Source organism: Nonomuraea mangrovi, from assembly GCF_042681425.1.
GTDB lineage: Bacteria > Actinomycetota > Actinomycetes > Streptosporangiales > Streptosporangiaceae > Nonomuraea > Nonomuraea mangrovi.
The window spans coordinates 226,274-281,868 of record NZ_JBHUFV010000050.1; the positions used below are offsets into that span (position 1 = coordinate 226,274).

The window sequence follows — 55,595 nt, forward strand, 5'->3', positions numbered from 1 at the left end:
CCCGAGCTCGACCTCGGCGGCGGCTACGGCATCGCCTACGTCGACGAGGACGTCGCCCCCGACATCAAGGTGATCGCCGACGCCCTCCGCGAGATCGTCGTCAAGGTCTGCACGAGCGCCGGGCTGCCCGTGCCGCGGCTGACGGTCGAGCCGGGCAGGGCCATCGTCGGCCCTGGGGGAATCACCCTGTACGAGGTCGGCACCGTCAAGGACGTCGAGGGGCTGCGCGCCTACGTCAGCGTCGACGGCGGCATGAGCGACAACGCGCGCACCGCCCTCTACGGCGCCGAATACACCACGGTGCTCGCCTCCCGCGCCTCCGACGCGGCGCCCATGCTGTCGCGCGTGGTCGGCAAGCACTGTGAGAGCGGCGACATCGTGGTCCGCGACCACTACCTGCCCGCCGACCTCGCGCCAGGCGACCTGCTCGCCGTCGCCGCGACGGGCGCCTACTGCAGGTCGCTGGCCAGCAATTACAACTATCTGCCCAAGCCCGCCGTCGTGGCCGTCTCGGCCGGCAGGGCACGCGTCATCGTGCGGGGCGAGACCGAGGACGACCTGTTGAGGGGGCAGCTCTAGTGGCCGAGCGAAGCGAGGACACCAGGAAACACAGCGGCCTGGCGTCGACGAAGCCGGAGCCCTTGAAAGTCGCGCTGCTGGGGTGCGGCGTGGTCGGTTCCCAGGTCATCAAGCTCATGGAGGAGCAGGCCGGCGACCTGGCCGCCCGCATCGGCGCCCCGCTCGAACTGGCGGGTGTCGCGGTCAGGAAGCCGGGCCGCAAACGCGACGTGGCCTTCGACCCCGCGCTGCTGACCAACGACGCCGAGGGCCTGGTCACCCGCGACGACGTCGACATCGTCGTCGAGGTGATCGGCGGCATCGAGCCCGCCCGCTCGCTCATCCTGGCCGCCATGGCCAGCGGCAAGTCGGTCGTCACCGCCAACAAGGCCCTGCTGGCCGAGGACGGCGCCACCATCCACGCGGGCGGCGGAGACCTCTACTACGAGGCCAGCGTCGCCGGCGCCATCCCGCTGCTGCGCCCGCTGCGCGAGTCGCTCGCCGGCGACCACGTCAAGCGGGTGCTCGGCATCGTCAACGGCACCACCAACTACATCCTCGACAAGATGGACTCCACCGGCGCGTCCTTCACCGACGCGCTGGAGGAGGCCCAGGCTCTCGGGTACGCCGAGGCCGACCCCACGGCCGACGTCGAGGGCTTCGACGCCGCCGCCAAGGCCGCCATCCTGGCCGGCCTGGCCTTCCACAGCCGCGTCACCGCCGCCGACGTGCACCGCGAGGGCATCACCGAGATCACCGCGACCGACGTGGCCAGCGCCAAGGCCATGGGCTACGTCATCAAGCTGCTGGCCATCTGCGCCCGCTCCGACGACGGCCGCTCGATCGGCGTCCGCGTCCACCCCGCCATGATCCCGAGGTCGCACCCGCTGGCCGGGGTGCGCGAGGCCTACAACGCGGTCTTCGTCGAGGCGGAGTCGGCGGGGCAGCTCATGTTCTACGGCAAGGGCGCCGGCGGCGCCCCCACCGCGTCCGCCGTGCTCGGCGACCTGGTCGCGGTGGCCCGCAACCGCCTGGCGGGCACCCGCGGGCCGGCCGAGTCGATCTACGCCTCGCTGGCCGTCCACCCGATGGGCGAGACGGTCACCCGCTGCCACGTGTCCCTGGACGTCGCCGACAAGCCGGGTGTCCTCGCCCAGGTGGCGATGCTCTTCGCGGAGCATGACGTGTCCATCCAGACGGTTCGGCAGGAGGGCCACGGCGACGACGCCCAGCTGGTCATCGTCACGCACCGGGCCACGGACGCGGCGCTGTCGGCGACGATGGAGGGGCTGCGCAGGCTCGACATCGTGCGCGCGATCGCGGGCGTGATGCGTGTGGAGGGCGACGACTGACCCGCGACGGTGTCGCCGAGCGGAAGGCGCGCCGGTCGAGGCGGGATCTTCCACCGGACGCCGCAAGCCGAACCTGGGGCGACATCATCGCATAGTTCGCAGTAGTGGTAATTCTTCGTGGATCGTGATGCGGTCCCGGCGAAATAGCGGTTCGCTGATCTCATTCGCCGGGCGAAGAGGTCCTCGATGGGCGATTCTTGAAATACGCCCATCGAGGAGATGTGTTGACGGCCACGGGCATGCCGCCGCTGATGCAGGCGTCGATGCCCAGGTCGCTCGTGGTGCGGTCGTGCACGGATATCCCCTCGCCGAGATGCGCGCCTGCTCTCGGTTCCCGCTGAAGGAGATCCCCCTTGTCGTGCTCGCCGTCTTTTGGTGGAGATGGTGGAGAAATGGATCATTTCTCCGTCTATGTCGATGCAGTTGCGCGTCAGATTGACAGAGACCTCCTGGAAGAGGCTCTGCAGCAGAACGAGTCGCAGGACGAGGCGGCCGGGCCACCGGACACCCGGCGATAGACCGGCATCCCGCGCCGGAGGCGGTCTCGCCCTGGCGGGACCGCCTCCGGCGCCCTGTCGTCCACGGAGCCGCCTGATGGACGCGTGGGCGGCCCGTGCGGCCCGACCCCGGAATCCACCCCGCCCGGTGGCCATGACACGATACGGAACTAGAAGTTCCGAAACACTCGGTTCCGTAAGGAGTGCTTCATGGATGTCGCAGTCACCGCCCGGCGTCGCCTGGTCGTCCTCGGCGGCCGAATCACCGCCTTCCTCGGCGCGTTTCACCTGGTCGTCACCATCGCGCTCAACGTTTCGCACCTGCCCGCCTGGTTCTCCGGAGGTCTGTGGTTCCCCGCGAACGGGCTGAGCGAGCTCCCGCCCGCCGTCGGCGCCTTCTGGCTGACGATCGGATCGTTCGGCCTGCCGCTGCTTACGCTGGGGCTCCTGGTCGCATGGCTCGGCAACAGGGGTGTGGTTCCTCCCGCGTTCGTGGCGTGGGCACTCGGCGGTTGGTGCACGATCGGAGCGGTGGCCTTCGAGCCGTCGCCGTTCATCCTCGTCTGGGTGCCCGCCGTCATGCTCCTCCGCGCGGCCGGGAGGCAGGCCGGGCCCGACCCTCAGCCATGACGTCCGCGTCTTCGACGGCGTGCGGGAAGTCGCTCCGACGAAGGGGCGCGAGCGGAACGAAAGGCTCTTCGATGATCGGTGAAGGGGCGCGAGCGGTGCGGCGAGGGCAAGGCGAGGAGGGGGCGCGGACAGGGCGGCCGAGGGACGGCAGGGTCGACGCGTCCATCCTGGCCGCGACCAGGGAGGTGCTCGCCGAGACCGGCTACGTCCGGCTCACTGTGGACGCCGTCGCCGCCAGGGCGGGCGTCGGCAAGGCCGCCATCTACCGCCGCCACGCCACCAAGCAGGAGATGGTCTTCGCCGCCACCGTCCACACGATGGCGCTGGAGGCGCCCGCCGACACCGGGTCCTTCGTCACCGATCTGGCCGCCCTGATCGACGACATCCTCGCCACGCTGGGCAACCCCGTCGCGCTGGTCACCGTTCCCGGCCTGCTCGCGGACGTCATCGCGGACGCCGACCTGACGGCCAGGTTCCGGGGGACGTTCATGGAACGGCAGCGCGACCTGGTCGAGGAGGTGCTGGATCGCGCGGTCGGGCGGGGCGAACTGGACGAGCGCCCCGAGCTGGACCTGGTCCACGCCATGCTGGTCGGCCCCGTGTTCGCCTGGCTGTTCATGATGGGCCGCCGGGACGGGGACGTCTTCGCCCGCGAGCTCGCCTCCCGGCTGGCCGTCGCGCTCACCGGCGGGGGGAGCGGGTTCCCTTCCTGAGGGGAGCCCTCTCCCTCGTGCAGGGGAGGTGAGCCGGGCTCGCACGGCGAAGAGTGGTGCCCATGACGGAGAGCGGAAGCGTGACCGGGAGCAGAAGCGTGCCGGTCCTGGCGCGGGGGCCACGGGCCTGGACGGCGTGGGCGGCAGGCGTGTGGTCGTTGGCGTTCGGCGCGGCGGGCGTCCACTGGGCGGCGGGCGGCGCAGGGTTCCCGTTCGGCGCGGCCGACCCACGGGCGGTGCAGGTGGGGTCGCTGTTCGCGGAGGCTGAGCCAGGTTCGACAGGGCCGGCGATCGCGGCGCTCGGGCTGCTCGGCGTCGCGGTCGCGCTGGTGATGGCCCGCTCCGCGGGGGCCAGGCTGCCGCTCGTCTTCGCGTGGGCGATGAGCGTCGGTCTGGTGGTCGCGGTGCCCGATGTCCGGGTGATCCAGAATTTCGGCTATTTGTTCGCTGGTTACACCGGGCTTTGGGATGGTCCGCTACTGTTCATGCTGTTCTGCATCGGGGGAGGGGCCCTCTGGGCGGCGGCCGCATGGACCTACCAGGGCGGCGGCGCACGGGAGCCCGTCCGATGGGGGACACCGGTCACCTACGCGGCCGCCCTGCTGGCGCTGCCGTACGGGATCTCGCGCATCTCGTGGGCGATGGGCATCCCGCTGGGGGTCCAGCCGGAGATGCTCGCAGGAGGGAACGCGACGGGTGGGTCGGTCGTCGAGGCGGTGCTCGGCGGGCTGTGCGTCGCGGGTGCGATCCTCACGCTCGGCCTGGTCCAGCGCTGGGGTGAGGTCTTTCCCCGCTGGATGCCCCTCCTGCGCGGTCGGCGCGTGCCGATCGGGCTCGCGGTGGTCCCCGCGCTGTGCGCGTCGGCCATGCTGGTCCAGTCGGGGGCGCGGCTCTACCTGTGGGTGGCCAAGGGAGACATCGTCCTGAAGGCCGACGGCTGGGGCTCGTTCGGGCCCGGCCTGGCGTGGCTGCCGTGGGGGCTGGCCCTCGCGGCGGCAACCTACGCTTACTACCTGCGCAGACGCGCTGAATGAGGTCACATGCCCGCCCCCTCGCCCTTGTCGAACACCCCTATCCCCTGACCAGGGGCGGCGGGCTGTTCCTGCTCTTCCTCGGCCTCGGATTCCTGCTGACGGCCATATCGGCCGCGAGCCCGTGAACCCCGGGAGCGCCTCAGCGGCCGGGGAAGGTGAGGTTCCTGACCCGTTTGACCGCCCTGGTGAGCACGGTGCGGTTCTGCTCGCGGGCGAGCCTGACCGCCTCCCGCCGCCACTGCTCGGCCTTCTCCTTCCACCGAGCGGTGTCCCTGCGCCCCTTGGCGGCCTCCCTGCGCAGCTGGGTGACCTCGGCGCGCAGCGTGGCCGCCCGCTCGCGCCACCTGGCCAGCTCCTTGTCCCGCTGCCGCGCCAGGCGCTCGTGCTCGGGCAGCGGCCGCCTGCGCGGCGGGTAGACCCGCGGCCTGCGCGTGAAGCCGAAGTCGGCGCCGTCCACCCACTCCACGCCGAAGACCTCGTCGAGCACGTCGTCGAGGGACTCGCCAGGGCGGATGACGAGCGCCGCCCTGGACAGCGCGGCGGTCCGTTCCAGCCGCGCCGTCACCACCCCCTCGGACGTCTCGGCCAGCGCGACGCACAACACGCCGCCGTCCGTCTCCTCCAGGCGCGCGACGAGCCGCTCCACCGTGTCGTGGCCCGGCATCCAGCCGGGCGGGCACAGCAGCCGGAAGGGGGCCACGCCGGGGGGCGGGCCCGCCAGCCGTACCCGGGGATCATGGGCGAACTGGGCGTGGAGCAACCGCAGGTCGAGCAGCGGATCGGTCAGCGGTGAGCGGCGCGAGTCGGTCAGCCACTCCCACGGCCCCGTGACCGTGACCCTCACGTCGGGCAGCGACCCGGCCAGCAGCCCGTCGACGGTCGCGCGGACGTCCTCGTAGGAGCCCGCCTCCACCACGGCGTCCACGTACGGCACCAGCCACTGCCGCCCCTGGTCCTCCCGCAGATACCGCCGGTACGGCACGCGGTCGGCGACGAACGGGTCGTTGTAGCGCTTCAGCTCCGCGAACGAGCGCATGGCCGTCGGCAGCCCGAGATGCCACGCCCGCGCCTCGGGATCGGGCACGAACACCGCGCCCGCCTGCGTCAGCCGGTAGCCGAGCTCGGTGTCCTCCGCCAGCTTGAGCGAGACGTCCATGCCCCCGCACTCGCGCAGCAGCCACGCCGGGTACGACACGGTCGCGCCCACGTGCACCCGTGAGACGAGCGAGCTGGGCGCGGACCTGAGCCCGTCGTGCTCGGCGATGATCTGCTCGGCCCAGTCGTGCCGGTGCGAGGACATCGGGAACAGGTCCTTCACGCCCGCGGCCACCTCGGCGGGCGTGGGCGGCGAGGGCGGCTGGGTGAAGTCGATCCAGCCGAGGACCACCAGGTAGGGGGCCAGGTGGTGCCAGCGCAGCTGTGCCTCGACGTGCTCGGGATGCGGCACCATGTCGGCGTCGAGCACCAGCACGACCTCGCCGGCGGCCGCCTCCAGGCCCGCCTGGACCGCGGCGGCCCTGCCCCAGCTCTCCCGCACGCGCACGACCTTGCAGGGCGCCTCGATGGGCGGGTCGCTGCCGTCGTCCACCACGATGACGTCGAGCAGATGGGAGGGGTAGGTCTGCGCCGAGAGCGCGGCCAGCGTCAGGTCGAGTGTCTCCTGGCAGTCGTGCGCAGGGATGACCACGCTCACCGTCATGGTGGGTTCCCACGTGCCGAGCTCGGGCGGGGCCAGCACGCCGAAGTCGTTGCGCCTGATCCTCATGGCGCCGGCTCCATCAGCGCGCTGGGCCTGAACCCGCGCCACTGCCGCTTGTTGCGCCGCAGGAACGTGCCGATCGGCTCCTGCCACGTGTGGTTGGACGCGGGGCCCCTGCGCAGGACGTAGCCGAGGCCGTGGGTGCGGTAGATCTGCCCGCCCGCGGCCTGCAGCGCCTCCTGGAACTGGGTGTCGACCGAGCGGCGCAACGGCCTGAACCCGCCCACCGCCTGGAAGGCGGACCGCTCGACCAGGATCGTGCCGCCCGCGACGAAGCTGGTGATCTGCTCGGTGATCTGGCTGCGGTGCACGGTCACGTCGATCGAGGACAGGTAGACGAACTCGGGCACGGTCCCGACGACCTGGGCGCCCGAGTAGGAGTGCGCGAGCAGCAGGTCGGACAGGAAGTCGGGCCCGTACCAGTCGTCGTCGTCCATCTTGAGCAGGAACGAGCCGGAGGCGCGGGCCGCCGCGTCGTTCAGCACCTCGCCGAACACCGACTCCGTCTCGAAGACGGTGATCGGCCCGTCGAAGCGCTTGACGGCGTCGACGACGTCGGCGTGCCCGGCCGAGAACCCGTGCAGCGCGAGGATCACCTCGAGCTGCGCGCCGCGCTGCCTGGCGACCTGCTCCAGCGCGAAGCCGACCATGTCGGGCCTGCGTGTCGCGAGCAGCACCGAGGTCAGCGGGGGAGCGGGGGCGGGCGCGCCGAGCTGCTCCCAGCGTGCGGCCACGCCGTGCGTGCGCAGCGCCTCGCGGCGCAGCCTGATGCTGTGCTCCTCGCGCCGCAGGTCGTCGGCCAGGTCGGCGGGCGAGGTGACGAGCGAGGCGAGCGGCTCGCCGAGCGCGCCCGCCCAGCGCGGCACCTCCACCGCGACGATGGGCACCCCCGCCGCGGCCAGGCCCGCCAGCACCCGCACGGCCGCCAGCGGGCCGCTGTGGGCCTGCCGCCATTCGATCGTCACGCCGCGGATCTGCCGCAGCCTGGCGACGTCCGCGTCCGTCACGCCGCCCGAGGCGGCGAACGTCACCACAGGTCTGCCGTCGAGCACGACCGACCACCTGCCCCCCGACTCCGCCAGCGTGGCCATGCCGCGCGACGGCGTCGTGACGAAGCCCATGGGGTTGACCAGGCGCTCGTCGACCGGCGGGATCATCGAGGGTTCGGCGATGACGGAGGCCAGACCCGTCCCGCCGGGCCGGCCGATCCGCTCCCAGCTGGTGGCCTCGGCGGTCGGCCGGTCCACCGGCGGCTCCTCCTCCGACCACTCCACCTCGGCCTCGACCGTGCGCAGGACGATGTCGCCGCCGGGCGCGCCGACACGCTCGGGCACGGGGCCCGTCAGCTCGGCGGGAGTCGCGTTGGGGTCGCCAGGACGCCAGTCGGCGGCGCCGACGCCCGCGATGGCGGCGGCGGGGGCGGCGATCACGTCGAGCCGGTGCCCGGCGAAGGCGCGGGCGGTCGCGGTGACCGTACGGCCTGCGGGGGTCGGCGAGGAGAAGCGCGCGTCGACCACCCACACCCGGTCCTTCGGCTGGTGGACGCGCAGGTCGGCCAGTGATCTCCACCGATGGGCGGGGGTCGGCGTGGGCACGGGGGCGGGGTGCGCGGCAGGCGTGTCGGCGACCGCGACGATCACCCGCTCGGCCTCCGGCAGCAGCTTGTGCAGGGTGGCGACCCTGCGCAGGTCGGCGGGCGTTCCCGCGAGCACCAGCACCTCGTCGGCCCGCTCGGTGCCGGTGGGCGGCTCGACCAGCTCGTGGTCGAGGTCGATGCCGTCGACGTCGATGTCCATGCCCGCGTAGAAGACGCGCACGTCGCCGGAACGGGCCAGTGCCTCTTTCACCAGGTCGGCGATCATATGACGCGCCTCAGGAACGTCGCCAGGCCGCCCCTGCGCGGCTCCGGCGGCTCGGCGGGGGCCGCGGCCTGCCGTCTGAGCTTCGCCACCTCGGCCTCCAGCGACTTGATCTCGTCCTTGCGCCTGGTGGCGAGGGCGCGCCACTTGGCGGGGTCGCCCGCGAGCGGCTCGGCCTCCTCCGCGGTGGTCATGCCGTAGTCGGCCCCTGCCACCCACGTGGACCCGAACATCTCGTCCACCAGGGTGTCCGGATCGCCGCCGATCCTGCGCGCCCTGGAGAAGGCGGACGTACGCTCCATGCGCGCGGCGACGACACCGTCGGCCTCCTCGCCCAGTGCCACGCTGACCAGCCCCTCCTCGTGGGCGACGAGCCTGGCCACGCTGTCGGCACCGAGCACCCATCCGCGTGGCACGGTCACCAGGTGCGGCGTCGGCGCCACGCTCTCGGGCGGGCTCGCGGCGAAGCCGACACGAGGTTCGTGCTCGTACAGGTTATGCAGCAGCCGCAGGTCGAGGTGCGGGTCGTCGAGGCTTGAGCGCCGCTCGTCTGTCAGCAGCGACCACGGGCCCACCAGCGTCACCGCCACGTCGGGCACCGACCCCGCCAACGCGGAGTCGACCGTGGCGCGCGTCTGCTCGTAGCCGCCCGCCTCCACCACGACCCGCACGTACGGCACCAGCCACTGCCTGCGCGGATGGCTCCTCAGCCAGCGCAGGTCGGGGATGTGGTCGCCGAGGAAGGACCAGTTGTGCCTGTGCACGTCCTGCTGCCTGCGCATCACCGTGGACTCCCCGACGTGCAGGCTGCGGGCCTCCCCGTCGGGGATGAACACCGCGCCCGCCTGCGCGAGCCGGTAGCCGAGCTCGGTGTCCTCGGCCATGTTCAGGCTCGGGTTCACGCCGCCCGCGTCGGCCAGCAGACGCGCGGAGACGGAGGTCGTCGCCCCCGTGTGCAGCAGGTAGGCGGTGCGGCCCGCGTCCTTGAGCCTGCGCGTCTCCTCCAGCATCTTCGCCGTGTACGGCTGCGCGCTCGCGCTCGCGAAGTCGTCGCCGAACACGATGTCACCGATCACCACGGCGTGGTCGATGAGGTGGTGCCACCGCATGTGCGCCTCGATGTGCTCGGGCGCGAGGAACATGTCGGCGTCCAGCCAGTGGATCACCTGGCCTGTCGCGGCGAGCGCGCCGGTGTTCCTCGCGTTGCCGCGCCCCCAGCCCTCCGCGACCCTGACGACCCTGGTGCGGGCGCCCTCCGTCCGCAGCGGCGGGCTGCTGCCGTCGTCCACGACGACCACGTCGAGCAGGTGCGCGGGATAGGTCTGCGTCGCCAGCGTCGCCAGTGTCCTGTCGAGTTCGTCCTGGCAGTCGTAGGCCGGGATCACCACCGTGACGGACAGTTCAGGCGTCCATGCTCCGATCGGCGGGGGACTGAGCACGCTGTAGTCGTTGTGGCGGACTTTCACACCTTCTCCCCGCGCAGCTCGCGAAGCTCTGCCCGGAGCTCGGCCACCTCCTCGGCGTGGGTCATCGCGTTGACCCTGTCCTCGCCGAGAGAGGCGAGGATGGCGGTGAGGTCCTCTCCGCGGCTGCTCGCCGCGTGCTCGACGGCGGCCGCGAGCTTGTCGATGCGGGCCTCGATCCGCTTCAGCCCCGTGGCCGTCTGTGCGAGGCCCGTCTCGATCTTCTTCACGCGCACGTCGATGCGGTGCGCCTTGCCGTCCAGGCGGCGCACGGTCAGCACGAGGAAGGCCAGTGCGGCCAGCGCGAGGAGGAAGGCGGCCGCGGCGAGGGCGGCGGCGAAGGACAGTACGCCCGCGTACGCCGGCATCGCCAGCGCGACAAGCACCAGAGCTCCGAGGATTGCGGTCGCGGCTAGTCGGCGGGGCGAGAGCATCCGCGCATACCTTTCCATGTTTGTGAATCGCCAACCTGGGAAAGTCCGGACATTTACACCATAGTCAAGGTGGGTCACTACGGTGCCACAAGTTTCTGGAGGATCCCTGGGAACCTGCAGCTCCAGGTGCTCGTTAGGCATGGCCCCTCCATCCGGGTTGTCAGGTCAGCGTAAAGTGGGCGCGCTCGACGACAAAGGCAGGAGGAGCCCCCATGACCGCCACCCCCTCCGTGGACGCGCGAGGGGCGACCGGTTACCTGCGCACGCCAACCCAGGGGATGGCGCCGCTGCGGTGGGAGGGCGGGCAGTGGACCGTCGAAGGCACGCCCCTCGCCGAGCCCGACGCGCTCAGGATGCTGGCGGGGCTGTCAGTGGAGTGGCCGTCGGCGGAGGAGCCCGAGCGGCGGGCGGTCCTCGACGGGGTGGTCTCCCTCGCCTGCGCCGGCGTGCCGCTGACCACCGAACCCGCCTCGGCCGTGCCCCCATGGGTGCCCGCCGACCTGGGCGAACTCCTGGCCGACAGGGCATGGCTCGCCGCGCCGCGGGAGGCCGGCCCCCGATGCGTCGCCGACCTGCGCCGCGAGGAGCACAGCGTACGGCTGCGCAGGCTCGCGCCCAGGCCGTCGGTCACCCCCACGGTCAGCGTCGTCATGTCGAGCATGAGGCCGCACCTGCTCGGCTCCGCCCTCGGCCAGATCGCGCGGCAGCGTCACGTCCAGGCGGAGGTGCTGCTCGGGCTGCACGGCATCGAGGACCATCCGCTCGCCCGCCGGGCCGTCGAGACGTTCCCGCTGCCGATCCGCGTGGTGTCGGCGGAGGCGGCCGTGCCGTTCGGCGCGCTGCTGAACAGGGCCGCCTCGCACGCCTCGGGCGAGTATCTCGCCAAGTGGGACGACGACGACTGGTACGGCCCCGAGCACCTGTCCGACCTGCTGCTCGCCAAGCGCGCCTCCGGCGCCGACATCGTCGGCACGGCGGCCGAGTTCTTCTACCTGGAGCCGCTCCTGACCACGATTCGTCGGACCTCCTACAGGAGCGAGGTGTGGAGCGACTTCGTCGCGGGCGGCACGATCCTGCTCGACAGGGACGCCTTCCCCGGCTTCGAGCCGCTGACGCGCGGCGTCGACGCCGCCCTGCTGAAGTCCCGCCACGCCGACGGCGCCCGCATCTACCGCGCCCACGGCCTCGGCTACGTGCTGCGCCGCTCGCTCAGCGAGGGGCACACGTGGCAACTCCCGCTGTCGCACTTCCTCAAGGTCGCTCACAACCAGTGGCGCGGCTTCCGGCCCAGCCTGCTCATGGAAACCACATGATCCTTCCTCGGGTGCGGGGCAACGACTACCGCACGCTCGACGTGCCTACGCTGGGCTCGTGGACCCCCACCATGAGCGTCAGCGTGGTCATCCCCGCGTACGGCGGTCAGGACAAGCTCGACCTGGTCGTCGAAGGGCTCGCCAGGCAGAGCTATCCGGGCCACCTGACCGAGGTCATCGTCGTCGACAACGGCAGCGACCCCGCGCTGCGCGTCCCTCCGTGGGTCAAGCTGGTCGTCTGCGAGGAGCCGGGCCGGGCGACCGCCCGCAACGCGGGCCTGGCCGTGGCGTCGGGCGAGGTCGTCCACTGGCTCGACTCCGACGTCGTGCTCACGCCGCGGGCACTCGAGGCCCACATGCGCTGGCACCACGCCGCGCCGTACCTGGTGGTCACCGGCTACATCCGCTTCACCTCCGCGCCGGTGCCCGCCGAACTGCCCGACGACCTGGAGCGGAGCTTCGAGCCCGCCGAGCCGCACAAGTGGATCGTCGACCTGGTCGAGCGGACCGACGGTCTCACCGCCAACCCCACGCGTCCCTTCAGCCTCCACGTCGGCGGCGCCACCTCCGTCAACGCCCGCCTGATCGCCGCGGCCGGCCCCATGGACGAGGAGCTCATCCTGGGCCAGGACACCGAGATGGGCTACCGCCTGGCCCAGGCGGGCGCGGTGTTCGTGCCCGAGCCGCTGGCCCGCGCCTACCACCTGGGGCCCACGATGCGGATGCGCGACAAGGCGCCGATCGACAGGGTCAGCCACGCCACCGTCGCCGACCGCATCCCCGCCTACCGGTGGCTCCGCTCCCACCCGGGCCGCCAGTGGAAGGTGCCCTTCGTCGAGGCCGTCGTCGAGGCCGCCGGCGCCGCCTACGAGGACGTGCGGGCGACCGTGGACGCGCTGCTCGCGGGGACGGTCCCCGACGTGCGGGTGACCCTCGTCGGGCCGTGGGACTCGCTCGCGCGCGACAGGCGGGCGCCGCTCAAGGACCCCAACCTCGACCTGGTGCTGGCGCAGGGGCACTACGCCCACGAGGGCAGGGTGCGCCTCGCGGTCGACGACGTGGTCGAGCCGGCCGTGCCGTACGTGCTGCGGGTGCCCGCGGGGTGGGTGCCGGGCGCCGACACCCTCGCACGCCTGCTCGACGTAGCAGGGAGCGAGGGGCAGGGACTGGTCGACGTGCTGCTGGCGGAGTCGGCGTCCGGCATCGTCTCGGCCAGGCTGGAACGCACGGCCGCCTACGCCAGGGCGGCGATCGTGGCGGGCCCCGAGGAGGACCTCGACGACGCGGTGGACTCGGTGTTCGGCGTTCGCTGGGTGGCGGGGGAGACCTACGGGTTCACCAGGCAGACCCGCGACATCCCCGGCAGGGGGAGCGTCTACCGGGCCAGGATGGACGCCCAGGCGGAGGTCGAGAAGCTGCGCGCGGACGTGGAGCGCCTACGCGGGCAGGTGGCGCGGTGGCGCGACGACGCGGGCAAGTGGCGCAAGAGCGCGGTGGAGCTGCGGCGTGAGGTCGGCTCGCTGCGCCGCGAGCTCGCCGCGGCCGGGCGCGTCCAGCAGGGTCTGCGCGCCGCCCTCACCGCCTCGCTGCGCCGCGCGCTGCGCAAGAAGGACTGACCGGCGCCCGCCTGCGGGGCCTGCGGCGGAAGCCGTCAGTTGGGGCGCAGGGCGGACTTGAGGCGGCGGAGCAGCGTGCGCTCCCCTGCGGCGGGCGGGGCGGATGGCGGAGTGGGCACGGGCGCGGGGATCGACACCGGCTTGGGCGGGGCGGGCGCCGGCCAGTAGCGGTCGGGGCCTTCGCGCCTGATGCCGTGGGTGACCTCGATGATCTCGTCGGGTTCGGCGCCGCCGGGCACGAGCAGCCGCGCGCGAGCCAGCGCCGACGTGCGCTCCAGCCTGGCCGTGCGCCCGTCGGGCAGGTCGACGACCAGCACACCCGCCAGGTCCTTCTGCACCGACTCGACCATCCGCTCCAGCGTCGCCCTGTGCAGGGGGACGTCGACGGGGCCGACGTAGCGGAACGGCGTCGGCGAGGGCGTCGGCGCCGCCTCGTCGATGAGCCTGACCCGATCGTCATGGGCGTAGAGCTCGCGCATCACCCTGAGCTCGAAACACGCGTCGCCGAGCACCGACCGCCGTCCGTCGTGCAGCCGCGACCAGGGGCCGACGAGCGTCACCACGACGTCCTGCAGCTTGCCGTCGAGCGCGGCCGCCACCGCCTGCCGTACCGTCGCCTCGGAGGTGTCCGTGACGTCCAGGACGATCTCCACGTACGGCACCAGCCATCGCCTGCCCTTGTCCTTGCGCAGGTCGCGGCGGAGCGGGATGCGGTGCGCGAGGAAGGGCTCGACCACCCGCACCGCCCGCTCGCGGTCGCGGTGCTGCGCCGGCAGCCCCAGATGGACGGCCTGCGCCTCCAGGTCCGGCACGAACACCACGCCGTGCATCGCCAGCCGGTAGGCGAACTCGGTGTCCTCGCCGCGCAGGACGTGCGGGTCGAGGCCGCCCACGGCGTGGAACACCTCCCGCGGCAGGGCGAACGTCGGCCCTGTGCACACGTGGTAGGGATTACGGCTCTTGCGCAGCCCGTCCGTCTTCTCGATCGTCGCCTCCGTCGAGCTCGGGATCGCCGACGCGAGGTCGAACAGGCCGCCCAGGTCCGTCGCCCGGTAGACCTGCTTCGGCGTCAGCGGCGGCTTCTCGACGAACTTCTTCATCCCGATCGAGACCACGTAGTCCGACACGTGGTGCCACCTGGCCATCGCCTCGATGTGCTCGCGGCAGGCCACCATGTCGGCGTCGAGGCGCTGGATGATCTCGCCGTCGGCGGCCTTCACCCCGGTGTTGACGGCGGTGGAGATGCCCCACCCGTCCGTGACGGGGACGATCCTGGTGTTGAGCGGCCTGATCTCCGGCAGCGTGATCGGCGGTTCGCTGCCGTCGTCGACGACCACGACCTCCATCAGGTGCTCGGGGTAGGTCTGCCCGGCCAGCGCGGCCAGCGTGAGGTCGAGATGCGGGCCGCCGTGCGCGGGGACGACCACGCTCACCGACAGCGAGGGCGACCATTCGCCCAGTCGCGGCGGCGTCAGTGCGGAGTAGTCGTTCTGCCTCATCGCCGTCATGGTGGTTACAGCCCTCCCCGTCCCCTGTGGGAGACCTTATCCGGGGTTGCTGGGTATTGGCGGAAGAGTCTGTCCAAACGGTGGACGGTCGTACCGCCGAGTGAGCCCGGTGGCCGTAGACTCTGTGCCCAACACCGCAGGTAGTCGCAGGAGCGAATCATGACCAGGGCATGGCGAGGCCTCATCGAGGAATACCGGGACCGCTTGCCGGTGAGCGAGACGACGCCCGTGATCACGCTCCTTGAGGGCGGCACGCCACTCGTCCCCGCCCACCGCGTCTCCACGCTGACGGGCTGCGAGGTCTACCTGAAGGTCGAGGGCGCCAACCCGACCGGCAGCTTCAAGGACCGCGGCATGACCATGGCCATCAGCAAGGCCGTGGAGGAGGGCGCCAAGGCGGTCATCTGCGCCTCGACGGGCAACACCTCGGCCTCGGCCGCCGCCTACGCCGTACGCGCGGGGCTGACCTGCGCCGTGCTCGTGCCGCGCGGCAAGATCGCCATGGGCAAGCTCGCGCAGGCGCTCGTGCACGGCGCGACGCTGCTGCAGGTCGAGGGGTCCTTCGACGACTGCCTCGAGATGACGAGGAAGCTGTCGGAGAACTACCCGATCGCGCTGGTCAACTCGGTCAACCCCTACCGTCTGCAGGGGCAGAAGACGGCCGCCTTCGAGATCGTCGACGCGCTCGGCGCCGCGCCCGACATCCACTGCATCCCCGTCGGCAACGCCGGCAACATCTCCGCCTACTGGATGGGCTATCAGGAGTACGGCACCTCCCCGCGCATGTTCGGCTTCCAGGCCAGCGGCGCGGCGCCCATCGTCAACGGCGCCCCCGTCACCCACCCGCACACCATCGCCACCGCCATCCGGATCGGCAACCCGGCGTCGTGGAAGCTCGCCGAGGCGGCCCGCGACGAGTCGGGCGGCCTCATCCAGGCGGTGACCGACCGGCAGATCGCCGCCGCCTACAAGCTGCTGGCGCAGGAGGAGGGCGTGTTCGTCGAGCTCGCCTCGGCCGCCAGCGTCGCGGGGCTGCTGCACGCGCACGCCCAGGGACTCGTGGAGGCGGGCCGGCGCATCGTCTGCACGGTCACGGGCAACGGGCTGAAGGACCCCGATTGGGCGATCTCGGGCGCGCCCGCGCCCGTCACCATCCCCATCGACGTCCACGCCGCGGCCTCCGCGCTCGGCCTCGACTGATCCTTCTCTCTTCCGTACGGCAGGCCGGCTCGGCGCCTCCGTGGTCACGGGGCGCCGTCCGCCGAAGGCGCGCCGCCCAGCAGGACTCCGGCGCCCGCCGTCACGGCGACCCTTAGGAGATGCATGACCGACAGCAGGGTGATCGTCCGGGTTCCGGCGACATCGGCGAATCTTGGCCCCGGATTCGACTCCCTCGGCCTGGCCCTGAGCCTCCATGACGAGATCGAGGCGTCGCTGTTCACGCCGACGGGCGGCGGGCGCGCGGTGGAGGTCGCGGTCGAGGGCGAAGGGTTCGGAGAGCTCGACCTCGGCGACGACCACCTCGTCGTCCAGGCCATGCGCAGGGCCTTCGACCGGATGGACGCGCCGCAACCAGCGGGAATCCGCCTGCTGTGCCGCAACAGGATTCCGCACGCGCGTGGCCTCGGGTCCTCCTCGGCCGCCATCTGCGCGGGGATCCTCGCCGCCAGGGCGCTGGCGGGCCTGCCGTACACGCCGGAGGGAGGCGTGGCGCCGCTCGGCTCTCAGCGAACAACGGAGCTGAGCGACGAGGACGTCTTCGCCCTCGCCACCGAGATGGAAGGGCATCCGGACAACGTGGCCCCCTGCCTTGCCGGTGGGCTCACCATCGCGTGGACGGACCAGGTCGGAGCTCCGCGTATGGTGAAGCTGGTCCCCGACGCGAACGTCAGGCCTGTCGTGCTGATACCCGCCACGCGGCTGTCCACCGAGGCGGCAAGGGGGCTGCTACCCAAGGATGTGCCCCACAAGGACGCGTCCTTCAACGCGGGGCGGGCCGCGTTGCTGATCGCCGCGCTGACCGGGCGACCCGAACGTGAGCTGCTGCTGGCCGGCACGGAAGACCGTCTTCACCAGGAATACCGCGCGCCTGCCATGCGGCGGACCGCCGATCTGGTAAAACGGCTGCGTGCCATGGGCGTGCCCGCCACCGTTTCGGGGGCGGGTCCCACGATCCTTGCGTTTTCGACATCGGATGCGCAGGATTCGATCGCGCCAGAAGTGGGTAGTGACTGGCACATCCAGCTCATGGACGTCGACCATCACGGTGCGACCGTTCAGTTCCCCGAGACACGCTGATGCCTCTTAGACCTTCAGGGAATAGCCGTGTGCGCTGGTGATGTTAGGCTGGTAGCCGCACCAGATGCCCCCTTGTTGGGTGCGTGCTTGTCAGCCAGATATCGCTGCATCATGCTTCACGTCGCGAGGCGTGGGCAGCACGGCTGTCTCCCCGAATCCGCTCGCCCCGTTCGGCCCACACCCGGTCGGCGCGACGCGAGGCGGCGAATCCGGGGACCTGCGCGTTCGAACCACCTCGACATCTGGCTGGCGACAGCAATCTGGGGGGTTCCCTCCACGCGCCACCGTCCTGTGGCGACCTGGACGAATCCCTCCCCAACCGTGGCGGCCGTCCTGCGCGGCGGCCGAAGATCGCAAAGTGCACCCCGACCCGGACTGTCCCGCCGGATCGACAGCACCTCCGGGACGATCGGCTGATCATGGCCGACGCCCGACCCCTGGGAAGGACCCTTAGTTGAGCGACACCACCGAACTCCTCTCCGACGCTTCCGGCTCGGCCGCGAGCGCGTCCGGCGACACCCCCACCCGCGCCGCGGCCAAGCCGCGGGCGCGTCGCTCCGGCACCGGACTGTCCGCGAAGGTGCTACCCGAGCTGCAGAAGATCGCCGCCGAGCTGGGCATCAGCGGGACCGGACGGATGCGCAAGAGCGAGCTCATCGCGCGTATCCAGGAGAAGCAGGGAGTCGGCGCCGGTGACAGCGCCCAGGCGGCCGCCGAGGCGCCCGCCCCCGCCGAGGCGCCGGCCGTGGCCGAGCGCCCCGCCCGCAGCCGTCGGGAACGTTCCCGCCCTGCGCCCGCCGCCGAGCCCGTGACCGCACCCGAGCCCGTCGCCGCTGCCCCCGAGCAGCCGGCCGTGGCCGCCGCCGCGCCCGTGGTCGAGCAGCCGCAGCAGCCTGTCGTGGAGCAGCCCGACCAGCAGGACGGCCGCGCCGAGCGTGGCGAGAGCCGCCGCGACCGTGGCGAGCGCCGCAGCCGCCGCGAGCGCGGTGAGCGTGCTGACCGCGGTGAGCGTGCTGACCGCGGTGACCGCGGTGACCGTGGCGAGCGTGGTGACCGCGACCGTCAGGAGCGTGGCGGCGAGCGCCAGGAGCGCGGCGAGCAGCAGCCGCAGCGCACCGACCGCGGCCAGGAGCGCTCTCAGGACCGAGGCCAGGACCGCTCTCAGGACCGGGGCCAGGACCAGCGCGGCTTGGGCGACGACGACGAGCGCGGGCGCGGCAGGCGCGGTCGCTTCAGGGAGCGCAACCGTGGCCGTGGCCGCGACCGCTTCGACAGCAACGAGCCCGTGATCGGCGACGACGATGTTCTCATCCCGATCGCCGGCATCCTCGACATCCTCGACAACTACGCGTTCGTCAGGACCAGCGGCTATCTGCCCGGCTCCAACGACGTGTACGTGTCGCTGGCCCAGATCCGCCGCAACGGCCTGCGCAAGGGCGACGTCGTCACCGGCGCCGTCCGCCAGCCGCGCGACGGCGAGCGCAGGGAGAAGTTCAACGCCCTGGTCCGCCTCGACACGGTCAACGGTATGGACCCGGAGCAGGCCCGCAACAGGCCCGACTTCAACAAGCTCACCCCGCTCTACCCGCAGGAGCGGCTGCGCCTGGAGACCGAGCCCAACATCCTGACCACGCGGATCATCGACCTCGTGTCGCCGATCGGCAAGGGCCAGCGCGGGCTCATCGTCTCGCCGCCCAAGGCCGGCAAGACGATGGTGCTGCAGTCGATCGCCAACGCGATCACCCGCAACAACCCCGAGTGCCACCTGATGGTCGTGCTCGTGGACGAGCGGCCCGAAGAGGTCACCGACATGCAGCGCTCGGTCAAGGGCGAGGTCATCCACTCGACCTTCGACCGTCCCGCCGAGGACCACACCACCGTCGCCGAGCTCGCCATCGAGCGCGCCAAGCGTCTGGTGGAGCTGGGCCACGACGTGGTCGTCCTGCTCGACTCCATCACCCGCCTCGGCCGCGCCTACAACCTGGCGGCCCCCGCGTCCGGACGCATCCTGTCCGGTGGTGTCGACTCGACCGCGCTCTACCCGCCGAAGCGCTTCTTCGGCGCGGCGCGCAACATCGAGAACGGCGGCTCCCTGACGATCCTCGCCACCGCCCTGGTCGAGACCGGGTCGAAGATGGACGAGGTCATCTTCGAGGAGTTCAAGGGCACCGGCAACGCGGAGCTCAAGCTCAACCGCTCGCTGGCCGACAAGCGCATCTTCCCCGCGGTGGACGTCGACGCGTCCGGCACCCGTAAGGAAGAGATCCTCATGGGCAAGGACGAGCTCCAGATCGTCTGGAAGCTTCGCCGGGTCCTGCACGCGCTGGACATGCAGCAGGCGCTCGAGCTGCTTCTGGAGAAGATGAAGGAGACGAAGTCCAACGCGGAGTTCCTCCTCCAGGTCCAGAAGACGACGGTCAGCTCCGACCGCGACTAGCACGACGTACGGCGAAACGCCCCGGGTGTTCCCACCCGGGGCGTTCTCGCGCCTGCGGGACCTTCGACGCCGCCGACGGGGGCGAGGGCCGGAGACGAAAGACGGCCCGTCCCCTTCGCGGGAGCGGGCCGTACTTCCGGTCATCCGGCTACTTCACGTCCACGAACTCCTGAGCCGACCAGGAGCTGTACGTCTTGCCGGTCGCGGGCACCTTGGCGCGCCAGTACCCGTCGTACTTCTGCTTGACGGCCTTGGTGTACTTGCCCGTCGACGTCGCCTTGGCGAAGCCCATGAACTTGTACGACTTGGTGCCCTTCTTCTTGAAGTACACCTCGACGATCTTGCCCGAGTACGCCTTGGTCCCCCTGTAGACCTTGCCGTTGATCTTGAAGGTCCGGCCGACCTTGGCCTTGCTCGGCGCGGTCAGCGTGATCTTCGACTTCGACTTCTTGGACGCTCCGCCGGCGGGGGCGTTGACGCTGAACGAGCCGACACCCTTGAGCGTCTCGTTCCCCCGGCTGGCGGAGATCTCCAGCGTCCAGTTGCCCGGCGCGCTGTCGTCGGTGAAGTAGACGACGCCGGTGTAGTAGCCATCGGTGTCGAGCTCCAGGCTGCCGAGGTCGTAGTACTCGGAGGTGGTGTCGCTGGTCATCTTGGCGCTCACCTGGGAGGCGTCCTTGACCGCCGCGCGGACGGTGACCTTGACCTCCTTGCCCTTGATCAGGTCCACGGGGTTCGGGGTGACGGAGGCCCCGCTGATGCCCTGCTTGGGAGCGACCTTGACCGTGAAGGTGTTCGTGCCGCGAGAGGTCACGATCCTCAGGGTCCAGTCGCCGGACGGGTCGTCCTTGGAGATCGTGAACTTGCCGTTACCCGGCGCGGAGGCCGGGCGGGGCTTGTCGTCGGTGATCGCGCTGGGCGCGGTGTAGCTGACCGTCGCCGGCTTGGCGGCCTTGCCCGGCGGCGTGATGTCGGCGGAGGTGATCTTCACCTCGTCGGCGCCGCTGGTCGGGCCGTTGCCGGTCCCGAGCGGGTTCGACACCTGGAAGGTGAACGAAACCTCGATCTCCTTGTCAGCGGGCACGTACGCGTTGCCGACGGACACGTTGGCGATGTCGTCGGCTGCAGCGTAGGCCGCCCGCGACACGGATGCGCTGGCCGAGGAGAGGCCGGCGCCCCCGACGAGCACAGCCACCCCCGTTGCGGTCGCCAGCAGCAACCGCATCCTTCTCTTCATGTGATGGGGCCCCTTGCATCGGTGTATATGTGAGAAAAGTTACGGATTGGACGTTTGAGCCTAGTGGGGCCTGTGTGACTCGTCCATAAGATCGCCGGGAATGCCTCGTGGCCTGGGATGGTTGGAGGATCTGGCACACTGGTAGCTGAAGCCGAGCGGTACCGGTTCCCGCAGTGCGCGATCGACAGTGTGCGACAGCGCGCAAGCCGTACGGAGCGACCCGGCGACCGCACCCCGAAAGGACAGCCATGAAGCGCGACATCCACCCCGAGTACCACGTGACGCAGGTCACCTGCACCTGCGGCAACTCCTTCACCACGCGCAGCACCGCGAAGAACGGCGTCATCCACGCCGACGTGTGCTCGGCCTGCCACCCGTTCTACACGGGCAAGCAGAAGATCCTCGACACCGGCGGTCGCGTGGCGCGCTTCGAGCAGCGCTTCGGCAAGAAGGCCAGCAAGTAGCTTCCCTGACGCCGGCCCGGAGACGCGCGTGCGCGCTCCCGGGTCGGCGTTCGTGGTGAAGAGGGCGGCGACAAAGCGGAAGAAGGACGCACGGTGAATCTCGACGAACTGCTCGGTGAGTACGCCGAGCTGGAGCAGCAGCTCGCGGACCCCGCCGTGCACGCCGACCAGAACAAGGCCCGCACGCTCGGCAGGCGCTACCGCCAGCTCACGCCCGTCATCGGCACCTACCGCGAGCTGGAGGGCGTCCGTGACGACCTCGCCGCGGCCAAGGAGCTGGCGGCGGAGGACGAGGCCTTCGCCGAGGAGGCGGCCCAGCTGGAGGAGCGCGTCCCGAAGCTGGAGGATAAGCTCAAGCATCTGCTCATCCCGCGTGACCCCAATGATGAGAAGGACATCATCATGGAGATCAAGCAGGGTGAGGGCGGCGAGGAGTCGGCGCTGTTCGCCGGAGACCTGCTGCGAATGTATCTGCGCTACGCCGAGCGGCTCGGGTGGAAGACCGAGATCATCGACGCCCAGCACTCCGACCTCGGCGGCTACAAGGACGTCACGGTCGCGATCAAGGCCAAGGGTGACGAGGGCGTCTGGTCGAGGCTGAAGTACGAAGGCGGCGTGCACCGCGTGCAGCGGGTGCCCGTCACTGAGTCGCAGGGCCGGATCCACACCAGCGCCACCGGCGTGCTGGTCTACCCCGAGGCCGAAGAGGTCGAGATCAACATCGACCCCAACGACCTGCGCGTAGACGTCTACCGCTCCAGCGGCCCCGGCGGGCAGAGCGTCAACACCACCGACTCGGCGGTCCGCATCACGCACCTGCCGACCGGTGTGGTGGTCTCCTGCCAGAACGAGAAGAGCCAGCTCCAGAACAAGGAGTCGGCGATGCGCATCCTGCGGGCCAGGCTGCTGGCCGTGGCGCAGGAGGAGGCCGAGGCCGCCGCCCAGGCCGAGCGCAAGTCGCAGGTCCGCACGATGGACCGCTCGGAGCGCATCAGGACCTACAACTTCCCCGAGAACCGCATCTCCGACCACCGTGTCGGCTTCAAGGCGTATAACCTCGACCAGGTGCTCGACGGAGAACTGAGCGCTGTCACCCAGGCCCTCATCGACGCCGAAATGGCGGAGAAGCTCGCACAACACTCATGACATTCCTGCTGGACGAGATCGCTCTCGCAACCGCTCGCCTGGCCGAGGCCGGGGTGCCGTCTCCGCGCACGGACGCGGAGGAGATCGCGGCGTTCGTCCACGGCGTGCGCAGGAGCGCGCTCCACACCGTGAAGGACGCCGACTTCGACGCCCTCTTCTGGGAGGGCGTCGCCAGGCGCGAGGCCAGAGAGCCGCTGCAGCACATCACCGGCCACGCCTACTTCCGCTACCTGGAGCTGGCCGTGGGCCCCGGCGTCTTCGTGCCCAGACCGGAGACCGAGGTGGTCGCGGGCTGGGCGATCGAACGCCTCCGCGAGATGGACGTCGCCGAGCCGCTCGTGGTCGACCTCGGCACCGGCTCGGGCGCGATCGCGCTGTCGATCGCGCAGGAGGTCGCGCTGGCACAGGTCCACGCGGTCGAGGTCGATCCCGACGCGTACGGCTGGGCCAAGCGCAACATCGCCGAACACGGCCAGGGCCGCGTCCACCTGCACCCCGAGGACCTCGCCGACGCGCTTCCCGAGCTCAACGGCAAGGTCGACCTCGTGATCTCCAACCCGCCCTACATCCCGCCGGGGGCAGTCCCTCGCGACCCCGAGGTGCGCGACTACGACCCCTCGCGCGCCCTGTACGGCAGCGGCGCCGACGGGCTCAACGAGGTCAGAGCCGTCGAGCGTACCGCCCGCCGCCTGCTCAGGCCGGGCGGGCTGGTCGCCGTCGAGCACGCCGACGAGCAGGGCCAGGCCGTCTACCGCCTCTTCCCCGAGGACAAGGGCTGGCGCGACGCCCGGCTGCGCCAGGACCTCACCCGCAGGGACCGCTTCGTCACCGCCAAGTTCGGCCAGGAATAGGATTGCTCGCCGTGGGACGACGTTATGACTGCGCAGACCCCGATCAGAAGGCCGCGGGGCTGACCGACGCGGCTTCTGCCGTACGCAAGGGCGAGCTCGTGGTGCTGCCGACGGACACCGTCTACGGCATCGGCGCCGACGCCTTCACCCCCTCGGCGGTGAGCGCGCTGCTCGAGGCCAAGGGCCGGGGACGCGACATGCCGCCGCCCGTCCTCGTCGGCACCGTGCGCGCCGCGAACGCCCTGGTGGAGGACCTCGGCCCGTACGGTCAGGACCTCATCGACGCCTTCTGGCCCGGACCGCTGACGCTGGTGTGCAAGGCGAACAGGTCGCTGTCGTGGGACCTCGGCGACACCAAGGGCACGGTCGCCCTGCGGATGCCGCTGCATCCCGTCGCGCTCGACCTGCTCAAGGAGACGGGCCCGATGGCCGTCTCCAGCGCCAACCGTTCTGGCTCGCCCGCCGCGACGACGGCGCAGGGCGCGGAGGATCAGCTCGGCGAGTCGGTCGCCGTCTACCTCGACGGCGGTCCCTGCGCGGACGACACGCCCTCGACCATCCTCGACCTGACGACAGCGGTGCCCCGCCTGCTCAGGAAGGGCGCCATCTCGGTGGAGAAGCTGCGCGGCATCGTGGGTTACGTCGCCACCGACGATTGATGCCGTCTGTTTATCCCTGAGGCGGGCGGCTTCGGCTGCACCTACCGTGTGGCGCATGGGCTCGTTCGACGGTATGGATCCGACCCTGGTGCGCGACCTGCTGGCCGAGGTACAGCGGGCCGCCGCGCAGATGCGGACGATCGAGAGCAGGGTCGCGCAGGCGACCAGGACCGCGGGGCTCGCGACACCCGCGACCCACCGGCCTTCGCAGGTGGCCGACGCGTGCGAGAGCATGGCGCGCGACGTCACGGGGCGGCTGGCGCTGCTGGAGAAGAAGGAGACCGCGCCCCGGACGGGCGAGCAGGTCAAGGACGTGTCGGCGAACGGCACGCCCGCGTCGGGCAAGGACGAGGACCCCTCACCGAAGGAGACCACCGGTAGGGACGCCACCGGTAAGGAGACCTCTGGTAAGGAGGCCTCAGGTAAGGAGCCCGCCGGGAAGGACACCACGCCGAAGGACTCGACGGCGACCGACTCCACGCCGAGAGATCCGCGTGAGACGCCCAGGGAACCGCGGGACGAGGCGAAGGAACCGCGCGAGACGCCCAGGGAAACCCGGGATGAGGCGAAGGAACCGCGCGATGTTCCGAAGGAGCAGCGTGAGGTCCCGAAGGAGCAGCGCGACGACGACAGGGCCTCGCGCACGACCAACCCCCGGGACACGACGCCTTCCGAGCCGGAGCCGAAGAAGCACGCCACCCCGGCGGAGCCCACCCCGAGAAGCGAGACGCCTCGGGACACGACGCCCGCGGATCCGCCTTCCAGGAACGACCACCCCAAGACCGAGGCCGACCAGCCCAGAAGTGAGACGGACCGGCCAAGGGGTGAAAACCCCCAGCCGTCCCGTGAGACGGAGCAGCCCAAGACCGGCACGGACGAGCCGAAGGACGACGAGCGGGACAGCCGTCGCGACAGAGGCACGGAGCCCGACAGGTCCGGCCAGGACATCCTCGACACTCCGGGGAAGGACCACCCCGACGACATCGACCAGGCCGACGCGGGCAAACCGCAGGTCGTCGAGGTGGACGGGGTCAAGGTCCTGCAGATCCCGCTCGACCCGCCCACGGCACGCGAGGTCGAGGACCTGCTGGAGCACGCCGACGCCGTACAGCCGGTCGACCTGCCCTCCGTCGAGCGCGCGGTGGACCCGGCCGCGCCCGCCGACCTGCCCTCCGTCGAGCGCGCGGTGGATCCGCCCGCGCCCGCCCAGCCGTCCGACGGTGCTGCGGGCCGTACGGGAAGCCAGACGGGCACCGGAGAGGTGCCCGCCACGTGGGCGAACGACGGGAGCGACGTGGTCTCGGCGGACGCGAGGCCGCCGTCCGACGCGGCGGTGAAGTCGCTGGCGGACCACGCGAGCGACATCGGCCCGAAGGACATGCCGGGCGTGCGGCTGCCGACCGGCGAGTGGGGCCGAGCGGCGATCCCGGACGGCATCGGCCCTGACGGGCCCGCCGGCTCGGTGCACCCCGGCGAGGCGGCGGCCCAGGCCCAGGACACCGACGGCCGAGCATCGGCGGGCACACCGGACGGCGACGCCCAGGTCTCCAAGGGTGGGCGCGACGGCGATCCGCAGGTCTCTGGGGGTGGGCGTGACGGCGAGGCTCAGGTCTCCGGGGGCGGCCGTGACGGTGATCCGCAGGTCTCTGGGGGTGGGCGTGACGGCGAGGCTCAGGTCTCCGGGGGCGGCCGTGACGGTGATCCGCAGGTCTCTGGGGGTGGGCGTGACGGCGATCCGCAGGTCTCCGGGGGCGGCCGCGACGGCGACGCCCAGACCTCCGGGGGCGGGCGTGACGGTGATCCGCAGGTCTCCGGGGGCGGCCGTGACGGTGATCCGCAGGTCTCCGGTCGAGTGGCCGATGGGCACGCGCAGGTCGCCGATGGAGGGGCGGCGTCCTCGCGGGTCCCCGAGGGCATGCCGGATGGGCACGAGCAGGAGGCAGACCGAACGCCCGACGGGGATTCCCGTGTGGCGGGAGGTGTGCGGGAGTCTCCCGCAGCCTTCGGGGGCGTCGGTGGCACGGGCGGGGAGGCTGTGACCGGGACGGGTCCTGGGGATGTCGCGAGGTGGGCGAACGACGGCAGTGACGTGGTGTCGGTGGATGCCGGGCCGCCGTCGGAGGCCGCGCTCAGGACGCTCATGGACGACGCGAGCGACATCGAGCCGATGGACATGCCGAGTGTGCGGGTGCCGCCGGGGGAGTGGGGCAGGGGCGAGTGGGTGCCGGAGAACATCCGCCCGGACGGGCCCGCAGGCTCGGTGGACCCCGGCGGGCCGACGGCCCGTCCTGCCGACGCCGACGGCCGGACCCCCGGAGACGCTCCGGACGCGAACGAGCAGACCTCCGGTGGGGCTGGGGACGCGGATCGGCGGGACACCGATCGGGCGTCGGACGGGTACGTGCGAGATCCCGGGGGTGTGGCGGGAGGTGTGCGGGAGTCTCCCGCGGCCTACGGGGGCGTCGGTGGCACGGGCGGGGAGGCTGCGACCGGGACGGGTCCTGGGGATGTCGCGAGGTGGGCGAACGACGGCAGTGACGTGGTGTCGGTGGATGCCGGGCCGCCGTCGGAGGCCGCGCTCAGGACGCTCATGGACGACGCGAGCGACATCGAGCCGATGGACATGCCGAGCGTGCGGGTCCCGCCCGGCGAGTGGGGCAAGGGCGAGTGGGTTCCCGAGGACTTCGGGCCGGACGGCGCGCCCGGCCGGGTCGAGGCGAACGCGCCCGACCGGCCGATCGTGCCGCCGGGCAGCTGAGAGGGAGTACGCGCATGTACGTCGATCCACCGGCTCCACAGCCGCGCCAGCCGGGCGAGCAGCCGCCCGCGACGGGCTCGGGCGGCCCCCTGGACGGGCACCCGAGGGCCTGGGAGTTCAACCCCGACTACCAGCGCCTGGTGACCGCATGGCATGCCGTCCTGCCCCTGCTGGAGACGCTGACGGCCTCCCTGGACAAGGCCTACCAGCTGGCGCGCAGCCCGCAGACGTGGGAGGCGCCGGTCGGTGGTCGGTATGTGGAGGATCTGGCCGAATGGCGCAACCGGCTGGCGTTGTACCGTCAGTCGGTGCTCACGGCGATCAGCGACCAGGCGGCGGACACGCCGCGGTGGGTGCCCGCCGCGGTCGGCGCGCCCCATGCCTTCTCGTGATTGTGGGCTTACAGTGGGGGAATGGGTGACGCACCCCAGTACGGCCCGGATTTCGGGGCCCTCCAGCGGGAGGACCCCGAGATCGCGCAGGTGCTGCTGGACGAGCTGGCTCGGGTGCGGGGCGGCCTGCAGCTCATAGCGAGCGAGAACTTCACCTCCCCTGCTGTGCTGGCCGCGCTGGGGTCGACGCTCACCAACAAGTACGCCGAGGGCTATCCGGGCAGGCGCTACTACGGCGGCTGCGAGGTGGTCGACAGGGCCGAGTTCCTGGCGGTACGGCGGGCCAGGGAGCTGTTCGGCGCCGACCACGCCAACGTGCAGCCGCATTCGGGCGCGAGCGCGAACCTGGCCGCCTACGCCGCGCTGCTCCAGCCGGGTGACACGATGCTGGCGATGGCGCTACAGCATGGCGGCCATCTCACGCACGGCTCGCGGGTCAACTTCTCCGGCCGCTGGTTCGACGTGGTGTCGTACGGCGTGCGCCGCGACACCGAGCTCATCGACTACGACGAGGTGCGCGATCTGGCGCTCAGGCACCGCCCGAAGCTCATCGTGTGCGGCGCCACGGCCTATCCCCGGCTGATCGACTTCGGGGTGTTCCGCGGCATCGCCGACGAGGTGGGCGCGTGGCTGATGGCCGACGTGGCGCACACGATCGGCCTGATGGCGGGTGGCGCGATCCCGTCGGCGGTGCCGTACGCGGACGTCGTCACGTTCACCACGCACAAGGCGCTGCGCGGTCCGCGCGGCGGCGGCATCCTGTGCACGGCCGAGCTGGCGGCGAAGGTCGACAGGGCGGTCTTCCCGTTCGTGCAAGGCGGTCCGCTCATGCACGCGATCGCCGCGAAAGCCGTCGCGTTCGGCGAGGCGATGCGGCCGGAGTTCGCCGACTACGCGAGGATGGTGGTCGACAACGCGCGCGCTCTCTGCGAGGCGCTGGACGCGATGCGGGCGGTGTCCGGCGGCACCGACACCCATCTGGCGCTCATCGACCTGCGCGGCTGCGCGGTGACGGGCGCGGAGGCGGAGCGGCGTTGCGCGGCGGCGGGCATCACGCTCAACCGCAACGCGATCCCGTACGACCCCGAGCCGCCCGCCGTCACGTCGGGCCTGCGGGTGGGCACCCCCTGTGTCACGACACAGGGCATGGGAGCCGAGCAGATGAAGGAGGTGGGAACGCTGGTCTCGCGGGCGGTGAGATATCCCGAAACAGCGGATGAAGTGCGGGAACGTGTCACCGAGCTGGCCGCGGAGCACCAGCCCTATCTCAGCGAATTATAAGGTGATCTGTGTCGATTTCCGGTCACAGCTGGCCGGTGCATCCGGGAAACTAGGTCCGTGCGCGAATACCTCTTCATGGCGCTGGCAGCGGCGGCGGTGACGTACCTGCTCGTCCCGCTGGTCCGGCGTTTCGCCATCCGCATCGGAGCCATGCCCGAGGTTCGCGATCGCGACGTGCACACCACGCCGACTCCGCGGCTCGGCGGGCTCGCGATGTACGGCGGGCTGGTCGCGGGTCTGCTGACGGCCATGCAGCTCGACAAGACGGGCGGCGTGCTCGCCCAGGACGACACGGTGCTCGCGCTCATCGTCGCCGGCGGGCTGATCACGCTGACCGGCTTCCTCGACGACTGGTGGGGCATGGACGCCTTCATCAAGCTGGGCGGCCAGATCGGCGCGGCGGGCGTGCTGGTCTACTTCGGCCTGTTCCTGCCGTGGATCCCCTGGGTCAGCGGCGAGAGCATCGGCCTCGCGCCCGACCTCAGCGCGATCATCACGATCCTGGTCGTCGTCGTCTCCATCAACGCGGTGAACTTCGTCGACGGCCTCGACGGCCTGGCCGCGGGCATCGTCGGCATCGCCGCCGCCGCCACGTGGGTCTACGCCATCTTCCTCGACCAGAACATCGAGCAGAACAGGATCAACACCACCGCGGCCATCACCGCGATCCTGATCGGCATGTGCCTGGGTTTCCTGCCGCACAACTTCCATCCCGCCAGGATCTTCATGGGCGACACGGGGGCGATGCTCCTCGGCCTGGTCCTGGCCTCGTCGCTGATCACCGTGACCCCTGTCGACGCCGACGTGATCCAGGGCATGAACCGGTTCGGCGCGCTGATGCCCATCCTGCTGCCGGCCGCGGTGATGGTGCTCCCGCTCATCGACCTGATAAGCGCGGTCATCAGACGCACCTCGATGGGGTTGTCGCCCTTCGCCCCGGATCGCGGTCACCTGCACCACCGGCTGCTCGACATCGGCCACTCCCACAGGCGCACAGTGCTGATCATGTACGCGTGGACGTCGCTGTTCGCGCTCGGCCTGGTCGGCATGTCGGTCACCGGCGTGCCTGTCGTGTTCTTCCCGATCGTGATCGTGCTGGCGATCGGCGTGCTGGTGTTGATGGCGCTGCCGCGCTGGCGCGGGAGGGGCGGCTCGCATTCCGCCAAGCGCAAGGACAAACCGGATGATGAGGACGATGGCCCAGCGACGGGCCCCATGCCGCCCATCAGGGGCGATGCCCAGCCCATGGGCCGGGAGGGCGACGACGCCTCCGTTCTCCCCGCGTTTCCTGCGCGTTCGTCTTGATCACGAACTAGAAAGAGCAGGTAAAGGCGGTCATCCATGAGCTTGTGATATCTTTCACGAGCAGGGCCCCCATAGAGTACGGCTCATGGGGTAGCAATCGCTCGCTTGTTAACTGACTGTCTGGAGCACCGATGCAGGCCAACGACGTGCGCGTCCTCAAGAGCGCCGCGCTACCCACCCTGGTGGTGGGGGCCGTCGCTGTCATCGTGGCTTTCCTGACGGCCGGCGGTAAGGGCGCGCTCGGCTCCGTCGTCGGTCTCGCGCTCGTCGCCGTCTTCTTCAGCGTCAGCGTGGTCGCGGTGACCTACGCCGCCCGCGTCTCCCCGCAGATGATGGCGATCGCCGCGATGGTCAGCTATCTCGTCAAGGTCGTCGTCATCATGGTGATGCTGCGCGCCTTCGGCGACACGACCGCGTGGAACCCCAAGGCCTTCGCCTGGACCGTCGTGGTCGGCACCATCGTCTGGACCGCCGGCGAGGTGCGCGCCTTCCTGAAGACCAAGATGCTGTACGTGGACCCCGAGACCAAGGTGCCCGGACAGGGGCAGTCATGATCCCCGGTAAAAGTATCGGGGCCCGATATGACTAGTCCTGCCTGTGCCTGCTATCGTCGGGCGCGCGATGAGCGAAGAGAAACGCCGGCCCGAGGACGACGGTCGCGACTTCGCCAACGCCGCGTGGTCGATTCCCAGCTACCTGCTCTCCGGGATGGTTGTCTACGGCGGTGCTGGCTGGTTGCTGGACCGGTATCTCGACACGTCCGCGTTCTTCCCCATAGGTGTCGTCCTGGGGACAGTGCTCGCCGTCTACCTGGTCTACCGGAAGCACGGCCGCTAACTCCGCGCGGCGGTACCGCCCGCCCAAGGAACTTTGTTGTGACCACCTACCACGCTGAAGGGAACGCCGCGTGATCGCGCTGACGCTCCTCGCCGATCCTGACCAGTTCCAGGCGCCGACGCCGGAAGAACTGTTCGAACTCCCTCCCATCATTGCCGGGGTCGACTGGTTCACCAAGCCGGTGCTGCTGGCGATCCTCAGCTCGATCATCGTGCTGGGCTTCCTGTGGGCCGCCTTCTCCAACCCGAAGATCGTGCCCAGGGGCGTCCAGAACGTCGCCGAGGTCGGCTACATGTTCGTCCGTGACCAGGTCGCCCGGCCCTTCCTGGGCAAGGACGCCGACCGGTTCATGGCCCTGCTCCTCAGCATGTTCTTCGTGATCTGGGTCTGGAACGTGATGGGTGTCATTCCCATCGCGCAGTTCCCCGTCGCCTCGCACATCGCCTTCCCGATCGTGCTCGCCGTCTCGGTCTACGTGCTGAAGCTCTACCTCGGCTTCAAGACCCAGGGTGTCGGCGGCTACTTCAAGAACATGATGTTCCCGCCGGGGCTGCCCAAGTTCATCTACGTCCTGCTGGCGCCGATCGAGTTCCTGTCGAACATGATCATCGCGCCGTTCACGCACGCGGTGCGACTTTTCGCCAACATGTTCGCCGGCCACATGCTCATCGCCTTCTTCAGCATGGTCGGCTTCTGGTTCCTGTTCGAGAAACTGACCCCTCTCGGTGCTCCGATCGGCGTGCTCGGCGTCCTGATGACGATCATCATGACCGGTTTCGAGCTGTTCATCATGTTCCTGCAGGCGTTCCTCTTCTCGATGCTGGCCGCCATGTACATCGGCAACAGCCTGCACCCGGAGCACTAAGAACCACCTACCGGTATATCCAGACCGGTGATACACCGCATCACCGGCCGACCAAGTAAAGGAAACAGCAATGAGCCTTCTCGCTGAGGTCTCCGGCAACGTCACCGCCATCGGCTACGGTCTCGCCGCCATCGGCCCCGGCATCGGCGTCGGCATCATCTTCGGTCAGGGCGTGCAGGCCATCGCGCGCCAGCCCGAGGCCTACGGACTGATTCGCCAGAACATGCTCCTCGGCTTCGTTCTCACCGAGGCCCTGGCGCTGATCGGTCTGGTCGCGCCGTTCATCTTCGCGAACCTGTAAAGACCGAAGACCACCCCTGACGAAAGGCTGCATCCATGAATACGGCAGCTTCGCTCCTCGCGGCGGAGGGCGGCGCCAACCCGCTGCTTCCGCACGCGTTCGAGCTGGTCGTGGGCATCTTCGCGTTCTTCGTCGTTCTCGTCGTCGTCGGTAAGATCCTCACCCCGCGTATCCAGAAGACTCTGGCCGAGCGGACCGACGCGATCGAGGGCGGCATCAAGAGGGCGGAGGACGCCCAGGCCGAGGCGCAGGCACTGCTCAAGCAGTACCGCGACCAGCTGGCCGAGGCCAGGCACGAGGCCGCCAGGCTGCGCGAGGAGGCTCGCGAGCAGGGCGCCCAGATCAAGGCCGAGCTCCGCGAGGAGGCCCAGGCCGAAGCGCGCCGCATCGTCGAGGCGGCGCACACGCAGATCGAGGCCGACCGCCAGCAGGCGTTCGCCCAGCTGCGCACCGAGATCGGTCGCCTGTCGACCGAGCTCGCCACCCGCATCGTCGGCGAGTCCCTCGAGGACGAGGCGCGTCAGCGCCGCGTCGTTGACCGGTTCCTCGACGAGCTGGAGAGCTCCTCTGCGCAGGCGGTGCGCTGATGCGTGGCCTGAGCAGGAGTTCGCTGGCCGCTGTTGAGGAGCGCTTCAACGCGGTGGCGGCTTCGGCCGACCTGGGGCGCCTGGCCGACGAGCTGCGCGCCGTCGCGGACCTGCTCGACCGTGAGCACGGGTTGCGCCGGAACCTTTCCGACCCGGCGCGGCCCGCGGCCCAGAAGGCCCAGGTCATGCGCATGCTGCTCGAGGGCAAGGTCAGCGACGCCGCGCTCGAGACGGCTGTGGCGGCCGCCGAGGCCAGGTGGTCGCGCGCCCGCGACCTGGCCGACGCGCTCGAGCGGCTCAGCGTGGTGGCCTCGGCCGCTCAGGCCGAGGCCGAGGGGCGGCTCGACGACGTGGAGGACGAGCTCTTCCGCTTCGGCCGCATCATCGCAGCCAACCCCGGCCTGCGTCTTGCGCTCACCGACCCGGCCGCCCCCGCCGAAGGCAAGGAGCGGCTGCTGAGCGAGCTGCTCGCCGACAAGGTGGCCCCGTCCACCCTGCGTCTCATCACGCAGCTGGTAGTTCACCCGCGAGGACGTAGCCTGGAGACTGGCCTGGAGGAGTACTCCAGCCTGGTCGCGGAGCAGCGTCAGCGTCTGGTGGCGGTGGTTCGCAGCGCGGTGGCGCTGACCGACGAGCAGAAGCAGCGCCTGGGTGCGTACCTGCGCACCTCCTACGGCCGTGACGTTCACGTGAACGTCGAGGTCGACCCGCGAGTGCTCGGTGGGTTCTCGGTTCGCATCGGCGACGAGGTCATCGACAGCACCATCGCGGGACGAATCGAAGAAGTCCGCCGCCGGTTGGCCGGCTAGGCGAATAGGGAGACAGAGAAGAGATGGCGGAGCTTACGATCCGGCCGGACGAGATCCGGGACGCGCTTGAGCGCTTCGTCCAGGCGTACGAACCGGAAGGCGCCGCGCGCGAGGAGATCGGGACCGTCGTCGACTGTGGCGACGGCATCGCCCATGTCTCCGGCCTTCCCTCGGCGATGGCGAACGAACTGCTCGAGTTCGAGGACGGCACGCGCGGCCTGGCACTGAACCTCGACACCCGCGAGATCGGTGTCGTTATCCTGGGCGACTTCAGCAAGATCGAGGAGGGCCAGACGGTCCGCAGGACCGGCGAGGTCCTGTCGGTGCCGATCGGCGACAACTTCCTCGGCCGCGTGGTCGACCCCCTGGGCAACCCGCTCGACGGCAAGGGCGAGATCGAGTCCGAGGGCCTGCGCGCCCTCGAACTGCAGGCGCCCAGTGTCGTCCAGCGCCAGCCGGTGAAGGAGCCCCTGGCCACCGGCATCAAGGCGATCGACGCCATGACCGCGATCGGCCGTGGTCAGCGTCAGCTGATCATCGGTGACCGTGGCACCGGCAAGACCGCGATCGCCGTCGACACCATCCTCAACCAGCGCGACAACTGGCTGTCGGGTGACCCCACCAAGCAGGTCCGTTGCGTCTACGTCGCCGTCGGCCAGAAGGGCTCGACGATCGCGCAGGTCAAGGGCCGCCTGGAGGAGGCGGGCGCGATGGAGTACACCACCATCGTCGCCGCCCCGGCCTCCGACCCCGCCGGCTTCAAGTACCTCGCCCCCTACACCGGTTCCGCCATCGGGCAGCACTGGATGTACCAGGGCAAGCACGTCCTCATCGTCTTCGACGACCTGACCAAGCAGGCCGACGCCTACCGCGCCGTGTCCCTGCTGCTGCGTCGCCCGCCGGGCCGTGAGGCCTTCCCCGGCGACGTCTTCTACCTCCACTCCCGTCTGCTGGAGCGCTGCGCCAAGCTCTCCGACGACATGGGCGCGGGCTCGATGACCGGTCTGCCGATCATCGAGACCAAGGGCAACGACGTCTCGGCGTTCATCCCGACCAACGTCATCTCCATCACCGACGGCCAGGTCTTCCTCGAGACCGACCTGTTCAACGCCGGTGTGCGCCCTGCCATCAACGTCGGTGTCTCCGTCTCCCGAGTCGGTGGCTCGGCGCAGACGAAGGCGATGAGGAAGGTCGCGGGCACGCTCCGTCTGGCCTTGTCGCAGTACCGCGACCTGGAGGCCTTCGCCTCCTTCGCCTCCGACCTGGACGCCGCTTCCAAGGCCCAGCTGGAGCGCGGTCTGCGCCTGGTCGAGCTGCTCAAGCAGCCGCAGTACAGCCCGTTCTCCCTGGAGCGCGAGGTCGTCTCGGTCTGGGCCGGTACCACCGGTGAGCTCGACGAGGTTCCGGTCGAGGACATCCGCCGCTTCGAGATCGAGTTCCTCGACTTCGTCCAGAGCGCGCACAAGTCCATCTTCACCAACATCAGCGAGACCAAGGACCTCTCCGACGACACGGTGACCGCCCTCAAGGACGCGATCACCGAGTTCAAGAAGAGCTTCACCACCTCTTCGGGTGATCTGCTCGTCCACGACGAGCCCGTCGCGCCGCTCGAGGCCGACGAGGTCGGTCAGGAGAAGATCCGCAAGGTCGTCCGCCCGGCGGAGAAGAAGTAGCCGATGGGTGCCCAGCTAAGGCTGCTGCGGCGGCGGATCAAGTCGGTCAAGTCGACCGCCAAGATCACGCGCGCCCAGGAGCTCATCGCCTCTTCGCGGATCGTGAAGGCGCAGCAGCGGATGCAGGCGGCGCTGCCGTACGAGCGTGAGATCACTCGCGCCGTGACGGGCGTCGTCAGCAACGCGGCCAGCGTCGACCACCCGCTGACCGTGGCGAAGGAGAACCCCGCCAAGGCGGGCGTCCTCATCGTCACCAGCGACAGCGGCTTCTGCGGCGGCTTCAACGCGAACATCCTGCGTGAGGCTGAGGCGCTCCGGGGTCTCCTGGAGGGTCGCGGCCTCACCGTGGTGCCGTTCGTCACGGGCCGCAAGGGTGTGGTGTGGCACAGCTTCCGCAGCAGGGAGATGGGCGGTCAGTGGACCGGCTTCTCCAGGAAGCCCTCCTACACCCACGCCAAGGAGATCGCGAACACGCTCATCGAGTCGTTCAAGGAGGAGCACGGGATCGACGAGATCCACATCGTCTCCACCCAGTTCGTCTCGATGCTGACGCAGGAGGTCGTGGTCAAGCGGGTTCTGCCGCTGGAGGTCGAGGAGACCGAGGCGACCGCGTCCGACACGATCCCGCCGTACTTCGAGTTCGAGCCGACGGCCGGTGATGTTCTGGAGTCGTTGCTGCCGCGCTACGTCGAGTCGCGCATCTTCACCGCGCTGCTCCAGTCGGCGGCGGCCGAGGAAGCCTCACGTCGGCGCGCCATGAAGTCGGCCACGGACAACGCCAACGAGCTCATCCGCGTGTTCACCATGCAGATGAACCAGGCTCGCCAGGCCGAGATCACCCAGGAAATCAGCGAGATCGTCGGTGGCGCCAACGCGCTGGCTGACGCCGCAGCGGGGAAAGAGTGAAATGACTGCAGAGACTATTGAGACCACGACCGGCACGGGCCGCGTGGCTCGCGTCACGGGTCCCGTCGTCGACGTGGAGTTCCCCGTCGAGGCGATGCCCGACATCTACAACGCCCTCAACGTCGAGGTGACCCTCGGCGAGGAGACCAAGAAGCTGACCCTGGAAGTCGCCCAGCACCTGGGTGACAACCTGGTCCGCGCCATCTCGATGCAGCCCACCGACGGCCTGGTCCGCGGCGCGGCGGTCACCGACTCCGGCGCGCCGATCTCGGTGCCAGTCGGCGACGTCGTCAAGGGCCACGTGTGGAACGCGCTCGGCGAGTCGCTCGACGTGCCGACCTCCACGCTCAAGGTCACCGAGAAGTGGGGCATCCACCGTCCGTCCCCCGCGTTCGACCAGCTCGAGTCGCGCACCGAGATGCTGCCCACCGGCATCAAGGTCATCGACCTGCTGACGCCGTACGTGAAGGGCGGAAAGATCGGTCTGTTCGGTGGCGCCGGTGTCGGCAAGACCGTTCTGATCCAGGAGATGATCCGCCGAGTCGCGCTGAAGTTCTCCGGAACCTCGTGCTTCGCCGGCGTCGGCGAGCGTACCCGTGAGGGCAACGACCTCTGGCTGGAGATGGACGAGGCCGGCGTCCTCAAGGACACCGCTCTCGTCTTCGGCCAGATGGACGAGCCGCCGGGCACGCGTCTGCGCGTCGCGCTGTCCGCGCTGACCATGGCGGAGTACTTCCGCGACGTGCAGAAGCAGGACGTGCTTCTGTTCATCGACAACATCTTCCGCTTCACCCAGGCCGGTTCCGAGGTCTCCACCCTGCTCGGCCGCATGCCGTCCGCCGTGGGTTACCAGCCCACGCTGGCCGACGAGATGGGCGTGCTCCAGGAGCGCATCACCTCGACGCGTGGTCACTCGATCACCTCGATGCAGGCGATCTACGTGCCCGCGGACGACATCACTGACCCGGCCCCGCACAACGCGTTCGCGCACCTCGACGCGCAGACCGTTCTGTCGCGGCCGATCTCGGAGAAGGGCATCTACCCCGCGGTGGACCCGCTGGACTCCTCCTCCCGCATCCTCGACCCGATGATCGTCGGCGAGGAGCACTACCGGGTGGCCCAGGAGACCAAGCGAATCCTGCAGAAGTACCGCGAGCTCCAGGACATCATCGCGATCCTCGGTATCGACGAGCTGTCCGAAGAGGACAAGGTCACCGTCAACCGGGCCCGCCGGATCGAGCGCTTCCTGTCGCACCCGATGTACGCCGCCGAGGCGTTCACCGGCCAGCCGGGTGAGTTCGTGCCGCTGGACGAGACGATCGCCTCGTTCAAGGGTCTGTGCGAGGGCGAGTACGACCACCTGCCCGAGCAGGCCTTCTTCATGGTCGGTGGCATCGAGCAGGCCATCGCCAAGGCCAAGGAACTCTCCAAGTAATCGCCTTCGGTGCCAGGTGCGGCCAAGAGCCGCACCTGGCATCTGATCGGAAAGGAACCTACACAAGTGGCGAAGCTACGCGTAGGGGTCGTCTCACCGGAGCGTGAGATCTGGTCGGGCGAGGCCGACATGGTGATTGCCAAGACCGTGGACGGCGAGATCGGTATTATGCCTCAACACGCACCGGTGCTCGGCGTGCTCGTCGAGGGCGGGGTCCTGCGTGTGAAGCGCGGCGGCGGCGAGGACGACCTCATCGCCGCGGTGCACGGCGGGTTCATCTCCGTGGCCGACAACGAGGTGTCCGTGCTGGCCGAGGCGGCCGAGCTGGGCTCCGAGGTGGACGTCGCGGCTGCTCGCGACGCGCTCGACCGGGCTCAGGCCTCGATCGAGGCCGACCAGGAGGACGCGGACGCGGCGGTCGCGGCCAAGCGAGCAAGGGCCAGGCTGCGCGCGGCCGGCGAGGACGTCTGATCTTTCACAACACACGGGGGCGGCGATGCTGACGATTCTCACTGACGCGTTGCTCGCTGCCCTCCTGCTCGCGGCCCTCATGGTGATCCGTGCTTTCGCTCTGGCACGTTCCCGAGGGAGCGTGCCGTGTCGACTCAAAGTAGGGCCCTCCACGGGCCCCCGTGGCTGGCGGAGCGGTGTAGCCCGCTATGCCGACGGGGAGCTCCACTGGATCCCATTCATCGGTGTGCTGTTCAGGCCGCGCCACGCTATCGCGAGGCGCGGCCTGACTGTTTCCGCCAGACGGCAGATCGGCGGCGGCCTGTGGGCGGTCGACTGCGGCGCGGTCTCGCTGGCGATGTCGGAGGACGCGCTGACGGGTTTCCTGGCGTGGCTGGAGTCGGCGCCGCCAAGCGCGTACCTGGACGTGGCCTGACCCACCCCGTACGGAGGCCGTCGTACTGAGGCCGTCGTACTGACGGCCGTCGTAACGAGGCCCTTTGTACCGAGGCCACCGCTGTCACGCGGTGACCGCTCGCCCATCACCCGGCCGGTCGCCGTCACATCGGGATCGTGACCGCCGCCGCGGCGAGCGCGGAGAAGGCCAGCGACAGCCCCACCGACCAGCGCTGCGATCCAGGGGCGCGCTCGCTCATGGCGGGCAGCTGACGCCACCTGCCGAGCACGATCACCACCGACGCGGCGAAGAGGCTGGCCGCCGCCAGCCACGGCAGCACGGTCAGCCGCTCCCACGGCCCGGTGACCCACGCCAGGTAGAGGAGCACCGCGCTCCACGCCGCGTCGTTGACCGCCTGGAGCCTGTTCAGGTCGCCGACGCGCCTGATCGGGGAGATCGAGGCGTAGACCACGATGAGCGGCCACAGGATGCCGAGGCCGAGCAACGGCAACGAGAGGGACGGGTCCTCCTCGTCGACGCCGAGCAGGCGCAGCGCGACCGCGTCGACGTCCTGGGCGGTGTTCGACAGGACGATGATCCCCTGGCCTGTCGCGGCGTCGAAGCCGGCGAAGGACCGCGAGCCGCCGGTGCCGCCGTTGTGCCAGGTGATCTGGCGGCCGCCCTTCGGCGTGGTGAACCAGGCCAGGCCGATCCGCTCACCCGATCCCGCGTCGAACCTCGGCTTCGCCCCGCCGGCGCCGGGCGCGGTGCCCGCGATCACCCCGTTGAGCAGCCTGGCCAGGTCGCTCGCCGTGGACCACACGCCGAAGCCCGCAGGGGAGTAGCCCGGGCTCGTCCACGGGGTGACCGGGTGGCCGTTGGCCCTGTGGGGGAGCGCGCCTCCAGGCGGAGGCTCCTCGCCGAGGCCCGCGACCACGGTCCCGGTCATGCCCAGAGGGGCGAGAACCCGCTCCTTGAGCAGGTCAGGGTACGGCTTGCCGGCCCTGCGCGCGGCGGCGTGGCCGGCCAGGGCCACGCCCAGGTTGGAGTAGGCGACCGCGCCACGTCCCTCGACCTCGGCCGTGGCCGCCTCGCGCAGGACGCTCTCGGCGGACAGCGGGTAGGGGTTGGCGCCGGAGAAGTTCGACAGGACCACGCGGATCACGCCCTGCGGACCGCCCGCGGGCGTTTTCGGCAGCCCGGCGCGGTGGCTGACCAGTTCCTCGAGGGTCGCCCTCCCCGCGGGGGTCCCCTTCAGCTCGGGGAGCAGGGCTTCCACGGGGTCGCTCAGCCTGAGCACGCCGTCCTCGGCGAGATCGGCGATCATCATGGCGGTCAGCGTCTTGGTGATCGAGCCGATCTCGAAAGGGGTCTCTGGGGTGATCGGCCGGTCGCCGACGCCCGCTAACCTGACCGTGCCGTTCTCGATCAGCGCGACGGAGGCGTCGCGCAGGCCGGTGGAGGGAGCGGTGTCCCTGAGCGCCGCCGCGAGCCGGGTGTCGCCCGTGGTCGTCTCGCCGAGCCCAGGGGGCCAGGGCGAGATGATGGCCAGAGCGACCGCCAGAACGGCGAAGACGAGGGCGAGTCCATTCTTCATGTCGCGACGACTATCGGGTGCCTCCCGGCTTCCACAGGATCTCGTCGCCGTTGTGAGCTGTCCTGCACAGGATGAACAGCAGGTCGGACAGGCGGTTGAGGTACTTGGCCGGCAGGGGGCTGACGTCCTGGTGGGCCTCCAGCGCGGCCCACGCCGAGCGCTCGGCGCGGCGGACCGTCACCCTGGCCACGTGCAGCTGCGACGTGGCGGGGTCGCCGCCGGGCAGGATGAAGCTGCGCAGCGGCTGGAGATCGGCGTTGAAGTGGTCGCACTGTGATTCGAGCCACGCGATGTAGGACGGCTCTACCCGCAGCGGAGGGAACTCGGGGCTGTCGACGAGCGGGGTGGCCAGGTCGGCGCCCAGGTCGAACAGCTCGTTCTGGACCCTGCGCAGGACGTCGGTGATCTCGGGGGCCAGCGTGCCGTAGGACAGGGCCAGGCCGATGGCGGCGTTGGCCTCCTCGGCGTCGGCGTAGGCGGCGAGTCTGGGGTCGGTCTTCGACGTGCGGCTCAGGTCGCTGAGCGCGGTGGTGCCGTCGTCACCGGTGCGGGTGTAGATCTTGGAGAGGACGACCGGCTTGTCCTTGTCTGCGCGCGTCATCCCCCCAGCATCGCAGACGTCCCCTTGGCGCCGAGCTCACTTGGGATCCCAGGCTCCGGCCCATCCGCCGGAGCCACGCACGTCGGGGGGATCTCATCCTCCTCCGCGAGCAGCCCGCGGAGGAGGAGTTCCAGAGCGTCTCTCCCGACTCGCGGACCGGTGGATAGCAGGAGGGTGGATTCCGCCCGGAGAGTCCCGGTAAGGGTCGCTCCGGTACTGCTCGGCGGGGCGGCTCCGCGCGAGGCCAGCGGCTGCCGGGTGGCGGCGCGGGCGACCCGGGATGTGGTCGTGTCGGCAGGGCCGTAAGCGGATTCCCGCGTCTGGAGCGACCCCGGCACCCGGTGGGATGTCGTCCGGTGACCCGAGGGGGTGGGGTCCGTGTATCGCGTCTCTCGGTCGGATCGACCCCGCTCGCGGTATGTCGACCGGCCCGAGGCGTGGTGATGGGGTCCGTGCGCGTCTCGGGGTCGGATCGATCCCGCTCTCGGTATGTCGACCGGTCCGAGCGTGGTGGATCCGTGGACGGGGCTGGGCGGTCGGATCGACCCCGCTCTACCGGATGTCGGCCGGTGACCCCCGCGGTACGGGTGTGCCGGTGGGGCGGGGGTTGTCGGGGATGTCGGGACTCGCCGTGGTGGTGGGGTGGTGTTCCTCGCTTCCCGATGGGTGTCAGCCGGTGAAACGGGGCGTGCAGGGTCTCGGGGAGGTGACAGATGTCATGCACGGGCGGCGCGATCTTCATAAGCGACCGGTGATATCGGCGACTACCTGGGCGAATCCGGAAAAGACAGGCTTGGAGGGTGAGGACGACAGAGATGCGGGACGCCACGGATCCCGCGGCGGTGAGCGGGCCGGCCATCGAGGTCGCGGGCCTGCGGCAGCGGTACGGGAGCTTCGAGGCGGTGCGCGGCATTTCGTTCGAGGTCCGCCGCGGCGAGCTGTTCGCGCTGCTCGGCACCAACGGCGCGGGCAAGACCACCACGATGGAGGTCCTGGAGGGCTACGCCAGGGCGAGCGAGGGCACGGTGCGGGTCCTGGGGCTGGACCCGGTCCGCCAGCGCAGGGCGCTGCGCCCGCGCGTCGGGATCATGCTGCAGGAGGCCGGATTCCTCGGCGACCTGACCGTCGCCGAGACGGTCGCCGTCTGGAAGGGGATGAGCGCCGACGCGGGCCGCCCGCCCGCCGAGGGAGACGTCCTGGAGGTCGTCGATCTGGCGAACAAGGCGAGGACCAGGGTCCGCCAGCTGTCCGGAGGGCAGAAGCGCAGGCTGGACCTGGCGCTGGCGGTGCTGTCCCGTCCCGAGGTGCTCTTCCTCGACGAGCCGAGCACCGGCATGGACCCCGAGGCCAGGCAGGCCACCTGGGAGGTCATCAGGGGGCTCAAGGAGAAGGGGACGACGGTGCTGCTGACCACGCACTACCTCGAGGAGGCGGAGCGGCTGGCCGACCGGCTGGCCATCATGCACGAGGGCGTGATCCGCACCTACGGCACGGTCGACGAGGTCGTGAGCACCACGGGCGACCAGATCACCTTCAGGTTGCCGAGGCCGGCCGAGCCGCCGTTCCTGCACGGTGCGGCCCCCGTGATCGCCAACCGGCAGGTCGTCTACACCCTGGCGGGTGAGGCGCACCCGGCCGTGCGGACGCTGCTGGCGTGGGCCGACGGGCAGGGCCTGACTCTCGAGCGGCTCGAGGTGCGCAGGGGCACCCTCGAGGACGCGTTCCTGCGAGTGGTGGAGGACAACCGATGAGGACCGACGCGCTGCACGCCGTACGGCTGGCCAGGATGGATCTGAAGCTGCTGGGCCGCAACACGACCGCGATGGTCAACGTGGTGCTGCTGCCGTTCCTGTTCGGGTTGATGTTCTCGCAGATGGGTGACCAGACGTTCGTGCTGACGGGGCTGCCGGGACTGATGGTGGTGTTCGCGGTCTTCGTCAACCTCGTCAACACCTTCACCGCGCGCCGCGAGGAGCTGGTGCTGAAGCGGCTGCGCGGCGGGCAGGGCTCGTCGGCGGCCATCTTCGGCGGGGCGGCGTTGTCGGCGTTCGCGGTGTACGCGGGGCAGGTGGCGCTGCTGGCCGTGTGGATCGACCGCGCCGGCGGCGGCCTGCCGGCCAACGTGCCGATGATGCTGGTGGCAGGGGTCCTGGGCGTGGGGGTGTTCGCGCTGCTGGCCGCGGCGTTCTCGGGGATCACGCCGAACGCGGAGCTCGCCCAGGTCGCGGTGCTGCCGGTACTGCTGGTCGCGCTGATCGGCGCGCCGCTCGTCGTACCGCTGGCGGATCTGCCCTTCGTCGCGAGGCTGGTGCCCACGACGCCCATCACCGAGATGATGCGCATGGGCTACGCCGGCGGGCCGTGGGCAGACGCGCTGCCGTGGATCGGGGTGCTGCTCGTCTGGCTGGCCATCGCGGTCCTGCTGGTGAAGTGGCTGTTCCGATGGGATCCCAGGCACGGCTAGGTTTGCTGCGAGATGACCGATATCAGCACCGACTACGAGCGCCTCCGGCGGGCCACCATGTGGACCGTCGCCGGAGGCGTCGCGCTGCCGTGGCTCGGCATGCTGGGCGCGGCCACCGATCCCACCCAGCCCGCCGTGTGGAGGGCGGTGGCGGCCGTGATCGTGCTGGTCGTCTTCAGCTTCTTCTACGTGCGCGGGGCCAGGGTCATGGTCCAGGGGGCATACGCGCGCCGCGAGGTGATCGTCACCGGGGTGCTGGGGGTGGTCTTCTTCGCGCTGCTGCGCGAGCAGTTCGTCGCCGCCGCGATGGCGCCGGTCACCTGGGTGGCGCTGGCCGTGCTGCACGTGCCCAGGAGGCGGGCCGTCCTGATCGGCGTGGGCGCGGTCGCGGTGTCCGCCGCGATCATGCCAGGGGGGACGTTCTTCTACGCGCTGATGATCGGGCTGGTCGGGTTCCTGAGCCGCTTCCAGTTCTGGTTCTGGACGGTGGTGAAGGCCGCGCACGACGGCAGGGACGCCAAGGCCAAGCTCGCCGTCACGGAGGAGCGGCTGCGATTCTCGCGTGACATGCACGACATCGTCGGGCACAGCCTGTCGGCCATCGCGGTCAAGAGCGAACTGGCCGCCCGCCTGGCCTCGGGGGAGGCGGCCAAGGAGATGATGGAGGTCAGACGGCTGGCGAGGGAGTCGCTGAAGGAGATCCGCGCGGTGGTCCGCGGCTATCGCACGGTCGACCTCCATGCCGAGTTGCACAGCGTCCGAGCGGTCATGGAGGCGGCGGGCATCAGCTGCGCGCTGGAGCTGCCGGACGGCGGCCTGAGCGAAGAGGTGAGCACGCTGCTGGCCTGGCTGGTGCGCGAGAGCAGCACGAACGTGCTGCGTCACAGCGCCGCCACCCACTGCCGCATCAAGGTGGTCACCGGCGCCGACGCGGTGGAGCTGACCGTGAGCAACGACCACCCCAAACGACCCCGAGGTACGGCAGGCACCGGCCTCGCGGGGATGAGCGAGCGGGTGACCGCGCTCGGCGGCGTGCTGACGGCGGGGCAGAGCGATGGACAGTTCGTGGTGAGGGCGAGGATTCCCACATGATCAAGGTGCTGCTGGCCGACGACGAGCACCTCATCCGCCAGGCGCTGGCGACGCTGCTCGGACTCGAGCCCGACATCGAGGTGGTCACCCAGGTGGGCAGGGGCGACCAGGTGGTGGCGGCGGTCCGCGAGCACCGCCCTGACGTGGTCGTGCTCGACATCGAGATGCCGGGCATGGACGGCCTGAGCGTCGCGGAGGCGCTGCCGGGTCAGGCCATCGTGATCCTCACGAGCTTCGGCCGCCCCGGCTACCTGCGCAGGGCGCTGGCGGCGGGAGTGCGGGGGTTCATCCCGAAGGACGCCTCGGCCAGCGAGCTCGCGGCGGCGATCAGGAAGGTCAGGGACGGCGGGCGCTATCTCGACCCCGAGATGGCGGCCTCGGCGATGATGGCGGGGGAGAGCCCGCTGACCGATCGCGAGCGAGGGGCGCTGGAACTGGCCGCGGCGGGATCGCCGGTCAGCGAGATCGCCAAGGCGATGCACCTGAGCGAGGGCACGGTCCGCAACTACCTGTCGAGCGCGATCACCAAACTCGGCGCAAGCAATCGAATCACCGCAATTCGGATGGCGCGGGACATGGGTTGGCTCTGACCGGGTAACCGTACTGATGGTTGGTGTGTCAATTATCACCCCGAGAGAGAGTATGACTACGTTGCGTGATTAGATGGCAGCGTGACCTGAGGAGGTGGCATGCGGGTCAAGGGTAAGCCTGGGGCTCAGGTGGTGTACGTCGGGCAGCGGCTCGACGTCGGGACCGTCGCGCGAGTCCGGCCGCGCCTGCACAGGGCGGTCGACTCCGGTGACGGCGACCTGATCGTCGATCTCTCGCGGTTGGAGATGATCGACGCCACCGGTCTCGGTGTGCTCGTCGGCACGCATCGCCGCGCGCTGAGCGCGGATCGCCACCTCGTTCTCCGGGGCGTGCCACCGAGGATCATGCGGGTGCTCGCGGTCACTCGGCTGAATCGAGTGCTCCGCGTGGAGGCGCCCGCTGCCGCGGTGGCCTGAGATGACATCCGGCGGGGTCGGGAGTACGCCGGACGCCACACCATATCGGGGGCAGAGCGCGATCAGCCGCACTCTGCCCTCCCTCATGTCCGGCGATTAGTGAGAAATCACGCTGGGTGATCACATGATCCTCATTGATCGCCAATGTCCGGTCAGGAAAGACCGGAAAACGACCGATGGAAGATATGGACAGCTGTGCGCACGAGTTCATCGGTCGGCGGCGGTTCTTCGGCCAGCACCCATTCGATGAGCAGCTCCTGCAGCGCTCCAATCAGGCCGAGCGTGAGCAGATGCCGGTCGACCGGAGCGGCGTCCGGATACGGTTCCGTCACGTCCTCGACGATCCGGGCGAAGGACTCAATCGCTCGTTGGCGCGACGAGCTGAGAACGTCTCCCGAGCGCCGGACCTCCACATGCATGATTCGGGCTCGACGCCAGTCAGATGTGGCGAAACCGATATAGGTGGATATCCCGGCGTTGATGCGCGCGTCGAGTTGTGCCGGAGCGTCCTGCAGCGCCTTCGAGACCGCGGCCAGGGCCTCGTCGACACAGCGTTCGTGGAGGGCCTGGAGGAGTTCCTCCCTGCCGCCGAAACACTCGTAGAAGGCGCGGTTGGAGATGCGGGCCTCCGTGCACAATCTTTCGATCGTGGTAGCCGCGAACCCCGGTTTCGCATAGAGCGTGTACGCGGCCGTCATCAGCCGCTCGCGCCTGTCAGCCAGCCTTTGCTCGGCCGACATTCCCCGGTAAGACCGGTTCACTTTTCACCCATTCCTGCATGATCGTGAGCCCCCAGAGCACACAATTATGGATGGATGATCGCAATTGGGAAAGGGCGTTTACATTAGCGCTTACGTCGTCCATGCAAAATGGTCACCATCCTGATCAGTCGCTCAAGATCGTCGGCGCCGCGGCTGAAGGACGTCAGATTCATTCCAGGCATGGCGAACCGCTGGCGGGCGACGGCCTTTGGCCTGGTGAACTCCCTGAGCCCGTCGGCGCCGTGGATCCTGCCGAACCCCGAGTCGCCGACCCCGCCGAAGGGCAGCGACGGCACTCCGGCGAAGGAGATCACCGAGTTGACGGCGGTCGCCCCGCTGCGCATCAGCCGGGCCAGGCGCGCCGCCCGGCGGGTGTCGCGGGAGAAGACGGTGCCGCCCAGGCCGTAGGCGGAGGCGTTGGCCAGTTCCAGCGCCTCGTGGGCGTCCCTCGTCCTGCGCACGGTGATGGTGGGGCCGAACGTCTCCTCCCGCACCGCCGCCGAGTCCTCCGGCACGTCCTCGACGATGACCGGGTCCACGTACGGCGCGCGCACCGACTCGGGGCCGCCCGTGACCGCCTTTCCGGAGGTGACCGCCTCGTCGATGTGGCGTCTGATCACGTCGAGCTGCGCGGGCATGGTGATCGGCCCGTAGTGCTCGCCCGCCCTGACCTGCTCCGCCCGCGCCTTCAGTTCGCGCATGAACGGCTCGTAGACCTGGTCCACCACGTACACCCGCTCCACTCCCACGCAGGTCTGCCCGGCGTTCGACAGCGCGCCCCACAGGCATGCGTCGGCGGCGGCCGGCACGTCGGCGTCGGCGTCGACGATGAAGGCGTCCTTCCCGCCGCACTCGGCCACGATCGGGGTGAGGTTCTCCGCGCAGGCGGCCATCACGCGCTTGGCCGTGGCCGTCGAGCCGGTGAAGGCGATCTTCTTGACTCTGGGGTCGCCCGCCAGCGCCGCGCCGGTCTCCCCGAGCCCGGTGACGGTCTGGAACACCGGCCGCTCGGGCACGGCCTCGCGGAACAGCTCGGCCAGCCGCACGCCGACCCCCGGGGTGAGCTCGCTCGGCTTGAACACCACGGCGTTTCCCGCGGCCAGGGCGTAGGAGATCGAGCCCATGGGGGTGAACACCGGATAGTTCCACGGGCCGATCACACCGACGACGCCGAGCGGGAGGTACTCCAGCGTGGCCTGCAGGTTGAGGCCGACCAGGCCGGTGGCGACCCTGCGCCTGCCCAGTACCTTGCCGGCGTTGCGCGCCGCCCAGTCGAGATGGGTGATCGTCAGCACGATCTCCAGGACGGCGTCGTCCACGGGCTTGCCGGTCTCCTGGTGGACCAGCTCGGCCAGCGGTCTGAGCTGCCCGGTGATGACCGCCTTGTAGTCGAGGAGCCTGCGCCTGCGCTCGGCGGCGCCCAGCTCGTCCCACCACCGCGCGGCCTCCTCGGCCAGCGTGACGGCCTCGCGCACGGCCTGCGCGTCCTGTTTGGCGTGGCTGCCGACGACCTGTCCGGTCGCGGGGTTGAGCGAGTCGAAGGTCACGGTCGTCATGGCGTCACGATAGGCCGGTAAATCCTTACTTACAACGGTTCGGCCGGGCTGATGAGCCGAGCGTTCGCCGGATGAGGGAGCCGGCGGCGCGCCGGCGTCCTCCCCGACAGGCGTGTGACGGGCCCCGGGAGGCGCGTGAGGGTGGACGGGTTCAGCGGGCGACGTGACGGCGGCCCGCCGGAGTCCCGCTGGAGCGCGCGTGATGGACGGGCGGCCACCGGTGACCACGGTGGCCGCGAGCCCGCCCTGCCGTATCGCAGGAGGATCAGAAGAGGGTCGGGTTCTCCGGCTCGATGCCGCGCAGGGCCGCGTAGTCCAGCGTGACGCAGTCGATGCCCCGGTCGGTCGCGAGCACCCGTGCCTGCGGTTTGATCTCCTGCGCGGCGAAGACGCCGCGCACCGGCGCGATCAGGGGGTCGCGGTTGAGCAGCTCCAGGTAGCGGGTCAGCTGCTCCACGCCGTCGATCTCGCCGCGCCGCTTGATCTCCACCGCGACCGTCATGCCCGCCGCGTCGCGGCAGAGGATGTCGACCGGGCCGATCGCCGTCATGTACTCCCTGCGGATCAGCGTGTAGCCCTCGCCCAGCGTGCCGATGTGCTCGGCCAGCAGCTCCTGCAGGTGCGCCTCGACACCGTCCTTGATCAGGCCGGGGTCGACGCCCAGCTCGTGGGAGGAGTCGTGGAGGATCTCCTCCATCGTCAGCACGAGCTTCTCACCGGTCTTGCCGTGGGTGACGGTCCAGGTCTCGCCGTCCTCCTTGAGCTTGCACGGTGGGTTCATCCAGTTGAGCGGCTTGAATGCGCGGTCGTCGGCGTGGATGCTCACGCTTCCGTCCGCCTTGATGAGCACCAGCCGCGGCGCCATCGGCAGGTGTGCCGTGAGCCGCCCCATGTAATCCACGCTGCATCGCGCGATGACCAGCCGCATGACGGCCAACCCTACCGGCTCTGGAAAACTGGACGCATGGCGTTCGAAATGGTGGGAGTGGTCGGCCTCGGCACGATGGGGGCCGGCATAGCGGAGGTCTTCGCCCGCGCGGGCATCCAGGTCGCCGGCGTCGAGGCGGACGAGCAGGCGCTGGCCAGGGGCCGCGCACACCTGGAGAGGTCCACCGGACGGGCGCTCGACAAGGGCAAGCTGACGCCGGCCGAGCGCGAGGAGATCCTCGCCAGGGTCACGCTCACCACCTCGCGCGCCGACCTGCGCGACGCCGACCTGGTCATCGAGGCGATCCCCGAGCGCATGGACGTCAAGGCCGAGCTGTTCGCCGAGCTCGACCGCCTCTGCAAGCCCTCCACCATCCTGGCCACCAACACCTCCTCCCTGCCGGTCACCGCGCTGGCCGCCGCCACGGGCCGCCCTGATCGGGTGGTCGGCATGCACTTCTTCAACCCGGCGCCGGTCATGGGCCTGGTCGAGGTGGTCGGCACCGTGGTCACCGACCCCGGCGTCCGTGCCGAGGTCGGCGACCTGGCCGTACGGCTGGGCAAGACACCCGTCGAGGTGGACGACAGGGCGGGGTTCGTGGTCAACAGGCTGCTCCTGCCCTACCTCAACCACGCCGTCACCCTGCTGGACCACGGCGTGGCCGGCCGCGACGACATCGACAACGCCATGAAGCTCGGCGTCGGGCTGCCGATGGGCCCCTTCCACCTGCTGGACCTGATCGGCCTCGACACCGCCTACGAGATCATGAACGTCCTCTTCGACGAGTCGCGCTCCGACAGGCACGTGCCCTCTCCGCTGCTGCGCTCCTACGTCGCGGCAGGCCTGCTCGGGCGTAAGTCCGGCAGGGGCTTCTACGGAGACCCCGGCGACGGCCCGCAGGAGAAGGCGCCCGCGCGGACCGTCCATGTCGTCGGCTCGCGGGAGCTGGCCGACCGGCTGGAGGCCGCGGGATTCAAGGACACCGAGGACGCCGACGTGGTGCTCCAGGTGGGCGGCTCCACCCCCGTCTCGGGCAGGACCGTCCGGGTCCAGCTGAAAGGGCAGGTCGCCGAGCTGGCCACCTCCGTGCTGACCGAGCAGGAGGCCGTGCTCGGTGCCCGCGACCTGCTGAAGATCGCCGGATACACGCCCGTGCCCTGCAAAGACAGGGCCGGTCTGGTCGTCGACGCGCTCCTGTACTGCCACCTGAACGACGCCGTCCGCATGTACGAGTCCGGCTACGCCTCCATCGAGGACATCGACGCGGCCATGCGACTCGGCTGCGGGTACGTCGAGGGGCCGTTCGAACTGCTCGAGTCCATCGGCCTGGCGAAGGTGCGCGACGGTCTGCGCGACCTTCACGCCGAGTGGCGCTCGCCGTCCTCCGCCCCCGCCCCCCTGCTCGACAAGCTCGTCACCGCGGGGCTGAACCGGTTCCCCCGTCCATGAGCCCTCGCCGTGCCCGCCGGAGGGAGTCCACCCGCCCCATCGGCTTTCCCAGCTCGAGCGACCGGGTGGAGGAGTGGCCCGACGGGGAGTGGAAGGTCCGCACGCTCAACGGATCCTCCTCGGCCAAGAACTACCGCTGTCCTGGTTGCGACCAGGAGATCCGGTCGGGCGTTCCGCATATCGTGAGCTGGCCCAACTGGACGGGCGGCGACGAGGAACGCCGTCACTGGCACACCAACTGCTGGCGCAAGCGGCTGGACCGAGGTCCCGGCCGCAGCAGGTACTGAGGAGAACTGTCTTGGAGATCCGCGCGGCCACCGTCCTGCCCGCCGAGCGCGAGCCGATCGAGCTGCACACCGCCGACGGGCTGACCCTGGTCGGCGAGCTGGCCGTACCCGCGGACAGGCCGCCCGTCGCGACGCTGGTCACCCTGCACCCGCTGCCCACCCATGGCGGGTTCATGGACAGCCACGTCTACAAGAAGGCGGCCAACCGGCTGCCGGCCCTCGCCGATCTGGCCGTCCTGCGCTTCAACACCAGGGGCACCTCGTCCGAGCGCGGCACCTCCGAGGGCGCCTTCGACGGCGGCGAGGGGGAGCGTTACGACGTGGCGGCCGCGCTGGAGTACGCCGAGTTCCACGACCTGCCGCACGTCTGGGTGGTCGGCTGGTCCTTCGGCACCGAGCTCACGCTCAAGTGGGCGCACGACCCGCTGGTGGAGGGCGCGATCCTGCTGTCGCCGCCGCTGAAGCGGGCCACGGACGCCGACCTCGACGCGTGGGCAGGCTTCGGGCGCCCGCTGGTGGCGCTGGTGCCCGAGTTCGACGACTACCTGCGCCCCGAGGAGGCCAAGGCCAGGTTCGCCAGGGTGCCGCAGGCCGAGGTCGTCGGGGTGGACGGCGCCAAGCACCTGTGGGTCGGCGAGCCGTACGTGCGGATCGCGCTGAACGAGATCGTCAAGCGGGTCAACCCCGGCGCCTACCCGCTCCCCACCGACGTGCCCTCCTGACGTGCCAGGGGCGGGCTTCCCCGCGGCGTGCCCAGGTCCATAGAATCTTGTTCGGTTCACGGCGAGGAGGCGGCATGGGCGCGTTCGATCTGACCGGCAAGAAGGCCTTCGTCAGCGGGGCGTCCCGCGGCATCGGACGGGCCATCGCGCTCGCCTACGCCGCCGCGGGCGCGGACCTCGCCCTCGTCTCCCGCTCGGCGGAGACGCTGGCCGAGGTGGCCAAGGAGGTCGAAGGACTCGGACGGCAGGCGCTGGTCATCCCCGCCGACCTCACCGACAGGGACGCGGCCGCGGCCGCCGTCCACGGCGCCGTGGACGGGCTCGGGCACCTCGACATCGTGGTCAACAACGCGGGAGGGTCGAACTTCCTCGTGGAGTTCAAGGACCTGCGGCTGTCGGGCTGGGACAAGCTCATGCGGCTCAACCTCGACTCCGCGATGGCCGTCTGCCACGCCGCGGCGCCCCACCTGCTCCAGCGCGGCGACGGCGCCGTCATCAACGTCGCCTCGGTGGCCGCGCTCGGCGCGCCGTTCCTCGCCCCCTACGCCGCGGCCAAGGCAGGGCTGGTCGCGCTGACCAAGACCCTGGCCGTCGAATGGGCGGCGACGGGCGTGCGGGTCAACGCGCTGTGCCCCGGATGGACCGCCACCGACCTGAACCGCAACCTGTGGGAGGACGAGACGGCCGGCGCGGCCACGGTCGCGAGCGTGCCGATGCGGCGGTGGGGGACACCCGAGGAGATGGCCCAGCCCGCGGTCTTCCTCGCCGGCCCGGCCTCGGCGTACATGACGGGCCAGGTGCTGTTCATCGACGGCGGCGCGACCGCGATCTGACGTCACGGGAGAAGTGGTCACGCCGTAGGGCGGATATCGGTATATGCCGCACGGTGATTGTCGAGGGGAACCGGGTTACCGTGAGGTCCGTGCAGCTCTACATGAGATCAGCAGGGACCGGGGTCCCTGTCGTCCTGCTCCACGCCTTCCCGCTCTCGTCGGCGATGTGGCTGGCCCAGCGTGAGGGACTGGCCGCCGCCTGCCGGGTCATCACCCCCGACCTGCGCGGCTTCGGCGGCTCCAGGCTGGGCGACGACGAGCCCTCCATCGACCTCATGGCCGACGACGTCGCCGCCGTGCTGGACCGCGAGGGCGTCGAGCGGGCCGTGATCGGCGGTCAGTCGATGGGCGGCTACGTGACGATGGCCTTCTGCAGGCGCCACCCCGATCGCGTGCTCGGCGTGATCCTCGCCGACACCAAGGCCGGCCAGGACGCTGACCAGGCCAGGCAGAACAGGGAGCGCATCGCGCGGCAGGTCGAGTCCGACGGCACGGGAGTACTGGTCGAGGAGGTCCTGCCGGGGCTCATCGGGACGACCACCAGGGAACGCAGGGCGATGGTCTACGGCAGGGTGCGCGGCCTGGTCCAGGCGGCACCGCCGGGAGCGGTGGCGTGGGCGCAGCGGGCCATGGCGGGACGGCCCGACTCCTTCGACACCCTCGCCGCGCTCAAGACCCCTGCCCTGGTGATCGTGGGCGAGGAGGACAGGCTCACCACGCGGGAGGACGCCGAGGCGATGCTGCGGGCCGTACCCGACGGGCGGCTGGCGGTCATCGAGCGAGCGGGTCACCTGAGCGCCGTCGAACAGCCGGAGGCCTTCAACGCGGCCGTGGCCGCGTTCGTCAGCTCCGAGCTTGACGAGGCAGCACGACCTCGCGGATGATCAGCGCGATCGCGGCCGCCACGGGGATGGCCAGCAGGGCCCCGACGATGCCCAGCAGCGCGCCGCCGAACAGCGCCGCGATGACGGTCACCGCGGGGGCCACGTCCACCGAGCGCTTCATGACGCGCGGGTAGATGAGATAGTTCTCGACCTGCTGGTAGACGAGGAAGAAGATCGCGCACGCGATGCCGAGCGGCACCGACTGCAGGAACGCCACGCCGCTCACCAGCACCGCCCCGATCGTCGCGCCCACCAGCGGGATCAGGTCGGTGAGCGCGATCACCAGCGCCAGGGCCAGGGCGTAGCGCGCCCCCGCGACGGTCAGGAACGCCCAGCTCAGCACGCCCGCGATGACGGAGATCAGGACGTTGCCCGCCACGTAGCCGCCGATGCCGTCCAGGATCTCCTCGGTGATGGCCGCCGTCCTGGTTTGGCGCGAGGCGGGGACCAGCTTGAGCAGGTACTCCTTGATCGAGTGCAGGGAGCCGAGGAAGTAGAGCATCAGCACCAGCAGCGTCACACCGGTGAACACCCCGTCCAGCACCACCAGGCCGGCACCGACCAGCCCGCCCGCCAGCGAGGGGGCCAGCGTCTCGGTGACGAACGAGGCCAGCTTCGGAAGGAGCTGGTAGTCGGCGTCCAGCTGCCTGAGCGTCGGGTTGGCCATCAGCTGGTCGAAGTAGCCGGGCACGGCGGCGATGAAGTCGGCCGACTCCTTGCTCACCGGCGGCACGATGGCCAGGCCGAACAGCACGAACATCACGATGACGCCGGCGAACACGAGCGAGATCGACGTCCGCCGCTTCATACGCCGCCGCTGCAGCGCCTCGACGGCCGGGTTGAGCCCCGCCGCGAGGAACATCGCCACCACGATGAGGATGATCACGCTGAGCGAGTTGGTGATCAGGTGACCGATGGCGATCGCCGTCAGGACGCCCAGCCCGCCCACGAGGCCGAACAGGAACGGCCCTCTGGCCAGCGGCTTGCCCGGCATCCCGTACGGCAGCGCGCTCTCCACCAGCCCGCCTGCCGCGTCCTGGCGAGATGGCACGGCCTCCTTCGGCCCTTCTTCCCCGTCCTGGCGCGGCGCGGACTGCTTCGGCTCCCCGGCCGTGTCCTGGCGCGGCGCCGCCGCCTGCCGCTCCTCCTCCTGGGTTCCCTGGTCAGGGGACACGGGCTCGTCGACGTTGGCGGTCACGGTGGCTCCAGGAGGGAGGGGGCGAATCTGGGCAAGCCGTACAAGACAAGAAGAGAGCCTAGCGACCTCAAGGTCACCAGGCTCTCTTCAGCCGTCGATCAGCCCCCGGATCGGATTACTCCTGCCACCACTCCGAGTCGTCGTCACTCGCCTGCTGCTTGGCCGACGCCGTGGCGGGCGCCGGCGTGGGCGCCGGCTTGTCGTTGCCGTTGGACGACGAAGGGGCCAGGGCCGGCTTCGGCGGAGCGGCGGTGACGGCGGGCTCGGGCTCCATGCCAGGAAGGGGCGCGCCGCCGAGCAGCTGGCGCAGCTGCGCGAGGTGGCTGGTGATGCTGTCGCGCTGCCTGGTCAGCTCGTCGACCTGGCGCTGCATGTTGGTGCGGGTGCGCTCGGCCTCGGCCTTTGCCTCGCTGACGATGTGCTCGGCGCTGGCCTTGGCCTCGGCCGCCACCTGGTCGGCGTTCTTGCGGGCGTTGGCGACCAGTTGCTTGGCGTGCGTGTCGGCCTCGCGGCGGGTCTGCTCGGCCTGCTGGGTGGCCTTGGTGGCGCGGGACTCCGCGGTCGCGGCGCGCTGCTCGGCCTCGGCGACCAGCTTCTGCGTGGCGGCCTGCGCGGTGGCGTGGCGCTCGGCCTCCTGGCGCTCGGCCTCCTCACGGCGGGAGGCGAGCTGGATCTCGAACTCGGCCTCGTCCTGGGCCCGCTTCGCCTCGGACTCCTCCAGCACCCGCTGGGCCTGGGCGCGCATCTCGTCGGCCTGGCGCTTGGCGGTGGTGAGGACCTCGTCGCGCTCCCGCTTGGTCGAGGCGCGCAGCTGGGCGACCTCGCGCTCGGTGGTGGTGCGCAGCTTGGCGATCTCGCGCTCGGCGTCGGCCCGCTTCTCCGCCACCTCGTGGTCAGCCGTGGCGCGCAGCTTGGCGGCCTCGCGCTCGGTGGTGTTGGTCAGCTCCTCGGACTCGCGCCGGGCGGTCGAGCGGATCTCCTCCGCCTCGCGCTCGGCGGTGCCACGCAGGTCGTCCGACTCGCGGGTCGCCTGGGCGCGCTTCTCTGCCGCCTCGCTCTCGGCGGCGGCGCGCAGGTCGGCCGCCTCCACCTTGGCGTGCGCCTTGATCTCGTTGGCCTCGGACCTGGCGGCCTGGACGAGCTCGGTGGCCTGCTCCTCGGCGAGTCGCAGCAACTGCTCGATGCGGGCGCCTAGCCCTGAGTAGGTGGGGCGCTCCTGCTCCTGGAGCTGGCGCTGGGAGTCGGAGAGGTCGCGCTGGAGGCTGGTCAGCTGCTCGCGAGTCTGGCGCAGTTCGTTGTCGAGCTGCTTGAGGTGGTCGTGGACCTGGTGCCGGTCGTAACCACGGAGCACCACGTCGAACTCGCGTGCTGGGGCGTCCTCGAAGAAGTTGTTGAGCTGGGCGTCGATGTCGGACTGCATGGAGGCTCGATCCTGGGTTGTCGAGACGGCTACACGGGCCGGACGGGGGAGGGTTCGGGAACATCCGAGCCTGGAGCCCGCTCCTGGCAGCACGCTCCACGTCCGGTCGAAGGCCAGCGTACTCCGCTGATGCCGCCTTGGAGGCCCCGTCCAACTATCTGCGTTACTAGTTACATACGAACCTTTTTTGCGTTCAGGGTTGAGGGGCGGCTTGCACCAGCTCCGTGAGCATTCCTCCCACATCCTTCGGGTGGAGAAACGCGATCGACGAACCCATGGAGCCATGCCTCGGCCGCTCGTCCAGCAACCTGACGCCCTTCGCGCCGATCTGTTCCATGGCATCCGCCACGTCCGGCACCCCGAACGCCACGTGATGCACCCCTTCGCCGCGTTTGGCGAGGAACTTGCCGACCGGTGAGTCGGCCGACAGCGGCTCGAGGAGCTGGATGTAGGAGCCGCCGCCCTCGCCGTCGGCGATGTGCAGCATGGCCTCCTTGACGCCCTGCTCCTCGTTGGTCTCGCGCGCCACGACGGTCAGCTCGAAGGTCCGCTCGAACAGCGCGATCTTCTCCTCCAGGTCGTGGCAGGCGATCCCGATGTGATCGATGCGCATAAACACGTGTGTCCCGCCTCCATGGTGGCCGTCGGATCCGTCGTATGGGATGAATCTATGGGAACCGGCCCCCTGGGGCGTTTCCCATGCCGATGGGTATCGTGTCAAACGTCCCCGCGTGTGCACAGGAGGCCCTGTCATGTCTGGTTCCGTCATCGTCGCCGGAGCTCGTACCCCCATCGGACGCCTGCTCGGCTCCCTGTCCGGCCAGCAGGCCGTCGACCTGGGCGGTCTGGCGATCAAGGCCGCGCTCGAGCGCGCTGGCGTCTCGCCCGAGCAGGTCGAATACGTCATCATGGGCCAGGTCCTGCAGGCCGGAGCGGGGCAGATCCCCTCCCGCCAGGCCGCGGTCAAGGCGG

General features: G+C 70.3%; 55 protein-coding genes (2 of these 55 running past the window's edge). 41 read left to right on the plus strand and 14 right to left on the minus strand.

All coding sequences use genetic code 11. The features are described from left to right. The 6 genes from lysA to ACFSKW_RS33710 all read left to right on the plus strand — a co-directional run. Positions 1-579, plus strand: partial view of a diaminopimelate decarboxylase gene (gene lysA, locus ACFSKW_RS33685; protein WP_379576708.1) — the 3' portion only. 804 nt of this gene lie to the left of the window's left edge; the window shows 579 of its 1,383 coding nt (coding positions 805-1,383); the start codon falls outside the window, past its left edge; its stop codon occupies positions 577-579. 62 nt (positions 580-641) lie between these two features. Further along, positions 642-1,910 carry a homoserine dehydrogenase gene (locus ACFSKW_RS33690; protein WP_379576710.1) on the plus strand — a complete coding sequence of 423 codons (1,269 nt, stop codon included), beginning with the start codon at positions 642-644 and terminating at the stop codon, positions 1,908-1,910. Positions 1,911-2,617: 707 nt separating this feature from the next. Further along, complete coding sequence (locus ACFSKW_RS33695; protein WP_379576712.1) at positions 2,618-3,037, plus strand: DUF6463 family protein; 420 nt, start codon at positions 2,618-2,620, stop codon at positions 3,035-3,037. Positions 3,038-3,132: 95 nt separating this feature from the next. Further along, on the plus strand, positions 3,133-3,750 hold the full coding sequence (locus ACFSKW_RS33700; RefSeq protein ID WP_379576714.1) for a TetR/AcrR family transcriptional regulator: 618 nt from the start codon (positions 3,133-3,135) through the stop codon (positions 3,748-3,750). Positions 3,751-3,812: 62 nt separating this feature from the next. Beyond that, a complete protein-coding gene (locus tag ACFSKW_RS33705) occupies positions 3,813-4,784 on the plus strand; it encodes a hypothetical protein (RefSeq protein ID WP_379576716.1) in 972 nt (323 codons plus the stop codon). Beyond that, positions 4,781-4,909, plus strand: coding sequence for a hypothetical protein (locus ACFSKW_RS33710; protein WP_379576718.1), 129 nt, complete (start codon positions 4,781-4,783; stop codon positions 4,907-4,909). The genes ACFSKW_RS33705 and ACFSKW_RS33710 overlap by 4 nt, the downstream gene beginning before the upstream one ends. A 14-nt stretch (positions 4,910-4,923) precedes the next feature. Here the strand turns inward: ACFSKW_RS33710 and ACFSKW_RS33715 are convergent, their stop codons facing one another. From ACFSKW_RS33715 to ACFSKW_RS33730, 4 genes are read right to left on the minus strand one after another with little or no spacing between them, the layout of a single operon-like run. Beyond that, complete coding sequence (locus ACFSKW_RS33715; RefSeq protein WP_379576720.1) at positions 4,924-6,549, minus strand: glycosyltransferase; 1,626 nt, start codon at positions 6,547-6,549, stop codon at positions 4,924-4,926. Then, entirely contained in the window at positions 6,546-8,405 is a 1,860-nt protein-coding gene (locus tag ACFSKW_RS33720; protein ID WP_379576722.1) for a glycosyltransferase, read from the minus strand. Before ACFSKW_RS33720 ends, ACFSKW_RS33715 begins: the two co-directional genes overlap by 4 nt. Beyond that, positions 8,402-9,868 carry a glycosyltransferase family 2 protein gene (locus tag ACFSKW_RS33725; RefSeq protein WP_379576724.1) on the minus strand — a complete coding sequence of 489 codons (1,467 nt, stop codon included), beginning with the start codon at positions 9,866-9,868 and terminating at the stop codon, positions 8,402-8,404. Before ACFSKW_RS33725 ends, ACFSKW_RS33720 begins: the two co-directional genes overlap by 4 nt. After that, on the minus strand, positions 9,865-10,251 hold the full coding sequence (locus tag ACFSKW_RS33730; RefSeq protein WP_379576726.1) for a hypothetical protein: 387 nt from the start codon (positions 10,249-10,251) through the stop codon (positions 9,865-9,867). Before ACFSKW_RS33730 ends, ACFSKW_RS33725 begins: the two co-directional genes overlap by 4 nt. A gap of 260 nt (positions 10,252-10,511) precedes the next feature. Between ACFSKW_RS33730 and ACFSKW_RS33735 the strand changes: the two genes are divergently transcribed. After that, positions 10,512-11,612 carry a glycosyltransferase family 2 protein gene (locus tag ACFSKW_RS33735; protein ID WP_379576728.1) on the plus strand — a complete coding sequence of 367 codons (1,101 nt, stop codon included), beginning with the start codon at positions 10,512-10,514 and terminating at the stop codon, positions 11,610-11,612. After that, positions 11,609-13,228: a glycosyltransferase family 2 protein gene (locus ACFSKW_RS33740; protein WP_379576730.1), complete on the plus strand. Its 1,620-nt coding sequence runs from the start codon at positions 11,609-11,611 to the stop codon at positions 13,226-13,228. The genes ACFSKW_RS33735 and ACFSKW_RS33740 overlap by 4 nt, the downstream gene beginning before the upstream one ends. A gap of 35 nt (positions 13,229-13,263) precedes the next feature. Here the strand turns inward: ACFSKW_RS33740 and ACFSKW_RS33745 are convergent, their stop codons facing one another. Next, on the minus strand, positions 13,264-14,727 hold the full coding sequence (locus ACFSKW_RS33745) for a glycosyltransferase family 2 protein (protein WP_379576732.1): 1,464 nt from the start codon (positions 14,725-14,727) through the stop codon (positions 13,264-13,266). A gap of 168 nt (positions 14,728-14,895) precedes the next feature. On the opposite strand from ACFSKW_RS33745, the gene thrC reads away from it, so the two are divergent. The 3 genes from thrC to rho all read left to right on the plus strand — a co-directional run bounded on the left by thrC (position 14,896) and on the right by rho (position 19,471). Next, positions 14,896-15,936 carry a threonine synthase gene (gene thrC / locus ACFSKW_RS33750; RefSeq protein ID WP_379576734.1) on the plus strand — a complete coding sequence of 347 codons (1,041 nt, stop codon included), beginning with the start codon at positions 14,896-14,898 and terminating at the stop codon, positions 15,934-15,936. Positions 15,937-16,059: 123 nt separating this feature from the next. Then, a complete protein-coding gene (thrB, locus tag ACFSKW_RS33755) occupies positions 16,060-17,034 on the plus strand; it encodes a homoserine kinase (RefSeq protein ID WP_379576735.1) in 975 nt (324 codons plus the stop codon). 454 nt (positions 17,035-17,488) lie between these two features. Then, the gene (gene rho / locus ACFSKW_RS33760) at positions 17,489-19,471 is read left to right on the plus strand and encodes a transcription termination factor Rho (RefSeq protein ID WP_379576737.1); all 1,983 of its coding nucleotides are present in this window, start codon (positions 17,489-17,491) and stop codon (positions 19,469-19,471) included. 148 nt (positions 19,472-19,619) lie between these two features. On the opposite strand, the gene ACFSKW_RS33765 is transcribed toward rho, so the two are convergent. Next, entirely contained in the window at positions 19,620-20,708 is a 1,089-nt protein-coding gene (locus tag ACFSKW_RS33765; RefSeq protein WP_379576739.1) for a hypothetical protein, read from the minus strand. A 248-nt stretch (positions 20,709-20,956) separates the two neighbouring features. Here ACFSKW_RS33765 and rpmE point away from each other — a divergent pair, with 248 nt between their 5' ends. From rpmE to ACFSKW_RS33860, 19 genes are all read left to right on the plus strand, one after another. Then, positions 20,957-21,172 carry a 50S ribosomal protein L31 gene (gene rpmE / locus ACFSKW_RS33770; protein WP_379576741.1) on the plus strand — a complete coding sequence of 72 codons (216 nt, stop codon included), beginning with the start codon at positions 20,957-20,959 and terminating at the stop codon, positions 21,170-21,172. A gap of 93 nt (positions 21,173-21,265) precedes the next feature. Next, on the plus strand, positions 21,266-22,318 hold the full coding sequence (gene prfA, locus ACFSKW_RS33775; RefSeq protein ID WP_379576743.1) for a peptide chain release factor 1: 1,053 nt from the start codon (positions 21,266-21,268) through the stop codon (positions 22,316-22,318). Further along, complete coding sequence (gene prmC / locus ACFSKW_RS33780) at positions 22,315-23,169, plus strand: peptide chain release factor N(5)-glutamine methyltransferase (RefSeq protein WP_379576745.1); 855 nt, start codon at positions 22,315-22,317, stop codon at positions 23,167-23,169. The genes prfA and prmC overlap by 4 nt, the downstream gene beginning before the upstream one ends. Before the next feature lie 11 nt (positions 23,170-23,180). Further along, positions 23,181-23,828 (plus strand): L-threonylcarbamoyladenylate synthase, encoded by a 648-nt coding sequence (locus ACFSKW_RS33785; RefSeq protein WP_379576747.1) that lies wholly within the window; start codon positions 23,181-23,183, stop codon positions 23,826-23,828. A 55-nt stretch (positions 23,829-23,883) separates the two neighbouring features. Next, positions 23,884-26,586, plus strand: coding sequence for a hypothetical protein (locus ACFSKW_RS33790; protein ID WP_379576749.1), 2,703 nt, complete (start codon positions 23,884-23,886; stop codon positions 26,584-26,586). A gap of 14 nt (positions 26,587-26,600) precedes the next feature. Beyond that, complete coding sequence (locus ACFSKW_RS33795; protein WP_379576751.1) at positions 26,601-26,978, plus strand: hypothetical protein; 378 nt, start codon at positions 26,601-26,603, stop codon at positions 26,976-26,978. A 21-nt stretch (positions 26,979-26,999) separates the two neighbouring features. After that, complete coding sequence (locus ACFSKW_RS33800; RefSeq protein ID WP_379576753.1) at positions 27,000-28,259, plus strand: serine hydroxymethyltransferase; 1,260 nt, start codon at positions 27,000-27,002, stop codon at positions 28,257-28,259. Positions 28,260-28,316: 57 nt separating this feature from the next. Beyond that, a complete protein-coding gene (locus ACFSKW_RS33805; RefSeq protein ID WP_379576755.1) occupies positions 28,317-29,564 on the plus strand; it encodes a glycosyltransferase family 4 protein in 1,248 nt (415 codons plus the stop codon). A 131-nt stretch (positions 29,565-29,695) separates the two neighbouring features. After that, a complete protein-coding gene (locus ACFSKW_RS33810; protein ID WP_379576757.1) occupies positions 29,696-30,118 on the plus strand; it encodes a hypothetical protein in 423 nt (140 codons plus the stop codon). A gap of 67 nt (positions 30,119-30,185) precedes the next feature. Continuing rightward, a complete protein-coding gene (locus ACFSKW_RS33815; protein WP_358131549.1) occupies positions 30,186-30,401 on the plus strand; it encodes an AtpZ/AtpI family protein in 216 nt (71 codons plus the stop codon). A gap of 70 nt (positions 30,402-30,471) precedes the next feature. Continuing rightward, positions 30,472-31,266 (plus strand): F0F1 ATP synthase subunit A, encoded by a 795-nt coding sequence (atpB, locus tag ACFSKW_RS33820; protein ID WP_379576759.1) that lies wholly within the window; start codon positions 30,472-30,474, stop codon positions 31,264-31,266. Between the two features lie 70 nt (positions 31,267-31,336). Continuing rightward, positions 31,337-31,567 (plus strand): ATP synthase F0 subunit C, encoded by a 231-nt coding sequence (gene atpE / locus ACFSKW_RS33825; RefSeq protein ID WP_354917244.1) that lies wholly within the window; start codon positions 31,337-31,339, stop codon positions 31,565-31,567. 35 nt (positions 31,568-31,602) lie between these two features. Then, positions 31,603-32,154: a F0F1 ATP synthase subunit B gene (locus ACFSKW_RS33830; protein WP_379576760.1), complete on the plus strand. Its 552-nt coding sequence runs from the start codon at positions 31,603-31,605 to the stop codon at positions 32,152-32,154. Next, positions 32,154-32,963: a F0F1 ATP synthase subunit delta gene (locus ACFSKW_RS33835; protein ID WP_379576762.1), complete on the plus strand. Its 810-nt coding sequence runs from the start codon at positions 32,154-32,156 to the stop codon at positions 32,961-32,963. Before ACFSKW_RS33830 ends, ACFSKW_RS33835 begins: the two co-directional genes overlap by 1 nt. A 23-nt stretch (positions 32,964-32,986) precedes the next feature. Then, positions 32,987-34,636 (plus strand): F0F1 ATP synthase subunit alpha, encoded by a 1,650-nt coding sequence (atpA, locus tag ACFSKW_RS33840; protein WP_379576763.1) that lies wholly within the window; start codon positions 32,987-32,989, stop codon positions 34,634-34,636. Between the two features lie 3 nt (positions 34,637-34,639). Then, entirely contained in the window at positions 34,640-35,542 is a 903-nt protein-coding gene (locus ACFSKW_RS33845) for a F0F1 ATP synthase subunit gamma (protein WP_379576765.1), read from the plus strand. A 1-nt stretch (position 35,543) separates the two neighbouring features. After that, positions 35,544-36,977 carry a F0F1 ATP synthase subunit beta gene (gene atpD, locus ACFSKW_RS33850; RefSeq protein WP_379576766.1) on the plus strand — a complete coding sequence of 478 codons (1,434 nt, stop codon included), beginning with the start codon at positions 35,544-35,546 and terminating at the stop codon, positions 36,975-36,977. 66 nt (positions 36,978-37,043) lie between these two features. Next, on the plus strand, positions 37,044-37,448 hold the full coding sequence (locus tag ACFSKW_RS33855) for a F0F1 ATP synthase subunit epsilon (RefSeq protein WP_379576768.1): 405 nt from the start codon (positions 37,044-37,046) through the stop codon (positions 37,446-37,448). Between the two features lie 25 nt (positions 37,449-37,473). Beyond that, entirely contained in the window at positions 37,474-37,863 is a 390-nt protein-coding gene (locus ACFSKW_RS33860) for a DUF2550 domain-containing protein (protein ID WP_379576769.1), read from the plus strand. Positions 37,864-37,987: 124 nt separating this feature from the next. On the opposite strand, the gene ACFSKW_RS33865 is transcribed toward ACFSKW_RS33860, so the two are convergent. Further along, positions 37,988-39,421 (minus strand): serine hydrolase domain-containing protein, encoded by a 1,434-nt coding sequence (locus ACFSKW_RS33865; RefSeq protein WP_379576771.1) that lies wholly within the window; start codon positions 39,419-39,421, stop codon positions 37,988-37,990. A 10-nt stretch (positions 39,422-39,431) separates the two neighbouring features. Beyond that, complete coding sequence (locus ACFSKW_RS33870; RefSeq protein WP_379576773.1) at positions 39,432-40,022, minus strand: cob(I)yrinic acid a,c-diamide adenosyltransferase; 591 nt, start codon at positions 40,020-40,022, stop codon at positions 39,432-39,434. An 815-nt stretch (positions 40,023-40,837) separates the two neighbouring features. On the opposite strand from ACFSKW_RS33870, the gene ACFSKW_RS33875 reads away from it, so the two are divergent. The 5 genes from ACFSKW_RS33875 to ACFSKW_RS33895 all read left to right on the plus strand — a co-directional run bounded on the left by ACFSKW_RS33875 (position 40,838) and on the right by ACFSKW_RS33895 (position 44,585). After that, a complete protein-coding gene (locus ACFSKW_RS33875; RefSeq protein ID WP_379576917.1) occupies positions 40,838-41,773 on the plus strand; it encodes an ABC transporter ATP-binding protein in 936 nt (311 codons plus the stop codon). After that, the gene (locus ACFSKW_RS33880; RefSeq protein WP_379576775.1) at positions 41,770-42,486 is read left to right on the plus strand and encodes an ABC transporter permease; all 717 of its coding nucleotides are present in this window, start codon (positions 41,770-41,772) and stop codon (positions 42,484-42,486) included. The genes ACFSKW_RS33875 and ACFSKW_RS33880 overlap by 4 nt, the downstream gene beginning before the upstream one ends. 12 nt (positions 42,487-42,498) lie before the next feature. Further along, the gene (locus ACFSKW_RS33885) at positions 42,499-43,578 is read left to right on the plus strand and encodes a sensor histidine kinase (RefSeq protein WP_379576777.1); all 1,080 of its coding nucleotides are present in this window, start codon (positions 42,499-42,501) and stop codon (positions 43,576-43,578) included. Next, entirely contained in the window at positions 43,575-44,168 is a 594-nt protein-coding gene (locus ACFSKW_RS33890) for a response regulator (protein WP_379576779.1), read from the plus strand. The genes ACFSKW_RS33885 and ACFSKW_RS33890 overlap by 4 nt, the downstream gene beginning before the upstream one ends. A gap of 99 nt (positions 44,169-44,267) precedes the next feature. Continuing rightward, on the plus strand, positions 44,268-44,585 hold the full coding sequence (locus tag ACFSKW_RS33895; protein ID WP_379576781.1) for an STAS domain-containing protein: 318 nt from the start codon (positions 44,268-44,270) through the stop codon (positions 44,583-44,585). Positions 44,586-44,737: 152 nt separating this feature from the next. Here the strand turns inward: ACFSKW_RS33895 and ACFSKW_RS33900 are convergent, their stop codons facing one another. The 3 genes from ACFSKW_RS33900 to nucS all read right to left on the minus strand — a co-directional run bounded on the left by ACFSKW_RS33900 (position 44,738) and on the right by nucS (position 47,830). Beyond that, the gene (locus ACFSKW_RS33900) at positions 44,738-45,325 is read right to left on the minus strand and encodes a TetR/AcrR family transcriptional regulator (protein ID WP_379576783.1); all 588 of its coding nucleotides are present in this window, start codon (positions 45,323-45,325) and stop codon (positions 44,738-44,740) included. A 104-nt stretch (positions 45,326-45,429) separates the two neighbouring features. Next, positions 45,430-46,902: an aldehyde dehydrogenase family protein gene (locus ACFSKW_RS33905; protein WP_379576785.1), complete on the minus strand. Its 1,473-nt coding sequence runs from the start codon at positions 46,900-46,902 to the stop codon at positions 45,430-45,432. Positions 46,903-47,167: 265 nt separating this feature from the next. Next, entirely contained in the window at positions 47,168-47,830 is a 663-nt protein-coding gene (nucS, locus tag ACFSKW_RS33910) for an endonuclease NucS (RefSeq protein ID WP_379576787.1), read from the minus strand. 36 nt (positions 47,831-47,866) lie between these two features. Between nucS and ACFSKW_RS33915 the strand changes: the two genes are divergently transcribed. From ACFSKW_RS33915 to ACFSKW_RS33935, 5 genes are all read left to right on the plus strand, one after another. Continuing rightward, positions 47,867-49,279, plus strand: a complete 1,413-nt coding sequence (locus ACFSKW_RS33915) for a 3-hydroxyacyl-CoA dehydrogenase (RefSeq protein WP_379576789.1) — start codon at positions 47,867-47,869, stop codon at positions 49,277-49,279. Then, positions 49,276-49,566, plus strand: a complete 291-nt coding sequence (locus ACFSKW_RS33920; protein WP_379576791.1) for an ATP/GTP-binding protein — start codon at positions 49,276-49,278, stop codon at positions 49,564-49,566. Before ACFSKW_RS33915 ends, ACFSKW_RS33920 begins: the two co-directional genes overlap by 4 nt. A gap of 11 nt (positions 49,567-49,577) precedes the next feature. Beyond that, on the plus strand, positions 49,578-50,288 hold the full coding sequence (locus tag ACFSKW_RS33925) for an alpha/beta hydrolase (RefSeq protein WP_379576793.1): 711 nt from the start codon (positions 49,578-49,580) through the stop codon (positions 50,286-50,288). A 74-nt stretch (positions 50,289-50,362) separates the two neighbouring features. Then, entirely contained in the window at positions 50,363-51,121 is a 759-nt protein-coding gene (locus tag ACFSKW_RS33930; protein ID WP_379576795.1) for an SDR family NAD(P)-dependent oxidoreductase, read from the plus strand. 89 nt (positions 51,122-51,210) lie between these two features. After that, complete coding sequence (locus ACFSKW_RS33935) at positions 51,211-52,005, plus strand: alpha/beta fold hydrolase (RefSeq protein ID WP_379576797.1); 795 nt, start codon at positions 51,211-51,213, stop codon at positions 52,003-52,005. Here ACFSKW_RS33935 and ACFSKW_RS33940 read toward each other — a convergent pair. From ACFSKW_RS33940 to mce, 3 genes are all read right to left on the minus strand, one after another. After that, on the minus strand, positions 51,965-53,203 hold the full coding sequence (locus tag ACFSKW_RS33940) for an AI-2E family transporter (protein ID WP_379576799.1): 1,239 nt from the start codon (positions 53,201-53,203) through the stop codon (positions 51,965-51,967). The genes ACFSKW_RS33935 and ACFSKW_RS33940 overlap by 41 nt on opposite strands. A 115-nt stretch (positions 53,204-53,318) precedes the next feature. Then, positions 53,319-54,623 (minus strand): DivIVA domain-containing protein, encoded by a 1,305-nt coding sequence (locus tag ACFSKW_RS33945; RefSeq protein ID WP_379576801.1) that lies wholly within the window; start codon positions 54,621-54,623, stop codon positions 53,319-53,321. Between the two features lie 193 nt (positions 54,624-54,816). Further along, a complete protein-coding gene (gene mce / locus ACFSKW_RS33950; protein WP_379576803.1) occupies positions 54,817-55,242 on the minus strand; it encodes a methylmalonyl-CoA epimerase in 426 nt (141 codons plus the stop codon). A gap of 133 nt (positions 55,243-55,375) precedes the next feature. Between mce and ACFSKW_RS33955 the strand changes: the two genes are divergently transcribed. After that, positions 55,376-55,595: the 5' portion of an acetyl-CoA C-acetyltransferase gene (locus ACFSKW_RS33955; RefSeq protein ID WP_379576805.1), read on the plus strand. The gene runs 962 nt beyond the window's last position; only the first 220 of its 1,182 coding nucleotides appear in the window; its start codon is at positions 55,376-55,378; the stop codon falls past the right edge of the window.

Excerpts from the sequence above, each read along its gene's own strand:
- ACFSKW_RS33695 (WP_379576712.1), top strand. The coding sequence starts at position 2,618 with ATGGATGTCGCAGTCACCGCCCGGCGTCGCCTGGTCGTCCTCGGCGGC.
- ACFSKW_RS33705 (WP_379576716.1), top strand. The coding sequence starts at position 3,813 with ATGACGGAGAGCGGAAGCGTGACCGGGAGCAGAAGCGTGCCGGTCCTG.
- ACFSKW_RS33710 (WP_379576718.1), top strand. The coding sequence starts at position 4,781 with ATGAGGTCACATGCCCGCCCCCTCGCCCTTGTCGAACACCCCTATCCC.
- ACFSKW_RS33715 (WP_379576720.1), bottom strand. The coding sequence starts at position 6,549 with ATGAGGATCAGGCGCAACGACTTCGGCGTGCTGGCCCCGCCCGAGCTC.
- ACFSKW_RS33720 (WP_379576722.1), bottom strand. The coding sequence starts at position 8,405 with ATGATCGCCGACCTGGTGAAAGAGGCACTGGCCCGTTCCGGCGACGTG.
- ACFSKW_RS33735 (WP_379576728.1), top strand. The coding sequence starts at position 10,512 with ATGACCGCCACCCCCTCCGTGGACGCGCGAGGGGCGACCGGTTACCTG.
- ACFSKW_RS33740 (WP_379576730.1), top strand. The coding sequence starts at position 11,609 with ATGATCCTTCCTCGGGTGCGGGGCAACGACTACCGCACGCTCGACGTG.
- ACFSKW_RS33745 (WP_379576732.1), bottom strand. The coding sequence starts at position 14,727 with ATGAGGCAGAACGACTACTCCGCACTGACGCCGCCGCGACTGGGCGAA.
- thrC (WP_379576734.1), top strand. The coding sequence starts at position 14,896 with ATGACCAGGGCATGGCGAGGCCTCATCGAGGAATACCGGGACCGCTTG.
- thrB (WP_379576735.1), top strand. The coding sequence starts at position 16,060 with ATGACCGACAGCAGGGTGATCGTCCGGGTTCCGGCGACATCGGCGAAT.
- ACFSKW_RS33765 (WP_379576739.1), bottom strand. The coding sequence starts at position 20,708 with ATGAAGAGAAGGATGCGGTTGCTGCTGGCGACCGCAACGGGGGTGGCT.
- rpmE (WP_379576741.1), top strand. The coding sequence starts at position 20,957 with ATGAAGCGCGACATCCACCCCGAGTACCACGTGACGCAGGTCACCTGC.
- prmC (WP_379576745.1), top strand. The coding sequence starts at position 22,315 with ATGACATTCCTGCTGGACGAGATCGCTCTCGCAACCGCTCGCCTGGCC.
- ACFSKW_RS33790 (WP_379576749.1), top strand. The coding sequence starts at position 23,884 with ATGGGCTCGTTCGACGGTATGGATCCGACCCTGGTGCGCGACCTGCTG.
- ACFSKW_RS33795 (WP_379576751.1), top strand. The coding sequence starts at position 26,601 with ATGTACGTCGATCCACCGGCTCCACAGCCGCGCCAGCCGGGCGAGCAG.
- ACFSKW_RS33800 (WP_379576753.1), top strand. The coding sequence starts at position 27,000 with ATGGGTGACGCACCCCAGTACGGCCCGGATTTCGGGGCCCTCCAGCGG.
- ACFSKW_RS33810 (WP_379576757.1), top strand. The coding sequence starts at position 29,696 with ATGCAGGCCAACGACGTGCGCGTCCTCAAGAGCGCCGCGCTACCCACC.
- ACFSKW_RS33815 (WP_358131549.1), top strand. The coding sequence starts at position 30,186 with ATGAGCGAAGAGAAACGCCGGCCCGAGGACGACGGTCGCGACTTCGCC.
- atpE (WP_354917244.1), top strand. The coding sequence starts at position 31,337 with ATGAGCCTTCTCGCTGAGGTCTCCGGCAACGTCACCGCCATCGGCTAC.
- ACFSKW_RS33830 (WP_379576760.1), top strand. The coding sequence starts at position 31,603 with ATGAATACGGCAGCTTCGCTCCTCGCGGCGGAGGGCGGCGCCAACCCG.
- ACFSKW_RS33835 (WP_379576762.1), top strand. The coding sequence starts at position 32,154 with ATGCGTGGCCTGAGCAGGAGTTCGCTGGCCGCTGTTGAGGAGCGCTTC.
- atpA (WP_379576763.1), top strand. The coding sequence starts at position 32,987 with ATGGCGGAGCTTACGATCCGGCCGGACGAGATCCGGGACGCGCTTGAG.
- ACFSKW_RS33845 (WP_379576765.1), top strand. The coding sequence starts at position 34,640 with ATGGGTGCCCAGCTAAGGCTGCTGCGGCGGCGGATCAAGTCGGTCAAG.
- atpD (WP_379576766.1), top strand. The coding sequence starts at position 35,544 with ATGACTGCAGAGACTATTGAGACCACGACCGGCACGGGCCGCGTGGCT.
- ACFSKW_RS33860 (WP_379576769.1), top strand. The coding sequence starts at position 37,474 with ATGCTGACGATTCTCACTGACGCGTTGCTCGCTGCCCTCCTGCTCGCG.
- ACFSKW_RS33865 (WP_379576771.1), bottom strand. The coding sequence starts at position 39,421 with ATGAAGAATGGACTCGCCCTCGTCTTCGCCGTTCTGGCGGTCGCTCTG.
- ACFSKW_RS33870 (WP_379576773.1), bottom strand. The coding sequence starts at position 40,022 with ATGACGCGCGCAGACAAGGACAAGCCGGTCGTCCTCTCCAAGATCTAC.
- ACFSKW_RS33875 (WP_379576917.1), top strand. The coding sequence starts at position 40,838 with ATGCGGGACGCCACGGATCCCGCGGCGGTGAGCGGGCCGGCCATCGAG.
- ACFSKW_RS33880 (WP_379576775.1), top strand. The coding sequence starts at position 41,770 with ATGAGGACCGACGCGCTGCACGCCGTACGGCTGGCCAGGATGGATCTG.
- ACFSKW_RS33885 (WP_379576777.1), top strand. The coding sequence starts at position 42,499 with ATGACCGATATCAGCACCGACTACGAGCGCCTCCGGCGGGCCACCATG.
- ACFSKW_RS33890 (WP_379576779.1), top strand. The coding sequence starts at position 43,575 with ATGATCAAGGTGCTGCTGGCCGACGACGAGCACCTCATCCGCCAGGCG.
- ACFSKW_RS33895 (WP_379576781.1), top strand. The coding sequence starts at position 44,268 with ATGCGGGTCAAGGGTAAGCCTGGGGCTCAGGTGGTGTACGTCGGGCAG.
- ACFSKW_RS33900 (WP_379576783.1), bottom strand. The coding sequence starts at position 45,325 with ATGTCGGCCGAGCAAAGGCTGGCTGACAGGCGCGAGCGGCTGATGACG.
- ACFSKW_RS33905 (WP_379576785.1), bottom strand. The coding sequence starts at position 46,902 with ATGACGACCGTGACCTTCGACTCGCTCAACCCCGCGACCGGACAGGTC.
- nucS (WP_379576787.1), bottom strand. The coding sequence starts at position 47,830 with ATGCGGCTGGTCATCGCGCGATGCAGCGTGGATTACATGGGGCGGCTC.
- ACFSKW_RS33915 (WP_379576789.1), top strand. The coding sequence starts at position 47,867 with ATGGCGTTCGAAATGGTGGGAGTGGTCGGCCTCGGCACGATGGGGGCC.
- ACFSKW_RS33920 (WP_379576791.1), top strand. The coding sequence starts at position 49,276 with ATGAGCCCTCGCCGTGCCCGCCGGAGGGAGTCCACCCGCCCCATCGGC.
- ACFSKW_RS33930 (WP_379576795.1), top strand. The coding sequence starts at position 50,363 with ATGGGCGCGTTCGATCTGACCGGCAAGAAGGCCTTCGTCAGCGGGGCG.
- ACFSKW_RS33945 (WP_379576801.1), bottom strand. The coding sequence starts at position 54,623 with ATGCAGTCCGACATCGACGCCCAGCTCAACAACTTCTTCGAGGACGCC.